Below are 57671 nucleotides of genomic sequence, written 5' to 3'. Positions count from 1 at the left end.
GCCCATCAATGAAATCTATGGCTGTATGTTACGTAAGGGAGACCCCGAATTTAAGCAGGTTGTGGATGATGCTATTAAAGCCACGTATAGCTCCGGTGAAATCAACAATATGTATAAAAAATGGTTCCAGTCGCCTATCCCACCGAAAAATATCAACTTGAACTATGCCATGTCCGATGCGTTAAAAAATTTGATCAGCAATCCGCATGACCGTGATCAATAAGCGCTGAATCTTATCCACCTTACTTAAGCCTAATAGGTTTAAGGATCTTTGTTGGAGTTGCGATGAATTATAGCTGGAATTGGGGTGTCTTATTGCAACCGACCGGGATTGGGGATACCACCTATCTGAACTGGATCATGACGGGTATCGGCTGGTTGGCTGTGATTGCGATTGTCGCCTGGTCAATTGCCATGCTGCTGGGTAGCCTCTTAGGCATCATGCGGACCTTACCCAGTCCTACAGCTCGGGCTATTGGAACGGCCTATGTGACCATTTTCCGTAATGTGCCTTTACTGATCCAGTTATTTATCTGGTTTTATGTGGTGCCCAACTTTCTGCCCAGCTATATTCATAACTGGTGGATCAATGATTTAGGCGCCAATACCACGGCACTAATTTCTGCCAGTATCGGCTTGGGGCTGTTTACCGCAGCGCGGGTTTGCGAACAGGTACGTACCGGGATTGAAGCCATTCCACCCGGGCAGATCAATGCCGGCTATGCCGTGGGGTTTAGCACCACACAATTATATCGCTATGTGATTTTACCGCAGTCTTTTCGCATGATCTTACCCCCCTTAAGTTCTGAGCTGACCAACTGTGTCAAGAACACCTCGGTGGCCTCACTGGTCGGGGTTGCGGAACTCATTTCCCAGATGAAAACCATCAGCGAATATACGCAAAATACCATTGAGATTTACACCTATGTCACCCTGATTTTTATCCTGATCAATGTCTGCCTGATTGGCTTGATGAACTTTCTGGAAAAGCGCCTTCAGGTGCCCGGTCTGATTACGGGGACTAAATAATGGAATGGTTCACTGCATTTTTTCAGGATTTACAATTATCCGCACCTGCCCTATGGCATGGTCTGAGTATTACGTTAAAAGTCTTATTTTTTGCCACCATTGGCGGGGTCTTTATTGGCACCTTACTGGCATTGATGCGGCTGTCTTCAATCAAGGTGTTGAACTGGATTGCCAAGGGTTATGTCAATCTGTTCCGTTCGATTCCCCTGCTGCTGGTACTGATGTGGTTCTACTTCGCTGTGCCTTTTATCTATACTGGGGTGACTGGAAAATATCTGACCATGGATACGGCACTGGTGTCCAGTATTGTGGCTTTTATGCTGTTTGAAGCCGCCTATTTTTCCGAAATTGTCCGTGCCGGAATCCAGTCTATTCCTAAGGGACAAACAGATGCGGCCTCTGCCCTCGGCATGAGCTATGGCCAGTCCATGCGCCTGATTGTACTGCCTCAGGCCTTTCGCAAAATGACACCGCTATTATTACAACAGACCATTATTTTGTTTCAGGATTCCACCATGGTGTATGCAATTGGCCTGTTGGACTTTTTCCGCAGCAATTATGTACGTGGTGACCTGATGGGCTTACTCACCCAATATATTCTTTTTGCCGGTTTGGTCTATTTCACCATCAGTATGATCGCCACCTATATTGTTAAAAAATTACAGCAGAGGTTAACTGTATGAACGAAGCCAAAGTCATGATTGACCTCCAGCATGTCAGTAAATGGTATAAAGATTTTCAGGTACTGACCGACTGCACCACCCAGATTCGGCAAGGTGAAGTGGTGGTGGTTTGTGGTCCTTCTGGTTCAGGAAAATCCACCCTGATTAAAACTGTCAATGGTCTGGAACCTGTTCAGCAAGGCAGTATTCTGGTCGATGGAATTAAAATTAATGATCCGAAAACCAATTTAAATAAACTAAGAAGTCGCGTGGGCATGGTATTTCAGCATTTTGAATTGTTCCCGCATCTCAGTATTACCGAGAACCTGAGCATTGCCCAGATCAAGGTATTGGGTCGTTCTGAAGCCGAAGCCAAACAGAAAGGACTTGCCTATCTGGATCGTGTCGGCTTAAGTGCACAGGCCAATAAATTCCCGGCACAACTTTCTGGCGGACAACAGCAACGTGTCGCGATTGCCCGTGCGCTGAGCATGGATCCGATTGCCATGTTGTTTGATGAACCAACTTCTGCGCTTGACCCTGAAATGATTAATGAGGTGCTCGATGTCATGGTCGGTCTGGCCAAAGAAGGCATGACCATGATGTGTGTCACCCACGAAATGGGCTTTGCCCGACAGGTTGCCAACCGGGTCATCTTTATGGATCAGGGAAAAATTGTGGAAGATTGCAGTAAAGATGATTTCTTTAATACAGCGCGTGGTGAGCGTGCCCAGCAATTCCTGAACAAGATTCTGCACTAAGCTGTCATTATTCACCTTGCAGATAAAAAAGCTCATCCAAGGATGAGCTTTTTTATCTGCAATTCAGACTTACCAATAATTCTCGACTGCAATATTGCCTTCGCCACGCCGGTTCATGATCAGGCCACGGGCTTTTAAGGCTTCTTTGGTATCATCGACCATTTCCGGGTTACCGCAAAGCATGACATGGGTGGTTTGCGGATTGAGCTGCATACCTACGGCTTTTTCCAGTTCACCATTGGCAATCAGCACCGGTAAACGATCGTGCAAAGGTGCATCAGGCTCACGGGTAATAATCGGAATAAATTTAAATCCGCTATGTCCTTCGCCAAAGGTTTCGGCAATTTCCTGAATCCGTTCCACATAAGCGAGTTCAGCCCGGCTACGCACGCTATATACCAGATTGATTTTTTCGTATTTGCTCCAGGTTTCAAAGTCTTGCAACATGCACAGAAACGGTGCCAGACCAGTTCCAGTGCCCAATAACCACAAGTCTTTGGGTAAGGGCAACTGATAACGGGCCAGCGTCAGATAACCATAGGGAATTTTTTCCAGAAACAGCTCATCCCCTACTTTAAGGTGCTGTAAATTGGAGGTAAATTTACCTTCTGGAACCACAATCGAAAAAAACTCCAGAGTTTCATCAAAAGGAGATGACACCACCGAATAGGCACGAACCACCAGTTCATCTCCCACCTGCAGGCCAATACGCGCAAATTGCCCCGCAGTGAATTTGAAGTGTGCCGGGCGTGTCATGGTGAAACTGAATAATGTATTGGTCCAGCGGTGTACAGATAAAACTTTTTCTAGGCTAAATTTTTCAATTGACATGATTTCAACGTGGCATGAAAGACTGTGCTCATGGTAGCATGGCAATATAATTTATTAATATTTTTTAAATGTTAAGGCTCTACTCATGCGCATGACTTTACGCCAATTGGCTGTTTTTGTAGCAGTGGCACAAGAGGGTACCGTAACGAAGGCTAGCGATGCCGTCAAACTTACTCAAAGTGCGGCTAGTATGGCTTTAGCAGATCTGGAAGATGGTCTGGGTGCTCCATTATTTGACCGTCTAGGCAAACGTTTACAGCTCAATGACCTGGGGCGCTTTCTTCTCCCTCAAGCGCTGGAAATTTTAGGTCGATGCGAATCTTTTGAACAGATTGCGAAAGGTGAGCTTCAAAGTATCGATTTACGTTTAGGTGCAACCCTGACCATTTCAGATTACCTGATTCCTGACCTGATGGCCGATTTTCTAAAAATTCAGCCTCAAGCGCATTTACAGCTGCAAGTTGGTAATACCCGTCAAATGATTGAAGCGGTGAATCAGTTCCAGCTGGATCTGGCCTTGATCGAAGGCTCCTGTCATCTGCCACAACTGCAATGTATCCATTGGCGCGATGATGAGCTGGCGGTGTGCTGTGCACCGGATCATCCCCTAGCGCAATTGAACCGTGAGCTGACCGCGGAAGATTTCAAATCTGTAGAGTGGATTCTGCGCGAAGAAGGTTCAGGTACTCGCGAAGTCTTTGATAATGCCATTTTGAAAGATGTGCCGGATGCCAATATCCGTCTGACACTTGGCCATAATGAAGCAATTTTGAAAATCGTAGCCGGCGGAATCGGCATGTCCTGTATTTCCAAACTTGCGATTGAGCCTTTACGCGAGAAAGGTCAACTGGTGATTCTCAATACTCCGTTCTGGTCTTTAACGCGTCCATTGTTTATGCTGGTACATCGCCAGAAATATCAGGGGCCAGGCCTGAGAGCCTTTATGAATTTCTGTGAAGCCTAAATTTGTTTTCAATCAAAAAGCACCTTAAGGTGCTTTTTATTCTATCTTAAAATTGGCTTTCACACGGGATGCCATCGCCGTCACCATCCATTTTAGTATTTGGACAGTTCCGGATAAAAAATAAAGCCTCTTCGTAAGAACCCATCTGACTACAGTGTTCTCGACCATCGCATTTAAATTGAGATATAGATGGCGAAGCCGTTTCTGGAGTTTTCAGATTAACCGGGTTACTTTGGCTTGGTACCTCAGTACCGCGATTTTCGAGGTTCTTTCTGCCCTGTTCAGATAATCCTTGCATAGCTAGATCACCTTGCGCTGCTCGCTGCTCAGCGACAATTCGTTGCTGCTCTACCATCAGTCCTTCAAGCTTTTGCTGTTTTTGAACTTGGTAGCTTTGGTATTTGTTATAAACAAGCCCAACAAGAATCGCAATAATAATTAATCCCGATATTGTGATTAGTTTGGATCGAGTTGATAATTTTGTCTTTTCATAACGTGGAGAAACATGTGCTTCAGGATCTTCATATAAATCATTATTCTGCTTAATAGCCAATTTTGATTTAATATCCAGCCGGATAATATGGTCTGCCTTAAACTTTCCATTATCTTCAACCATTAAAAACTTTAATTTTTCCCCAATTTTTAATGGAATATTTTGATTGGGAAAGTCTTTAATATGAAAAAATAAATCTTTAGATTCCCCTTCGATTTGAATAAAACCAAAACCACGCGCTTCGTGATAGGTTTTGATTTTCCCCTCTTGAAACATAATTCACTCTTGTCTTTGATATTTTTAATAATTGTAATAAAAAATACATCGAAAAGCTTTTATGAAATTCTTTAATAGAAAAACCAAAAAAGCACTTATAGGCGCTTTTTTAAATTGAAGAATAGAGAAATACCGAGTTAAAAATAGAAAATTAAAAATTTCTGGTTTAAATTTATACTTCGCCCAAAATTATAAAACCAACTGCGGATACCAGTGCCAACCATAGCGTTGGGCTAAAAAGAATTGAACGCTTTAACGGAACAGATATTGTGGGTGCCAAAGATGGTAATGCCACAACTTCCGCTACAAACTCGTCCTGTACTTTGACATCTAGGCGTACCATATTGTCCAATATTATGGTTTCCTGATGAGGAATCATTCTAAATTTAAGCAGTTCTCCAATTTGAGGATCAATTTCAGGTGAAGGTAAATCCTGTAGCCTAAAACTTAGTTCTTGAGCGTCATCTGCTAACTCAATGCTGCCTGTACCACGTTCGGAATCATAAGTTTTAATTTTTCCATTCCTAAACATGACATTTATCCCTATAAATCAACAGATAGTATTTTAAGTGAGAAGGAATAGAGATGATTGTAGCGCTTTGGTAGACGTTTTATTGTTTGCGTAACGAAGTACAAGCTTTAAGTTACAAAAACTGATGTAAGACTATAGTTCATGAATTTTTAGATAAAAAAGAGGCGAAAATGCCTCTTCATTTAGTCAAATTCACGGTTAATTAACGCTTGAGATTTGATAGTAATGCGGAAGTAATTGACTGGTTATGTGCAGCGACCTTAGATTTTTTAGCTTTCTTTGAAGTATCCTCAACACGTTCAATCTTAATGGCTTTATACTTATCGCCATTTTCTACCACATTAAATTTCACGCGTTCATTGCGTTTTGGCTCGCCTTCTGCCGCAGGAAAGTCTGAAATATGGAAGAACACATCTCCCTCAGCTGAACCAATAAAACCAAAACCTTTTGCAGGGTCGTACTGTTTGATTTTGCCCTGATATAATTCATCTTTCATGCTGTTGTCCTATGCTGAAAATGCCCGATCTACATTATATAAAAAAGAGGCTGTAGTAGCCCCTTTTTTCGTCCTGTTCAAAAATTAGTCTTTCTGAACTGAACCAAAGATTTTATCGCCAGCATCACCAAGACCCGGAACGATATAACCATTTTCATTTAAACCGCTGTCGATTGATGCAGTGAACATGATCACATCAGGATGTGCAGCCTCTACACGCTTAATACCTTCCGGTGCGGCAACCAGAACCATAACACGAATGTCTTTACAGCCACTGGCTTTGAGTACATCAATTGCAGCTACAAGAGAAGAACCTGTCGCCAACATCGGATCAATGATCATCGCGATACGGTTTTGTACGTCTGGAACCAGTTTTTTATAATAAGTACGGGCTTCCAGGGTTTCTTCATCACGCTCTAAACCGAGTACAGATACTTTTGCACTTGGAATCAGATTTAAGAAACCATCCAGCATGCCAATACCGGCACGTAGAATCGGCACAACCGTGATTTTTTTACCGGCAATACGGTCAACTGTGACAGCACCATTCCAGCCATCAATATCATGTTCAACCATTGGCAGGTCTTTAGTCGCTTCATAAGTCAGAAGCATGGTCACTTCTTGAGCTAACTCGCGGAAGTTTTTGGTACTGATATCTGCACGACGGAGTAAACCGAGCTTATGTCGGATGAGCGGATGACGGATTTCATGGATTGCCACAGGAGAACACCTAAAAGGTTAAAGATAAATTTCCGCTATTATAAAGGCTTTTATTGATTTGTATAAATAAAAAAGCCCCCAATCATGGAGGCTTTTTTGTAATAACGTCAATCTTCGCAGATATTAGTTAAAACCACTTTGAACCAAAGTGAAAATGAATTGCTGTAATTCAGGTGATATTGCGAAGAACGCATATTTAGAAATCGCAATCACTGGATCTGGATAAACACCAATCACAAGTACCGCAAGTGCAGCAAGTAATACCATGATACCGCCGACTTTTTGACCCCAATGATTCACCGCATCTAGACGTGGTGTTTCAGGTGGTGTCATGTACAGCACGACCATCACGCGCAGGTAGTAATACAAACCAATACCTGAACCCAGAATAACCATTGCAGTCAGGAACCAGGCTTCGCCTGCAACCGCAGTTTTAATCACCAGGAACTTACCGATAAAGCCGGCAGTTAAAGGAATACCTGCAAGAGACAGCATCATTACGGTTAATACAGCAGTCAGGACTGGACGGCGCCAGAACAGACCACGGTATTCAGCCAGACTACCCGCTTCATCCGTATTGTTATACGGACTCGACATCAGCGTCACAACACCGAAAGCACCAATCGTGGTTAATACATAAGTAATCACATACACGTTTACACTTTCAAAAGTCGCAAAACCTTGAACCTGTAAGAAATCGGTATTACGTGAACTGACGATGGCAACCAGCAAATAACCAAAGTGCGCAATTGAAGAGTATGCCAGAATACGTTTCAGGTTCACTTGGCGAACAGCCAGCAAGTTACCTGCAAGAATCGACAATACTGCAATAATCGAAATGATCGTTACGAAGCTGTCTGCCAGGATTAAACCTGAAGACAAAACATAACGAACAAACAGACCAATCATCGCCACTTTTGCCACAGTCGCAAGGAAAGTCGCGATTGGTGCTGGTGCACCTGCGTAGACGTCTGGTGTCCATTTGTGGAATGGTGCCAGCGATAATTTAAATGCCACAGCAAATACAATTAAGGCCAGACCAATTATCACAGCTGGCTGACTGAATACAGTAAACAGTTTGCCCGGTTCAGCAACGAAACTTAAAGTACCTGTGTAGGCATAAATATATGCCATACCCATCAGCAGCATTGCGGACGCAGTTGCTGAAAGCACCAGATATTTCACACCTGCTTCAAGCGATTGAGAACGTTGATGTGTATATGCCAACAGGCCGTATACAGGAATCGACATCAACTCAAGGCTAATAAAGAATGATGCATAGTGCGAGCTTGCCACCATTAACATTGCACCCGCGACGGATATCAACATCAAGATATACAGCTCTTCACGGTTATCTTTATAAGTTTCGATATACGCGTGTGACAAGGTACTACAGGCAAGTGCAGCAATCAGAATCACAAACTGGTACAACATCGTAAATGGATCTACGATGAACAGATTCATCACATTGGCAGGTGCAAATGTGCCTGCCAACAGAACGAAAATGATATAGAACGCTGCTAAGTTCAGACCAACAACAGTCGTCGTCGCAACAAGATTATGGTTACGCTTGATTGCCGTCAGCAACATCACGACGATCGCAGTTAACGACACGATCATCACAGGTGCGAGCGGCATAAGCTCAGAAAAAGACATTGTGAAGTTCATGGCTTATTGGATCTCCACATTTTCAAGTTGAGTCGTTACCTGATCAGCAACTTCAACCACTTCTTGAACTGGAATGTAGCTATTCGCTAACCACGCCATGCTTGAGTTAGACACATCAAGGAAGCTTTGTGGGTATAGACCAAGCCAAAGTAGACCAAACGCGCAGATCAACAATAACGCGATTTCACGTGCATTCAGATCTTTTAACGGATGTGTATAGTGCTGTTTTTGCGCTTCGTTTGGCACACCAAACAGGGCTTTGTGAATCAGGATCAGACCATACAGACCTGCAAAGACCAGACTGATTGCCGCAAGAATAGTGAATGCCGGGAATTGTGCATAAGCACCCATCAAGATCAGGAACTCACCAATGAAGTTACCCAGACCTGGAATACCGACAAGCGCCGCAACAAAGAACATCAGGAAGAATGCAAGATACGGGAACTGACCACGCATCCCCCCCATCAAACGCATGTCACGCGTATGCACACGCTCATATACCTGACCACACATAATGAACAGTGCAGCAGAGGAAATACCATGTGCCAACATCATGATCATCAGACCCTGGAAGGTCAGGATGTTACCTGCGTAAATCGCAAGTAAAACAAAGCCCATGTGGGAAATAGATGTATACGCCAGTAAGCGTTTCATGTCGGTTTGCTGGAAAGCACACCAAGCACCGTAGAAGATACCGATTAAACCCAGAATGATCGCGATATCTGCAAACTGAGCCGAAGCTGCCGGGAAGAATGGAATCACGAAACGCAATAAACCGTACGCCGCAGTTTTAATCAAGATACCTGCAAGGTCAACAGAACCCGCTGTTGGTGCTTGCGCATGCGCATCTGGTAACCAGCCGTGTAATGGGAAAACTGGAAGTTTTACCGCAAAACCGATGAATAAACAGATCATGAATGCATAAGCAAGCGCTGGAACCTGAGCGTCAAGCGTATTCGCCACACCTAATAAATAGTTGTAGTCGAAACGGATTTCGCCAGTCATGGTATAGCCTACAGTCACTAGACCCAGGATACCAATCAGCATCACCAAACCGGCAACCTGCGTGTAAATGAAGAACTTGTTTGCTGCATAAACACGTGACTTGCCTTCTGCCCCTTTATGACCCCAAAGGGCAATCAGGAAGTAGATCGGCACCAGCATCATCTCCCAGAAGAAGAAGAACAGGAACAGGTCAATCGCCAGGAATACACCGATCACACCACCCAAAGACCATAAAAGGTTCAAGTGGAAGAAACCAACGTTCTTTTGAATCTCACCCCATGAACAGCCGACTGCCAGCACACCCAGGAGTGCAGTCAAACCAACCATAAGAAGTGATAAACCATCCACGGCTAAGTGAATGTTAATGCCAAGGGTCTGAATCCAAGGCAGTTTGAATTCGGCAGCCCACGAAGGTGTCGCAGCGCCTAATTCATAGTTATAGGTACCAGTCTGCCAAAGGACGATGGTCAAAACCAAAGTCACCAGCATACCGATTAGCGCGATATAACGCGGCAAGTGTTGGTCGAGTTTATCGACCAACCAGCATATGAAACCTGCAATGAACGGAATGAGGATCAGAGCCGGCAAAATAATATTGTTTGGAGCTTCCATTTTATTTCCCCACGACCTGAATCACGATCAAGATCATCAGTAGGACAACGACACCGAGCCCCATACTAGATGCATATTCACGCAGTGAACCGGTTTGACGTGAACTTGTAAAGCTGTGACCACTTTTGACCAGTGCAGGAAGTACCAGCCATAAGCCATCAATTGGATCACGACCGAACAGTTTAGCGAACAGCAAATATGGCTTGACGAAAATCAGGTCATAAAGCTTGTCGAAACCTAATGCATTACGGCAGATATTAACCAGACCCGCACCTACAGAAGTGGCAGCAAAACGTTTGACTGCATTGTAAGCAAAAGCGAACAGCACCACACCGACCACAAGACCCGTCAATGCAACAGCAATGGCGATGTATTCAGCACCATGTGCACCTGCTTCAAGCGCTTCAGGAATAATGAAGGCTGGAATTTGGGCTGCATCTAGAATGCTCATCACGGGTGCTTTCAGTACGATTGCCAGACCTGTCGAAAGGACAGCAAGAATCGCCAGTGGCGCCCAGTAAGTTGCACCTTTGATTTCATGATAAGGCGTGTTTTCTTTGCCGAAGAATACCACCCAGATTAGACGGAATGTATAAATCGAGGTTAAGAAAGCACCTGCAACACCGACCCAGTACAGCGTGTTATACACTGGTAAACCAGCAATATGACTTTGCGTCCAGACTGCAGCAAGAATTGCGTCTTTTGAGAAGAAACCAATGGTCAGGAATGGAATTGCTGCCAAGGCACCGCCACCAATCGCGAAACATGCAAACAGGAATTTGTTCTTGTAGAACAAACCGCCCATCTTGAAGATGTTTTGTTCGTGATGGTAAGCCAAAATTACCGCACCAGACGACAAGAACAAGAGTGCCTTGAAGAATGCGTGAGTCAGCATGTGGAATAGACCCGCCTGATATGCTTCAGCACCTACTGCCATAAACATATAACCGAGCTGACTCATGGTTGAGTAAGCCAGAATACGTTTGATGTCGGTCTGAACCAATGCAGCAAAACCAGCCACAAGCAAGGTCACCGCACCTGTGATCGAAATAAACACCATCACTTCTGGCGCAAGTTCAAAGACTGCAAACAGACGGCAGCACAGGTAAACACCCGCCGTTACCATGGTCGCAGCATGGATCAATGCAGAAACAGGTGTTGGACCTGCCATTGCATCGGCTAACCATGTTTGTAATGGGATCTGTGCAGATTTACCTGCCGCACCCAAGAACAATAACAATGCTGTCCAGATGGTCAGCGAAGAACTTTGCGTCATTACAGTCGCTGCATTTTCAACGATGTACTGAATGTTCAAAGTACCGAATTGCTGGAAGATCAGGAACATGGCAATCAGCAGGAATACGTCACCGATACGGGTAACAGTAAACGCCTTGATTGCCGCCAGACCATTTGCAGGGTTCTGGTAGTAATAACCAATCAGCAGGTATGAACACAGACCTACACCTTCCCAACCTAAGAACAATAACGCCAAGTTATCGCCAAGAACGAGAAGCAACATGCTTGCAACGAACAGGTTGAAGTAAGAGAAGAAACGTGCAAAGTCTTCTTCACCACGCATGTACCATGAAGCAAAGATGTGAATTAAGAAACCCACACCTGTCACCATGCCCAGCATTAGTAAAGACAAACCGTCGAGTTGCAAGCTGATGCCCGGTGCAAAACCACCGACATTGAACCAGGTCCACAGGTGCTGAACATAGAGTTCTTTACCATTGTTAACAAAGTCCAGACCTGCAATCAGTGCAAACAGTGCCGATAAACCAACTGCACCGACACCAATTATCGCTGCAACATTTTCAGGAAGCTTGTTGCGCCCCGCCGCTAACAGGACAAAACCAATGAGCGGAAATAAAATTGTTAGATATAAATAACTCATCCGCGCATCTCACTAGCAGCATCCACATCCAGGTGATGGAAGCGATGATAGAACTGAAGGACGATCGCAAGACCAATACAAGCCTCTGCCGCAGCAAGCGTCAGGATCAGGATGAACATGATCTGACCATCTGGCTGTGCCCATGCACTGCCCGCCAGGACGAACGCCAAAGCAGCAGCGTTCATCATGATTTCAAGGCTCATTAAAATAAATAGTAGGTTGCGTCGCACCATTACACCGTAAAAACCCAGTGCAAAGAGAATAGATGCAACGATCAAACCATGCTCTAAAGGGATGTTGCCCATTATTCTTTTTCCTCTTCTGCATCTGGCTCACGTTTACCCAAATGGAATGCAGCTACTAATGCAGCAAGCAATAACATCGCGGCAACTTCAACCAACAACAAGTACTGCGTAAAGAGTGCTTGACCCACGGCTTTCGGGCCCACCATTTCCACACCCATTACCAGTGAAGGCTGTGCGTAATCAGAGTTTAATACCCATACCAGTACCAGACCGATCAGGAAGCTCATCAGCGCCGGATAAGCCCACGCCGATGAAGTTAACCATTTACGTTCTTGTTCAACGGTTTGTTCACCCAGATTCAGCATCATCACCACGAACACGAACAACACCATGATCGCGCCAGCATAGACAATAATTTCGAGGGCAGCCGCGAACGGCGCACCAACGATCATGAACATGCCTGCAACAGCAAGCAAGGATACGATCAGGCTTAATAAAGCATGTACCGGATTCGCGTTAGTCACCACGCGAACCGTAGAGACAATGGCCACAAGGGCCATTAAATAAAATGGCCACATCATGGTAATAGACTCCGTACATCAACAGGTGCACTTTCACGCTGTGCTTGACCTTTGTCCTTGCCTGCAACTGCCATACCGGTGACACGGTAGAAGTTATAGTCAGGATATTTACCAGGACCAGAAATCAGCAAGTGTTCTTTTTCATAGACCAGGTCTTGACGAACATATTCACCGAGTTCGAAATCCGGGGTCATTTGAATGGCTGTGGTTGGACAGGCTTCTTCACACATACCGCAGAAAATACAACGTGAGAAGTTGATACGGAAAAACTCCGGATACCAGCGACCATCTTCACGTTCTGCTTTTTGTAATGAGATACAGCCTACCGGACAGGCAACCGCACACAGGTTACATGCAACACAACGCTCTTCGCCATCAGGGTCACGCGTTAATACAATACGACCACGGAAACGTGGTGGCACGATTTCTTCGGCCGGCACTTCTGGATATAAAATCGTGTCACGTTTACGCGTTACATGGCTAAACACCATCCAAAGCGAACGAACAATCGATCCAAATCCAGCTAGAAATTTAAACATTTTGTTCTCCCTGCCCTTACCACAAGATCACGGCACCAGTCACCAACAGGTTGACTAGAGCTAATGGCAAGCAAATTTTCCAACCAAAGTTCATTACCTGATCATAACGTGGACGCATTAATGAACCACGTGCCAACACGAACATCATTACAAAGAATGCTGTTTTGATAATGAACCAGAATGCTGCTGGAAGGAACGGAATTTCAAGGTTGAATGGCGCGAGCCAGCCACCGAAGAATAACGTCACGATTAAAGCAGAGATCAGTACTACGTTGACGTATTCCGCAACGAAGAACATCCCCCACTTCATGCCGCCGTATTCGACATGGTAACCTTCAGCCAGTTCTTGTTCTGCTTCTGGTTGGTCAAATGGATGACGATGCGTCACCGCAACACCCGCAACCACGAAGATCAGGAAGCCAAGGAACTGAGGCACCACGAACCAGACATCACGTTGTGCTTCAACGATTTCACGCATGTTGAATGAGCCGGCAATTGCCACCACACCCATCAGCGAGATCCCCAGGAACACTTCATAAGAAATGGTCTGAGCCGCAGAACGTAAACCACCGAGTAAGGCGTATTTGTTGTTGGATGACCAGCCACCGAACAGTACTGCATAGACTGCAATACCTGCCATTGCCATAAAGAACAACAGGCCGATGCTCATGTCTGCCACACCTAGATAAGGTGAAACAGGAATAACCATGAACGACAGCACAGCAGTTGCCATCGCAACTGCTGGCGCCATACGGAAAGTCAGTTTGTCAGCAAATTTTGGTGTCCAGTCTTCCTTGAACATGATTTTCAGCATGTCGGCAACAATCTGGAACATACCGCCCGGACCGACACGGTTCGGACCGTAACGGTCTTGCCACAAGCCGAGTAAACGACGTTCAATAAAAGACATCAACGCAGCGATCAATACCACAACCAGTAAGATCACGATCGCTTGAATGACTGAATAGGCGATTGGCCAGTTTTCAGCCCACAGCGGCGTTTGACGGATTAATTCTTGTTCCATGAATTACACTCCAACCGCGACTGAAACAGGCTCTGCCAGAGATACCGTCGGTGCCAGACCGATTGGGTAGCCAATATAACCTGTCGGTAAGTATTCAATGACTTGTACAGGCAGAACGATTGACGTCTCGCCTGCTTTTACTGTCATTGTTTGACCATTTTGAACATTCAAGCGGGCTGCATCCTGTTCACCGACCGCAAATACCGCTTCAGGAATACGTGTTTCCATCGCCGGTGTTTTTACGGTGAATTCACCTGAACCAAAGATATGGTGCATTGGAACTAGGCGGAAGCTTTCAGCATTAACCAAAACAGGTGCCGGTGCAACAAAGGTACGTGCCGGAAGTTTTGCCAAACGGTCGAATAAACGAACGCCTGAATCACCACCTTTCAAATGACCGCCGACATTGTCCTGGAATTTGTTCCAGGCTTGCGGCGAGTTCCAGCCGGCAGACCATGCAAATGGTACCAGTGCTGAAGGTGTTTGAGTTCCGACATAACCTTCCATCGAGAAGGTTAATGCAGAGTCTTTGTCCACTGGCTGTTTTGGCTCATGGACAGACAATGGCGCGCGCATCGAAGTACGACCTGAGTAACGACGTGGTTCACGTGCCACTTTAAGACCATGGACACGGAAGCCCGCATCTGGTGCTACATCCAAAATACCGTCTAAAGCAGGTACGTTTTTCGCAACTGACTCGATCACATCATCCAGCAACGTCCAAGAAATCGCTTTGCCTTTCACGCCTGTTTCCAGAGCGTGTAACCAGCGCCAAGATTCTTTGATTGCCAATTCAGGATTATAGTAGCTCGGGTCATACACTTGGTAGAAACGTTGTGCACGGCCTTCTTGCGATACCACCGTACCATCACCTTCAGCAAAGCTTGCAGCAGAAAGCACGATGTCGGCTTTTTTCACTGTTTCAGTTTCAGAGTGATCTAAAACAATCACGTCTTTGCCTGAAAGTGCAGCATCCACTTGTGCAGCAGGTAGACGACGATACAGATCGTTTTCAACCACGATCACTGCATCATAATCTTGTGCAAAGGCTTGCTCTAAGCTTTGACCACCGAAGATTGCCATACCCATCGAGTTCACTTCAGGAACTGTCAAGGTCAAGCCTGCATTACCCAGATTTTGTGCAACTTGTGCAGCAGCTTCCATGATTGATGCATCTTGTAAGCTGGTACCCGAGATGATCAATGGTTTTTTCGCAGCTTTTAAGGTGTCGGCAATCGTTTGTGCAAATGCTTTCGCATCGTCATCTAAACCGAGAATTGCTTCGCCCTTCACGCCCGCAGCAACAGCAAAACCTAAACGTGCAATGTCGTTTGGAGAAGCAACCACTTCACCTTCGGCAACATCAGACAGACGGGTTTGTGTCGCAGCCAGGATGTAAATCGGAGATTTCGCATCTTGAGCAATACGTTGCACCGGCTCAGCCAACCATTCTTGGGTACGACGTTCCGCTGCCATCTCTTTGCCTTTATTTTTCGCAGCTTGGCGAACAGACAAAGCCATACGTGGCGCAGTTTGGGTTAAGTCTTCACCTAAGATCAGAACTGCATCATAGCTTTCAATTTCACGCATATTCGGGTTGTAAACACCCTCGGTTTGCATGATTGAAGCTGCAAGTTCAACCAGATTTTGCTCTTTTTGAGATAAACCTGTTGAGAAGTTCTCTTGACCCACCAATTCACGCAGCGCGAAGTTTGATTCAAGTGATGCACGCGGTGAACCAATCCCCAAAACTTTTTTGTCCTGGATATTTGCAATGACCGTATCAAGTGCTGCATCTACTGAAACAGTTTCTACAGTCGCACCTTTACGGAATTGTGGCTGACGCGGACGGTCTTCGCGGTTCACATAACCTGTACCGAAACGGCCTTTATCGCATAGGAAGTATTGGTTAACTTCACCATTGAAACGGTTTTCGACACGGCGAAGTTCACCATAACGCTCACCCGGAGAGATGTTACAACCTGAAGAACAGCCTTGGCATACGCTTGGCGCATATTGCATGTCCCATTTACGGTTATAACGTGCCGAATGAGTTTTATCGGTAAATACACCTGTTGGACAAACTTCAGTCAGGTTACCCGAGAATTCAGATTCTAAAGTGCCTGATTCCGGACGACCGAAATACACACGTGATGCGTTGGCATACACGCCGAAGTCCGTACCACCTGCATAGTCTTTGTAATAACGCACACAACGGTAACACGCGATACAACGGTTCATTTCGTGAGAAATGAATGAGCCTAGCTCTTGGTTGTAATGGGTACGTTTGGTGAAACGGTAGCGACGACGGTCATGCTGCGTCATTACGGTCATATCTTGTAAATGACAGTGACCACCCTCTTCACAGACTGGACAGTCGTGCGGGTGGTTGGTCATCAAGAATTCAACAATCGAAGCACGGAAATCTTTTGCTTCTTTGTCTTCAATCGAGATGTAGGTATTGTCAGATGCAGGCGTCATACATGACATGACCAAACGACCACGGGTATCTTCCGGATTCGCGTATTGAGTCACGGCACATTGACGGCAAGAACCGACAGAACCTAAGGACGGATGCCAACAAAAGTATGGGATATCAATGCCAAGACTCAAACATGCTTGTAGCAAGTTTTCCGAGCCGTTGACTTCATACGATTTGCCATCGACATGAATTGTAGCCATAGTCGAATTCCTTAAGCTTGTTCTACGGAGCTAACTTGAGCAGCGGCATTCACCACCTTCGCTTCAAATTCGCCACGGAAATGTTTGAGTGCGCCCATGAGCGGTTCCATTGCACCCGGTGCGTGGGCACAGAAAGTTTTACCGATCCAAAGCTTACGCGTTAACTCTTGTAAGTGATCGATATCTTCCTGTTTACCTGTGCCATTTTCCAGCGCTTTTAACGCTTTCACTGCCCAAGGCAAGCCATCACGGCAAGGGGTACAGAAACCACATGATTCGCGTGCAAAGAATTCTTCTAGGTTACGTGTTGCTGAAACCATACATTGGGTTTCATCAACCACCATGAGCAGACATGTTCCCAAACGAGAACCGGCTTTCATGATGCTTTCCGCATCCATCGGAAGATCGATATGCTCGGCCGCCAGGAAGTCCGTTGATGCACCACCCGGTAACCATGCTTTCAGCGTTAAGCCATCGCGCATACCACCCGCGTGATCTTCAATCACTTCACGCGCAGTCGTACCAAAAGGCAATTCCCATAGACCCGGGAATTTCACTTTACCTGATGCACCATAGATTTTGGTACCTGGATCTTTCGATTTGCCCGCAGACAAGCCGATATACCATTCAGGGCCACGCAGCATGATGGCGGGTAAGTTGTTGTAGGTCTCTACGTTGTTGACAATCGTAGGACGACCCCAAGCACCTGCAACTTGCGGGAATGGCGGTTTGGTACGCGGGTTGGCACGACGGCCTTCAAGCGAGTTAATCAATGCAGTTTCTTCACCACAGATATAACGACCTGCACCGGTATGCACGTGTAACTCGAAGTTCCAGCCGGTACCCAGGATGTTATCCCCTAAGTAACCTTTGGCTCGAACTTGCTCAAGCGCTTCATTTAAGTACTGAGCCGCTTCGATGTACTCGCCACGGATAAAGATATAACCATGGGTTGCTTCAAGCGTATAACCCGCGATCAGCATCCCTTCGATCAGTTGATGTGGAAGATCTTCCATCAACAAACGGTCTTTGAAGGTACCTGGCTCCATCTCATCGGCATTACAAATCAGGTAACGTGGACCTGAATTGTCATTTGGCGCCATTAGTGACCATTTGATGCCTGCCGGGAAGCCTGCACCACCACGACCTTTAACAGTCGCTGCCTTCACCACGTCCAATACATCTTTAGGCGACATCGACAGGGCTTTTTTAAAGCCTGCATAACCTTCTAGCGCTTCGTAATCATCTGCATTACGTACGTTCGCTTGTTTGCTTAAACGCCAGGTGAGTGGATGCGTTTCCGGGTTACCGTCGCCATAAATTGGTTTTGGTTCAGTATTCATACATACTTCTCCAACAGCTGTTTCACCGAAGTCACTTCAACCAGACCGTGCGTGTCTTCATCAATCATTAAGGTTGGGCCTTTGTCACAGTTGCCCAGGCAGCAAATTGGCAGCAAGGTAAAGCGACCATCTGCAGTCGTTTGACCAAACTGAATGCCTAATTCGCGCTGGAATGCTTCTGCCAAAGTTTCCGCACCCATCAAGAAGCACGCAATCGAATCACATAACAAAATTACGTGACGACCGACCGGCTGACGGTAAATACGGTTATAGAAGGTTGCCACACCTTCCAGATCTGCAACGCTCATGCTCAGCATTTGCGCGATGGCATTCATTTGCGCATCATCTACCCAGCCATTACGGCGTTGTACACACTTTAGCGCGTCCAGACACGCCGCACGTGGGTATGGATAGTGCCCCATGTGATGTTCGATATCGTGAATTTCGTCCGCAGTCAAAATTCCTTCAACGTTCACACGTGGCTTTTTATCAGTCAAAATCATCATAATGCGTTTACCCCTTAGCGATCCACGTCAGCCATTACGACGTCAATGGTCGCTAAATAAATGATTAAGTCAGACATGAGGCTGCCGTTAATCACAGAAGGCATTTGCTGTAAATGCGTGAAGGTTGGTGTACGAATACGGGTACGGTAACTCATGGTTGACTTGTCTGAAGTCAAGTAGTAGTTCGACGCACCTTTCACCACTTCCGCCATCACAGATGCTTCACCTGCCGGCATTACAGGACCCCAAGATACGCTTAAGAAGTGCGTAATCAAGGTTTCAATATCTTGTAATGTCTTGTCTTTTGGTGGTGGAACAGCCAGTGGATGGTCTGCTTTGTACGCACCAGACGGCATGTTGTCTAGACATTGCTTGACGATTTTCAGTGATTCTTCGATTTCACGGAAGTGAACCATGACACGTGCATAAGCATCGCCTTCGTACTCTAAAGGAACCTCGAAATCGTAATTTTCGTAGCCACTGTATGGACGATATTTACGAACGTCAAAATCAATGCCTGTAGCACGTAGACCTGTACCGGTTACTCCCCAAGCCAATGCAGATTTAGCGTCATATTGCGCTACACCTTGGGTACGACCCATGAATACAGAGTTGCGTAATGCAGCTGTGTAGTATTCATTCATACGCTTCGGCATCCAGTCGAGGATTTCGCGAATGAGGTGCTGCCAGTTGTTTGGAAGGTCGTGCGCAGTACCGCCAATACGGAACCAAGCTGGGTGCATACGGTAACCCGTGATCGCTTCAATCGCGTCATAAATCTTTTGACGGTCAGCGAACATATAGAATACTGGGGTCATACCGCCGGCATCCTGAATTGCAGTACCAATAAACAACAAGTGGTTATTGATACGGAACAATTCCGACATCATCACACGGATACATTGCGCACGGTCCGGTACAGTAATGCCCGCCATTTGCTCCACGCCCATCACATAAGGCATGTTTTGTGCACAACCACCCAAGTAGTCGACACGGTCTGTATACGGAATGAATGAATGCCAGGTTTGACGTTCAGCCATCTTTTCCACACCACGGTGGTGATAACCGATATCAGGCACACAGTCTTTCACTTCTTCGCCGTCCAGCTGCAAAATCACACGGAATGCACCGTGCGCAGATGGATGGTTAGGCCCCAAGTTCAGGAACATGAAGTCTTCATCGGCATTACCGCGCTTCATACCCCAATCTTCAGGCACGAAACGCAGATGTTCCTGTTCGTAGTCCTGCTTGGCCTTGTCTTGCAAATACGGGGTATATTCAGTCGCACGTGCAGAATATTCTTTACGTAGCGGATGACCTTCCCAATAGGTTGGCAACAAGATACGACGGAGCATTGGATGCCCTTCGAAATTGATCCCAAACATATCGTAAGCTTCACGTTCGTACCAGTTGGCATTTGGCCAGATGTTGGTTGCCGTCGGAAGATTCAGATCACTTTCAGCTAAGGCAACCTTAATACGAATGTCAGTATTACGCTCGAGCGACAACAAGTGGTAGAACACTGTGAAGTCAGACGCAGGTAAACCGTCGCGGTGCGTACGCAGACGCTCATCTACCGCAGACAAGTCGAACAACATCACGTAAGGACGTGATACTGTACGCAAGAACATTAAAACTTCTTGTACACGTGCGCGCTCAACCCAGACTGTCGGGAAATCCTCGAAAGTCGTTTGCACATAGAAGTTCTCACCAAATTTGGTTTTGAGTTCTTCAATGATGGTAAATGCTGGGCGTGAATCAACTGGTGTTGATTCTGGCATAGCAATGTCAATTTCAGCCATTGGCTTGGCTTCCTATTTAATACAAATTCAGTCAACCTAAACGACAATTACACCCATAGCGGGTGCAGCAAAAAAGACCAGTCGTTTAAATTATTTAATTTCATCCATAGAGCGCAAGTTCTTCACAGCAACACGCTGATCTTTCTTACGGTCACGTTCCGGCATCATCTTTGGCTTATACACTGGCTTAAGATCATCACCGATCACCGCAGAAAGCGGACGACGCTCGAGTTGAATCTGGTCTTGCAACAGCATTAATGCCTGAATCAAAGCTTCAGGACGTGGTGGGCAGCCAGGAACATAAACATCGACCGGGATGATTTTATCCACACCTTGTACCACTGAATAAATGTCGTACATCCCACCTGAGTTGGCACATGCACCCATTGAAATGACCCATTTCGGTTCAAGCATCTGTTCATACAAACGTTGAATGACAGGCGCCATTTTCACAAAGCAGGTACCCGCCACAATCATTAAATCCGCCTGACGCGGTGAAGCACGAATCACCTCGGCACCAAAACGTGACAAGTCATGCACACCGGTTAAGGTCGTCGCATACTCTACATAGCAGCATGATGTACCAAAGTTAAACGGCCAAACTGAGTTTTTACGACCCCAGTTGACTGCTGTATGTACCACATCCTCTAAACGAGTCATGAATACATTCTTATTCACTTCTTCTTCAAGTAACGGATCTTCTACAAGGATACGCTCTTGAAGTGGATATTGATCAGCATCCGGATTCGCACGGGTTAATGTATATTTCATCCCGTCTTACTCCTTATCAGATGATTTAGCCGGTGAGCTTTTCACACGACCAGAGGATTGAGCTGGGATTTGACCTGTAGGGTCGATTACCAATTCTTCAATTGAGTTAAAGCGCGTAATTTCTGCTAGATCCATATTTGGCGAACCAATCTTAGCTTTAATTCCTGCGGCTTTACGTTTGTCTGAAGGTGCCCAGTTGAGTGCGCCTGTGGATAATTCGTAAACCAAACCAACAAGTAAAACTAAAATAAAGATAGCTGCAGTTGCAAAACCAATCCAACCTACTTCACGAACAGAAACCGCCCATGCATATAGATAAAGTGCTTCTAAATCAAACACCACGAAGAAAATTGCAACTAAATAGAACTTTGCAGACAAGCGGATACGAGCCCCACCTGCACCAACAACACCTGACTCAAACTGCTCCTGCTTGGCACGGCCCCATGATTTACCCCCGAGGAGTAATGGGACGGTCAGCATAAAGACGCATAAAAATGTAACGCCGATCACGAAGGCAATAATTGCCCATTCGTATGGAGTAATAGCACTCATGCGGGGATAACTCCTGGCAGGCCTATTTGTTAACAAAGAATGTATGTATTGGCCTTCAAATACACCAAACACAAAATTAATCCCGCCAATTGTACCTGATTTTGGATTTCACTTGCTAGTTTATAAGCCTTAGTCTTTGGGATGATTTTTTAGGCATTTCAGCATTTAATTTGCGTTTGATCTCTCAACATCCGATTTAATCGTTTTATTGGATTAAGTTTTAATTTTCTATTAATTTTTCTATAAACAGCATTCCTGAAAAATAAATCCATTTCAGATCATTCTTGCTTGGCCTCTGGCTTAGATATAGCCCCTTTCACGGCCAAAGCAAAGAAAAATCAGACAAAAACTTATTCTATCCATAACTTTCAGCGGATAAAGTTTTTGATTTAATTTGATATTTAACATGATTTTCACATTTTAACTTGGATTAAAGCACTTTAAGCCCAGCCTCACTCAAGGCAAGCAATTGTATCTTTTTGCAACACACCCAACAGACTGATTCAGAATATGTTATTTGTATTTCTAAGCCACATAATGACATTAATAAAGTAACAATAAGGAGTCCTTGCATGTCTCTACGCTTCTCGCATAAGCCGAATTATTTTTTATTTGCCCAGTTACTGGTGCGACATATCCAAGATTATGTTCAGAAACACCCCAATATGAGTCAGGTCGCTTTTGACTTGCGCGATATTCATGCACTGTTTCAAGAGGATCATGCCTCTTCCAGCATTAATCTGGATGGCATCATGAATATTGCCGATGAATACAAAGTCGAAACTTTATCTGGTGATCAGAGGCTGATCCAGCGCTATAGCATTGATGGAAAAAATACCAAGCTAATGATCGACTTCAATCCTGAAGCCCTGCATGGCCTAAAAGAAGGCAAACCATTGATTGAGCCGGATGCCACCATTCAGGAATAAAATTCTTCCCCAATAAAAAAAACGATGCTCAGGCATCGTTTTTTTATAACTCAAAAGCATTTATATAACATCAAGCTGAATGATCACTGATTTCCTCAGTCTTTTCTGCCAACTTGCGCTTGCTCTTCTTTACATAACGCTGTGCAGGCCAGCTCATGATAAAGCGCGCACCACCCAAGCTCGGACTTTGATCCACATGAATCTTGCCACCAAACCAGTACGCAATCCGGCTGACAATGGATAAACCCAAACCATAGCCACCCGAAGCACGGGTGCGGCTGTCATCCAGCCGGGCAAAGGCTTCAAAGACCCGGGCACGATCCACTTCCGGAATTCCCGGGCCATCATCTTCAACAGAGACATAAGCCTGACCATCCTGATCCAGACCACCACTGATCAGCACCTTATTGTCGCAATAACGCACCGCATTGCCGACCAGATTCTGAATTACGCGATGCAGATAACGGCGCTCTGCCTCAACCACCACATCAGGCATTGAATGTAGCTCAATGATTTTCTGGGTTTTTAATGCTTCAGTTTCCAGAGCTACCTGATTCAGCACTTCAAACAAATTGACCTTTTCAAACTCGATCGAAGGCATGCCCTGTTCTAGCTTGGCATAGGTCATGATCTCGTCAATCAGGGTATTCAGTGCTTCAATATCTTTATCAATCTGTTCGACCTGTTGCAGACGATAATCGTAATCATCTTCATCTGCCATCATTTCCACACCAAAACGAATCCGCGCCACTGGTGTACGAAGTTCATGTGAAACCGCACGCATCAATTCACGCTGGGCTTCAATCAGGCGCTGAATATGATCAGACATATTGTTAAAGCTAGAGGCCAGCGTTGCCATTTCGTCACTTCCTTCGACAGGAAGACGCAATGACATATTACCGGTTTTCATTTTGTTTAAGGCATAGCTGACTTCACGCAACTTGCGCTGCATCGGCACCAGCAAACCATACACCCCCAGACTCAGCACAAACAGGCTCAATAAAGTAATACCGGTGGCCAACTGGAATGGCATCCAGTTAAACAATGGCACCGGCCCCATCACCAAGACTTGTGAGGTCGAACCTGGAATTGGCGAAATAATTGAAATGGTGGTGCCACGGATTGAGGCACTATCCCGATACAGGATAATACTGTGATCAAGACGCAAGCGCCCGATCTGCTCGGAATCTAAAGGTAAGCTCTGTACGTTTTCAATCGATACCGGATAAGAAAAATGATCCTGAATAGCGGACAGATATTCTTTTTCCTGACCCGGATAATAGACCAGATAATCCAGAATAAAGACCGGCAGCGCCTTCATCTGGCGCTCGGTAATACTGTCGGCCTTTATATACAGGTAATGATTCGGGTCATCGCGCAGCCCCACCACAATATAGGCAATGCCGGTTTTGGCATCCCAGCGCACCACGGCTTTACGATCTGCAATACGGCGACCTTCAGCACGGGTGATATCCACCTTGCTGGCTTCTACATAGTGAATTGGCAATTCCAGCAAATCAGAAGCATCGGAAACCCAATCCATCTTTTGCTGAAGATTTGGCTGGCGCGCGACACCCTCACTGATGATATAGGCCATACCATCAGTCAGAGACTCACGATATTCTTGCGCACGCTGATAGTTGATAATCTGTACCAACAGATAGCCGAACACAGCCACCAACACGACAAGGATGACGAGTCCTGCGTATATACGCAAAAATATACTGTGTTTAAACACCTATAGTTTATCCTGCTCGTTCAAGCAACAACGTACATTTGCTTAAATACCATTAGTTTCTTTAACGAATAGATAACCTTTACTACGCACGGTTTTAATACGCTTCGGATTCTCTGGATCGTCACCAATTTTTGGACGGATACGCGAAATACGCACATCGATTGAACGATCCTGACCATCATATTCGATGCCACGTAAACGCTCGAAAATATCTTCGCGGGAAAGAATACGGCCAGCATTTGATGCAAGCAACCACAACAGGTCATATTCCGCACTGGTAAAATCAACCAGATCACCATTTAAAGTAACTGAACGACCACCATTGTCGATGACCAGATCATCAAATTCGATACGCTGTGCCACTTCATCTTCAGGCACCTTGTCCGTACGACGCAGTAATGCACGAATACGTGCCAGCAATACACGTGGTTGTACCGGTTTAGCGACATAGTCATCGGCACCCATTTCCAGACCCAAGACCTGATCCATGTCCTCAGTACGCGCAGTCAACATCAAGATCGGTTGATGATAATGCGGGCGCACTTCACGACAAATGGTCAAACCATCCGCTCCTGGTAACATCACATCCAGCACCACCATATCTGGCTGCTCAGCGATAATCCGGCGAATGGCACGGTTACCATCCGGCTCCACCCCAACCTCAAGTCCATTACGAATGAGGTATTCTTGCGTTAAACGAGCAAGACGCTCATCATCTTCAACAATTAAAATCTTGGGTAACTTTTCTTCTTGGCTCATGTATTGCCCCTTATTTGGTGGATCTACGCTATAGGCGTATCCTTTTGAAATCCAATAGATACGTTTTTAATATGCTTGCAATATACACACGTTTACATTGTAAACAAGATAGCGTTCACCAAACTGATACATCAACATAGCATTTTGTAATATTTTATCGTGCATTTTTTGGGCAACTATGCTTGAAACAGTGATTTAGATCTGATTTGTGATTTACACAACTATTACATGGACAAAATATGACTGCTTGATTCAGCACTTTTTAGTTATCCACAATGTTATCTATAAGCACTTTCCCGGGACTTTGTTATGCTATGCCTTGCCTGATAAGGCTTATACAAAAATCAATAAAAATAGCGATATTTTTACAAGGATTAAAGCAAAACTTAAGAAAAATATTTAGCTAAATGTCAATATTGATCTACCCTAAATTTTCCCGTATCTTGTGTTCAATTAATTTTAAAACCACTAGGTCTTGTGTTTATTCCTCAAACACTGTGCATGAAACTTGCCCAGTTCAAACGGTCCATAAACATAAAAATAGATGACAATGGAGCTATGCTAACATGAGCGTAATCACTTCAACTCCTGGTCAACTTCAGGTGATTAAACGCACCGGTGATGTTGCCGCTTTTGATGCAGAAAAAATTTCTGTCGCAATTGGTAAAGCGTTTTTGGCGGTTGAAGGCCAGCAAAGCGCTGACTCGAGCCGGATCCATGATCGTATCGAGCAACTGACGGAAATGGTACTGAATACCTTTAAACGTCGTTTACCTTCTGGCGGAACGATTCATATCGAAGAAATTCAAGACCAAGTTGAACTTGCGCTAATGCGTACGGGCGAACAGAAAGTTGCACGCTCTTATGTCATTTACCGTGAACAACGTTCTGAAGCACGTAAACAGTTAGGTGCACACCATCACCCGACCCTGCAAATTACCGATGCTGAAGGCCAACTTAAGCCACTTGATTTAAGTGCTTTAACTGCGCATGTTACTAAAGCAGCAGAAGGCCTTGAAGGAATTGATGTACAAGCCATTGTCGATGAGACCGTGAAAAACCTGTACAACGGTGTAAAAGAGTCTGACATCTCCACCACCATGATGATGGCCACCCGTACCCGGATCGAGCAAGAGCCGAACTACACCTATGTGACCGCACGTTTGTTGCGTGATGATCTGGTGGCGACTGGTTTGAAATTCCTGGGTCTGCCTACGGATACGCATGAAGGTGAAGCACTTGAAACTTTCCTGAAAAAAGGGATTGAGCTTGAGCTTATTTCACCAGAACTGCTTAACTTTGATCTGGCGAAACTGGCAGCGGCGATTCAACCAGAACGCTCAAACCAGTTTACCTACCTAGGTCTACAGACTTTATTTGACCGCTACTTCATCCATTCCGATGGCGTACGTTTCGAATTGCCGCAATTGTTCTTTATGCGTGTATCTATGGGCTTGTCGCTCAATGAAGAAAACCGTGAAGAACGTGCCATCGAGTTCTATAACTTGTTGTCTAGCTTCGACTATATGGCATCGACGCCTACCCTGTTTAACTCAGGTACGCTTCGTCCACAATTGTCGAGCTGCTACTTAACCACCATTGATGATGACCTGTATGATATTTATGGCGCAATGCGTGATAACGCCATGCTGTCTAAATGGGCAGGCGGTTTGGGTAACGACTGGACACCAGTGCGTGCTTTAAACTCTTACATCAAAGGCACCAATGGTAAGTCGCAAGGTGTAGTTCCATTCCTTAAAGTCGCGAACGATACGGCTGTTGCGGTCAACCAAGGTGGCAAGCGTAAAGGTGCAGTTTGTGCATATCTTGAAACCTGGCACCTGGACATTGAAGAATTCCTGGAACTTCGTAAAAACACTGGTGATGACCGTCGTCGTACCCACGACATGAACACAGCGAACTGGGTTCCTGACCTGTTCATGCAACGTGTATTCGAAGATGCGGAATGGACATTGTTCACACCTTCTGAAACCCCAGATCTACATGATTTGACCGGTGCAGAATTCGCTGAGCGTTATGCTTACTACGAAGGTATTGCCAAAGAAACAAACATGCTGCACAAGAAAATCCGTGCAAAAGATTTGTGGCGCAAAATGCTGTCGATGTTGTTTGAAACGGGTCACCCGTGGATCACATTCAAAGACGTATGTAACTTACGTTCACCACAGCAACACGTAGGTGTAGTGCACTCTTCTAACCTGTGTACCGAAATTACATTGAACACCAGCAAAGAAGAAATCGCGGTATGTAACTTAGGTTCGATCAACCTGGTTCAACACGTGCAAGGCGGTGTACTGGATCGCGAAAAACTGGCACGTACAGTAAAAACTGCTGTGCGTATGCTCGACAACGTGATTGACATCAACTACTACGCTGTTCCACAAGCACGTAATTCAAACCTGAAACATCGTCCAGTCGGTATGGGTATCATGGGCTTCCAGGATGCTTTATACGAAATGAACCTGGCGTATGGTTCTGATGCTGCGGTTGAGTTTGCTGATGAATCAATGGAAGTGATTTCGTACTACGCGATTTCAACATCGAGTGATTTGGCTGTTGAGCGTGGTACATACGAAACATTCAAGGGTTCATTGTGGGATCAGGGTATTTTACCAATCGACTCGCTTGATCTGGTTGCGAAAACTCGTCCAGAACGCATGTTTGAAGTAGACCGTACTCAACGTCTGGACTGGGATACTTTACGTGCCAAAGTTCAAAAAGACGGTATGCGTAACTCGAACGTGATGGCAATTGCACCGACTGCAACGATTTCAAACATCTGTGGCGTATCTCAATCTATCGAGCCTACATTCCAGAACCTGTATGTGAAATCTAACCTGTCTGGCGAATTCACAGTAATCAACCCGTACCTGGTACGTGCGTTGAAAGAACGTGGTCTTTGGGATGCAGTAATGGTCAACGACCTGAAACACTTCGAAGGTTCTGTTCAGAAGATTTCCCGTATTCCTGAAGAGCTTAAAGCCATCTTCGCGACTGCGTTTGAAGTTGAAACTCGCTGGATCGTGGATGCTGCATCACGTCGTCAAAAATGGATCGACCAAGCGCAGTCTCTTAACCTTTACATCGCTGGTGCAAATGGTAAGAAACTGGACATCACTTACAAGATGGCTTGGTTACGTGGTCTTAAGACGACTTATTACCTACGTGCATTGGGTGCGACTTCTGCTGAGAAATCTACAATTAATACTGGCGCATTGAACGCAGTTAAACCTGCAACTGTTGCGGCTCCTGTTGTAGCAGCAGCCCCTGTCGTTGAAGCGCAAAAACCTGAAGCTCCTGCAGAGGAAGAAGGTTTTGCTCAAGCGGCTCCAGTGCCAATGGCATGTTCAATTGATAACCCTGATTGTGAGGCTTGTCAGTAATCTGACAGGGTTTAAATCCTCCCCGACCCTCCTTTAATAAAGGAGGGAGATTCCTCCAAGCAAATGGCGGGATGCAAGTCCCCCTTTGTAAAAGGGGGATTTAGGGGGATTAAAATTTTGGCAATAAAAAAGCCCTCTACAGGCCGATCAAAACTCGTAGAAGGCTTTCAATCTCGAAGTGATACCAAGATGGTCACGACGAGGCTGGCATTAGCAAATGCGAGATGAATTGTAGCACTGAATTCTTTCTCGGGCCAGTACGAGTCATTTTCTTTATCAAAGGAGAATAGATAATGTCTAAGCGCGAAATTTATAAAAGTGCTATTGACGGTCGATTCGTGACTAAAGCTTATGCTTTAGCTCACCCGAAGACGACAATCAAACAAGTTCGAAAAGTTAAATAATGACTTAACAGCTTGTGGTGGATTCTAGAAAAAACTCTAGAGTCCACAGCTTAACTAAAGGAAACCTCAATGCCCCATATGACTCACAACTACATGTTAGGACTTGCGGCATTGCTGATTTCCTTTGCTATTACCTTTTACGCACCACTTGCTTATTTCTGGTTCAAACTACGCCAGCAGCGTAAATAAAATAAGTAGTGGGGATAGTGCTGCTGTATAAATTCACAGCATTCATCGACAAAACTTAATTTTGCTTACACAAATTAAGCGTATAGTAAGACATCTCAGCCAAGCTGAATGTCTCATAAAAGATATAAAGCAACGTAGAGAGAATTGATATGTCTATCCTAAGTTGGGACGATTTCGAAGATGATTCGCAAAAACCGGCTGCTCCTGAACAGCAGCCTGCGCCCGTCGAGCCGCAAAAAGCGACTAATTCACAGATGGTATCTGATGCAGGCAACGCATCGCCGGATGTGGCAACTGCACAACCCCTTAGAGCCACTCAAAACCGAGGATCAAATCCAACCGATTCGCTGGCAAGAGCATCTGCTTCCCTAGAACAACTTGATGTTGCTCCAGGTCTGGAAGAGCTTGAAATGGGTGCACAGCGTGTACAGGTTGACGACAAGGCGATGATCAACTGTCGTGCCGACTTGAACCAGCTTGTTCCGTTCAAATACGAATGGGCTTGGCAAAAATATCTAGACGGTTGTGCCAACCACTGGATGCCGCAAGAAGTCAACATGAACCATGACATCGCACTTTGGAAATCTGAAAACGGCCTGACTGAAGATGAACGTACCATTGTCATGCGTTCACTCGGTTTCTTCTCGACTGCCGATTCACTGGTTGCAAACAACCTGGTACTGGCGATTTACCGTCACATTACCAACCCTGAATGCCGTCAGTACATCTTGCGTCAGGCATTTGAAGAAGCGATTCATACACACGCTTACCAGTATTGTATCGAATCGCTCGGTATGGATGAAGGCGAAGTCTTCAACATGTACCGCGAAGTTCCGTCAGTGGCACGTAAAGCAGCGTGGGGTCTGAAATATACCCAGTCTTTAAGTGATCCTACTTTTAAAACCGGCACACCTGAAAATGACCAGATCCTGCTGCGCAACCTGATCGCGTTCTACTGTGTACTTGAAGGGATTTTCTTCTACTGCGGTTTCAGCCAGATCCTGTCGATGGGCCGTCGTAACAAGATGAATGGTGTTGCCGAGCAATTCCAGTACATTTTGCGTGATGAATCCATGCACCTGAACTTCGGTATCGATATGATCAACCAGATCAAGATCGAAAACCCGGGTCTATGGACAACCGAGTTCCAGGAAGAAATCATTCAGATGATTCTTGAAGGCACAATGCTGGAAATCGAATATGCACGTGACACGATGCCACGTGGTGTATTGGGTATGAATGCGGGCATGATGGAAGAATATCTGAAGTTTATTGCCAACCGTCGTCTGGCGCAGTTAGGCTTGCCTGAACAGTTCGCTGGTGTGAATAACCCGTTCCAGTGGATGTCGGAGATGATGGACTTGCGTAAAGAGAAGAATTTCTTTGAGACGCGTGTTACGGACTATCAGACTGGCGGTGCGTTAAGCTGGTAATTAGAAGATTAAAAAAATCCCGCTCCTGTAGCGGGATTTTTTTATATACAATTCAGTGTAATTCAATGCATAAAAAAATCTGACCAATCATAGTAATAATCATATAAAAACAGGCATGCAAATATGCTGTTATGCTATTATCCATATGAAATTAAAAATAATTTAAAAATTAAACACAAAGAAAGAGGACAAAAATGAAAGGGGTTATTTTAGATTATTCTATCCAGCATAATGCTGGTGTGATTAGTGGGGATGATCAAAATCGCTATAACTTTAAAGGTTCTGACTGGCGTGGTCAGCGTCCCCCTGCAAGCGGAGACAAAGTAGATTTTGCAATTAATACTGAAAGACAAGCGATTGATGTATATCTAGCAATTGGGAATGCAAACAGCACTATCCAAAATTTATCAATTCAATTAGACAAGATTTCCAATCAAAATCAGTCTGAAGAAAATTTCAATATAATTGATTGGTTTGTGAAAGGCTTAAAAAATTATGCAACCTTTACAGGGCGTGCACGACGTAAAGAATTTTGGTTCTTTGTACTTGCACAATTTTTAATTGTTTTCGCTGCATCCTTCATTGATACTATTTTATTTGATACACCATCAATATTATATTGTATAGCTGCTTTGGGTCTCTTTATTCCTTCTCTAGCTGTCGCCGTTCGACGATTACATGATATTGGTAAATCTGGTTGGTGGTACTTAATTGGCTTAGTACCCTTAATTGGATTTATTCTACTGATTATTTGGTTTGCCACTGAAACAAAACAGAATAATAATGAATGGGGACAACCTGCTAAATAAAGCAGACAAAAAAAAGGGCGATATCGCCCTTTTTTCAATCATCATTTAGCCATATTTGCGGGCAAAATCTTCTTCTGAAGTACATAAATAAATAATAAACTCAATAAATGCGACAATCGCTGGGATAAATGTCCAGCAGAAAATCAGATAGACAATTCCCCATCCTATACGACCTAAATAAAATTTATGAACACCAAATCCACCTAAGAAAAATGCAAGCAGTGCCGCAACAATTCGATTTTTTTGTCCAACTTGATTTGTAAAAGGATTAGGAGCTGACAACATATAAACGTCTTTCGCTTGTCCCTGTCCTAATGTCTCAAAATCTACACGCTGTCCACGTGCTGGCAGAGTCTGACCTCTCCACTCACTACCAATGAATTGATAGCGGTTCTGATCATCTCCACTAATAATACCGGTATTATGCTGCACTGAATAATCTAAAATAGACCCTTGCATTATTATCTCTTCTTACATGTTATCTACAGGTTAAATTATAAACACAACACTATAAAAAGACACTATATTTCAAGTTATTATTGACATAGAAAAAGACTTTCAATTTACTTACTTCATATTTATTTTAATCAAATATTAGATAGAAAATGGAGGAACTTTACAAGTTCACCCTCCTCACCCGCGGTCAGTCTGCTTATCTCACCGACCGATATTCTGAACGGGTCGAAAGTGCCGAGGAATTATCAAAGCGAGTGAATTAGCAGACAATCTAGTATTTTCCAGATTTCTTTAATTCATCTTTTAAAAACCTTAATATTAAAAAATCCCGCTCAGGAAACGGGATTTTGTTTTTTGAAAATTTAACAGCCCTAAATCATTTCAATTAAAATTCTTTTGTCACACTCAGACCAGCGCTCCAGTTCCGCCCTTCTGCCGGCTCAAAGAAACGGTTATTGCTTTCATTGACAATCACCGAACCAGAATAATCTTTATTAAACAGGTTATCGACACGCGCAAAAGTATTCACTGCCCAATCCTGCATTTTCCAGTGATAACCTACATTAGCACCAGCGACTGTATAACTTGGTGCAGCATCAGAATTCAAGTCATTCACATAAATCTTGTCCGAGTAACGCACATCTAGACCTGCATGTAAGCCTTTTTCAGGCTTCCAGCCCAAACTTAAAAATGCCTGATTTTTGGCAATCCCCGGAATATAGTTTCCTGATTCAACTCTCGACACTGCAATACTGCCATTCTGATTTAAAATTTCAGGAATATCTGCATCAAAAGTAGCATCAATATAGCTATAGCTGGCCTGTGCAGTGAGGTCACGCCATAGGTTTTTATTCCAGGAGAGTTCAATACCTTCTCTTAAAGTTTTATCCGCATTACGGAAAGTAGAGCGACCATTGTCATTACCTGCAGAAACAATGTCATTCTTTGTCTTGGTCTGAAAAACTGCAACAGTAAAATCACCTAAGATATTGGCAGACTTCAACCCAAGTTCATAGGTTTCACTTTCTGCTGCTTTTAAATTAAGGGCTTTATCAAAACTCCCACTTGCAGGATAAGCCATTTCAGTAAAAGTTGGTGTTTCAAAGCCTTGTGCATAACTGGCATAAGTCATCAGCTCAGGTAAAATTTTCCAGCTTAAACTTAGCGATGGCAGTAACTTGTCAAAAGTAGTTTTACCAGAATTATCACCATTCACATCAGTAATATAATGATCTTCTGATTTAAAATGCACGTTGCTATAACGTAGTCCAGCATCTAGAGTCCAATCTGGCACAAAGTTATAAGATATCTGTAAATAAGGATCCGCATTCCATAAGGTATTGTCTTCATCACGACGTAACTCACCTTTAACTCCAAAAGTATTCCCCACATAGTTTAGATAACCTTTTCGGTCTTCGGTCATGGCATCAACAGCAAGTCCAGCAATCAGTTTAGTATTTGGCAAAACATCTCTACCTGTCCAACGTAGGTCTGCACCATAAAACTGACGGTCAAAGTCAATTACACCACCTGGTTGTTTTTCTAATGACTGAAAAAACTTAGAAATTGATTGATACTGGATAACCTCACGCTGCCCCCAATAGGCCATGCCATACAGTTCATGCTGATCATTGATTGACTTATTCCAAGTAAGACCTGTTTGAAATTGCTCAATTTCTTTTCTTGTATTAAATCCCTGAATTCTACTGTCTATTTGTTTTGGATTTGCTTTCCAATCCTTTCTCTCTAGACCACCCGGATCATCTGCAGCAATTTTAACGTAGTTATTCATCCAGTTGATTTTAGAACCATCTTCCAGATCCCAGGTCAGCTTGGCATTATTCAGAACTTTATGTGCACTGCTGTGATCACGGTAACCATTGGTATCAACATAAGATGAGCTAATGACATAGCTTGGCTCTGAAGCATTCTCTGAACCACCTTGTAAAACCAGCTTGGTCTGCCCTTTATTTTGACTCCCTGCAGAATGCCCCAGTTCAATCGAGTCAGCACCTTGCCCCTCTCGCGTGGTGGTTAAAATCGTTCCCCCGGAAGAGTTGCCATAGAGTGATGAAAATGCACCACCCAATACTTCAATATGATCCAGACTGTTTAAATCAATATTCGAGGTTTGCCCCTGCCCATCCGGCATTGTTGCAGGGATTCCATCTACATATAAACGCACACCGCGCACACCGAAACTGGAGCGTGCACCAAAGCCCCGCATTGAAATTTGCAGGTCTTGGGCATAGTTTTCACGATTATTTAACTGTAATCCTGGAACGCCTTTTAATGTTTCCGAAAGGTTCACATTCATGCTGTTATCTTGTTCTTGATTCAGATAATACACTGACGCTGGTGTGGTCAATCGCTCCCGATCAGTACGGGTTGCTTGAATGACAATCGTGTCTAACCTTTGGACGTCTTGTATGTCATTTTCTGCATAAATATTCTGACCTACGCAAGCAATCAGGCAGGACAAGGTCGATCTCACGAATGGAAATTTCGGGCTTTGATACATAAATTACAGGCCTTATTTGAAAGTGGTTTAATGCGGCAAATACCTTATCGAGATGGCGTACATCTCATGATTCAATTCATTTTGTTTTTAAGCATCGATATCAAATAAATGCGTTGATTCGATGACATATAGTTCGCTCAATGGATAGAAAAACTTTGAGCTTAAAATTCTGTGTTCGGTAAATTCAGACTTGATTAATCCTTTATCTGAATAGCACTGAAAATCAGCCATATACAAAGAATATTATTTTAATGTGATCTGAATAAAATTGAGCTTTCAGCAACAAATCAACATCATTTCTCTGTGTCCTTAAAACTCGATGTAGGCATTCAACAATAGCGTATAAAAAAGCCTGACGAATCAGGCTTCTTCATACTTAATTAAAGGTTCAACTATTTATTGTCTGGCAAGGCATAAGCCACCAGAGAGTCGCCCATTTTGGTGCCAAAGGAACCATGACCACCAGCCATAATGACCACGTATTGCTTACCATTGGCTTCATAGGTCATTGGAGTAGCCTGACCACCTGCAGGTAGACGACCTTTCCATAGTTCATCACCGTTGTTCACGTTGATGGCACGGATATAGTTATCTTGAGTTCCACCTACAAACATCACGTTGCCCGCAGTTGAAATAGGGCCACCTAGCATCGGCACACCCATTTTGAATGGTGGCAATGGAATGCCCGGCATACTGTCACGAATGGTACCGATACGGCGTTTCCAGGCCACTTCATGAGTATTTAAGTCCACACCTGCAACAAAGCCCCAAGACGGCTGTTTACACGGCAGCCCAAACGGAGACAGGAACGCACTGATTTCAACGCCATAAGGTACACCATACATCGGTTGAACACCGGCTTCTGTGCCTGCACCTTTAGCCGTCTTAGGACGGTTCGGATCTTGAGGAATCAGTTTCGATACAAATGGCAGGCCAATCGGATTGGTTAATGCAATTTGACGATCCGGATTCACCGACATACCACCCCATTCAAACACACCCAGGTTACCCGGGAAGACCAGCGTTCCATTTTCAGAAGGTGGGGTATAAATGCCATCGTAATTCAGTTTGTGAAACGCAACACGGCAGACCAACTGGTCAAACATGGTCGCACCCCACATCTGTTTATCGGTCAGTTTATCTTGTGGCGCCAGATTAAAGTCAGAGAACGGTTGAGTTTTAGAATAGAACTCGCCTTTGGTTTGAGGACCGCGTTTCACAGATTGTGGTACCGGTTTCTCGGTAATCGGCACAATCGCTTTACCATTACGACGATCCAGCACAAAAGCATTCCCAGTTTTGGTCAAGACATAAATGGCTGGAACCATATTGCCACTTTTGTCTTTAATCTCGGTCAATGTCGGCTGTGAAGGTACGTCCATATCCCACAAATCATGATGGGTAGTCTGGAAGTTCCATACCAGCTTACCAGTCGTCGCATTCAGGGCCAGCATCGAGTTGGCATAACGCTCGTCCAGTTCAGTCCGGTGACCACCGTAAATATCCGGGGTACCGACACCCGTTGGTACGTAGACGATGTCCAGCTCTGCATCATAGGCCAAAGGTGCCCAAGCATTTGGAGAGTTATGTACAAATTTCTGACCCGGCGCAGGAATCAAATTCGGATCTTCAGCGCCTGTGTCAAATACCCAAAGCAGTTCACCGGTATTCACGTCATAACCACGGATCACACCCGATGGTTCTTCAGTTGAATAGTTATCTGTGGTTGAACCCGCAATAATAATGGTGGTGCCGGTTACTACAGGCGGTGAGGTTGGAATATAACCGCCCGGATATGGGAATGGCATATCTTTTTGCAGATCGACTTCGCCATTTTTACCAAAATCAGAACAGACTTTACCGGTGGTCGCATTTACCGCCACTAAACGCCCATCATTGACCGGTAAAATGACTTTTTGTGGACATTCAGCAGAGCTGCTTTTTTTCGCAGCGAGACTGCTTTCAAAACCAGCCGTATTGTTGACATCATAATAAGACACGCCACGACAGGTTAAATGCTGATAGGTATGATCAGCTTTCAGCTTTGGATCATAGGTCCATTTCGCCTTACCGGTTGCCGGATCAAGCGCAGTCAATTTCTGGTGAGTGGTACAGATGTACATGTTGTCACCCACCTTGATTGGGGTAACCTGATTGGTGGTTTCACCCGAGTCATTTTCAGTCTTGAATTCGCCCGTGTGATATTCCCAAGCTACCTGCAAATCTTTGACGTTTTCAGTATTAATCTGCTTTAAGGGTGAATAACGCAAACCGGACTGGGTACGGCCATAAGCCGGCCAGTCTTCATCTGCCACACCGGGGATTGGCTGGTGGGCTGCAGGCTGCTGGGATTTTAATTCACCGCGAATTTCTTGCGGGTCATTAAATACAGCATAAATCATGACGGCAATAGTAATGGCCAATGAAGCACCCAAGGCAATTTTCGCACCTTTGCTTTGATCAAAGCCACGTGTTACTGCCGGAATCAGCAGGGCCAGACCAAACAGCCCTAAAATATCTAAACGCGGCGCAAGTGCAAAGAAATCTGAACCGACTTCCCACAGCCCCCACACCACTGTCGCCAAAACGAATATGGCATAAACAAGGAGTGCAGCACTTTTTCGTTTATACAAGAGAACTGCGGTCGCAATAAAGAGAATACCTGCAATGATGTAGTACCAAGACCCACCCAGCACTGCAAGATAAATCCCTCCAATCAGCAGTCCTATACCGAAAACAGCGGCAATGACCGCTAAAATCGTTTTCAGTACCGAACCTGATGATGAAGTATTCATATTGAACACCTATAAAAGTTTTTTTGAAAGTCCATGCACATGACAGGCATGAGCACCCTTATTGTTAAATTCTGAGTTATAAATACATCAATGTCTTAAGCAGGCATTGCCCATTACTGCAACAAAGTACCTAGAGATTCAATAGTGTATTTGCAACTAAAAACTATGTTTTAAAATGACGTATTAAACTTGATTCCGCCCACCCATACATTTTCACCGTCTTTGTCCGCACCGACGTGACGCACATATTGCACATTCGGGCGAATGGTGAGCCAATTAGTGGCATGTAAGCCATAATAAATTTCTGCATCGATTTCTTGATGACGGTCAGCACTGACATCGTCATTCATGTTGATGCGTGCAATACCAAATGCGATTTCATCTTGAGGGCGTGAATCCATTGCACCCTTATAAACCAGCCCGATATTTTGCATATCACTGACATTATTGGTTTTGGAGTCATGCACTGTCGCATTCACAAAGCCGGTCAAACCACGCGAAGTATCTCCGTGATGTGCAGTCAATTGTTGCTTGGCAACAATCCAGCCCCCATGGTGATGATCGGTTTGATCTGGATTGGAAATGACTTCAGCATCCGCTGTACTGTAGTAATAACCGGCACGATATTCACCCGGTAGTTTCTGTTCACCCAGTTTAGGCGTCCAAACCACTTCTGCAGGAAGCATTGCCCCTTTAGAACCATCCGTACTCAGATTAAACCCTTTACCACGTTCCAGATTCTCAGGGTTGTACTCATAAGCACCGACTTGGGCATAAAATTCAGGGTTAATGTTGTATTTGACTCGTGCAGCCCATTGGCTTACCGGCCAGTTGTACCACTGATCACCGACCCAGTTCCCGACTTGTGAACCGCATAGGGCCAGATTCTGAAAATCGCAGTCAAAACTGTTGAAGTCTTCACCTTCACCGAAACGTCCGACTTTCACATCCAGTTTTTGTTCCAGGAATTTTTTCTTGATCCATAAATCAGTCAGACGCCAGGTTTGACCGCGGCCCCAGACTTCTTGTACTGAACTTAAATGGCCATTTAAAGCAGCAGTGCTTTGAGACAGTGACTGACCATTACGCTGGGTCACTGTTATTTGCGCTTCGGTATCTTGCCAGCCTGCAATTTTTGCCAGATCCAGATGTGCCCCAAAAACAAACTGGTCCGCATATTCAGTTCTATGGCTTGAAGATCTTTGCGCATCGATCAAGCTTGCCATTTCACCGGTATAACCAAAACTGAAATCATAGCCCTGATTTTGGAGTGCTGTACGTTGCCCGTTCCAGTCACCGAGCATCCACGGGCTTTCCGAACTGAAAGCAGCTTCAGCATGCACGGTTGTCGTGGTTAAGATGAAAGAGGCCCAGCAAAGGTAAACGGCCTTCGATAATGGGGATAGATACATTGAATGTGATACCTTCATCACAATATGAAGCTTTTTATTATACGCCTGTTGATTTCAAAACATCGTTACTAATAGATAAAAAGTATGAATAAAATGTTATATTTATTAGTATTATTATATGCTTTTTGTAAATTTAAAATTTATAAGCATTTGTTTATCATCATATTAAATTTAACAACATCAAACCATAGCTCCAGAGAAAAATTTGATATTCATCAGATAGATTTAGCTTTAATTTCTTATAAAAGATTCAGAGATAAATCAGCTCCATTACTATTTAATTTTCTTCATTTCAAATCATGCAACGCTACATTTTTTGTTGATTGAATACTGAATCACTATTGCGATAAGGCTTTTAAAAACATGAAAAAATTATTGTCATTTCACCATAAACTTTTAAAAATTAGATTATGCTAAAGTTATTCTGATAAGAAATTGCGTCGCTTTAAAACAATAATCTAGCTTAATAGACGAGAACAAGCATGAAAGGTTCAATCCTTGATTTTTCTATTCAACACAATACCGGTTTTATCTCGGGGGATGATAATCAGCGCTATAGCTTTAATGGCGCAGACTGGCGTAGTGAGCGTCCACCTTCACGCGGTGATCGGGTCGATTTTATCGTCAATACCGCGGGTGAAGCCTCTGAGGTTTATCTGGCCTTAGGCAGTTCTATTTATCTGGGAGAAAAAATTTCCAGTCAGCTCGGCAAATATTCCAATCTGGATCAAGCCGAGGAAAACTACAGCAGCATTGACTGGTTTGTAAAATGTCTGACCAACTATGCAAACTTTTCCGGCCGCGCACGCCGTAAAGAATTTTGGTTCTTTATGCTGTTTTGTGTAATGTTAGGCATTATTGCTGAGGTAATTGATACAGTTTTAGGCACTAAACCGCTGGTGAATAGCCTGCTTAATCTGGCACTTCTAGTCCCAAGTCTGGCCGTTGGCGCGCGTCGCTTGCATGATGTAGGACGCTCTGGTTGGTGGCAATTACTGACGCTTACCGTGATTGGTATACTGGTACTGATCTGGTGGTGGGCAACTGAAACCAAGCAACAAAACAATGAATATGGTGCTCCTGCCAAATAACCGAACCTTACAAATCCCGTCTTGATGCGGGATTTGTTTATCGATTATTTAATGACTAAATATCAGCAAAATCAGACTTTCTCCATGCTGCAAGATCAATTAGTGAAATTTCCAGATGCTGTATGGGTGCAAATCTATAAAGATAAAATGCAGCTGATGAATATGGATGGCACGATTATACATACCCTGCTACCCGATGTGCCTTATGCCCATCCTCGGAGCATTATTGCGGACTTTGATGCCGCCTCAGGAACACTGAAGCAACTTTTACCCTCATCGGCCATGAAGATGCTATTTGGTTCTATTGCGCTGCTGCAAATTATGGATGTTCCTGAAGATGGTTTAACCGAACTTGAAAAGCGGGCATTACTGGAACTGGGTTATGAAAGTAAGGCACAAAATGTCATCCTGTTTGACCATGCCGGAAATGCCTTGACCAAAGACCGAGTCCCCCCCCAACATCAGATGACGATCATCAAAATTTTGCTGGTGATCATTATTATGGTGGTGTTGGCATCAACCTGGTTTTTGACGCTTTAATTCTTTTAGCCCAAATTAAAAAATCCCGCACTGTGCGGGATTTTTTAATCTCAGCAGCTCAGTATGACCTAGCTGCTTTCTGCCTCAGAACCATCACGACCGTTCATAAGACTGTTTCATCTTCACTTAAAATAATTGAGCAACTGGTCAAAGTGGTCTATTTGATATTTGGGTTGTGCCAGCGCTAACTCTTGCTGACTGCCATAGCCATAGCTCACTGCAATCGAGTCAATGCCATTATGACGTGCGCCAAAAATATCGTATTCACGGTCACCGACCATGATGCAGCCTTCGGCCTTTAAATGTTGCTGTTCTAAAATATACTGAATCAGCTCACCTTTATTGGTTCTGTCACCATTGAGTTCGCTGCCATAAATTTCAGTAAAATACTGAGCCAGATCAAAATGCTCTAAAATCTGTTTGGCATAAACCGTCGGTTTTGCCGTAGCGACAAACAAACGATAACCACGGCGTTTCAGTTCTGCCAACGTTTCTGCCACACCCTCGAAAACGTGATTTTCATATAGGCCTTTCACTGCAAAACGTTCGCGATAAGCCATCAACGCCTGCTCAGCCAGAATATGATCGGTCTCGATATTTAAAAGTTTGGCCAGCGAGGCTTTTAAGGGAGGACCGATAATCCAGTCGATATTGATCTCATCGCTAATCGGATGACCCACCTTTTCCAGACCGTAACGCGCAGACGTGGTGATCCCCACTTTAGGATCAGTTAATGTCCCATCCAGATCAATTAAAATATTCTTAATCACAGCCCATCCCCTCTCATCAGCACCGATATAAATTAATATCGAGAGTTCATTCAAATTTGCCTATACTAATGTAATTTTAGTGAATGAAGGACATCATTTTGCGCCCTACCGTACTTTGCTTTTCCGGTTTAGACCCTTCAGGTGGAGCCGGTCTTCAGGCAGATATTGAAGCCATTGGTCAAAGTGGTGCACATGCAGCAATTGCCTGCACAGCCCTCACCATTCAAAATTCACAGCAGGTTTTTGGTTTTGAAGCGACATCTAAAGAGCTGCTGCTGGCTCAGGCCAATGCCGTGGTGAATGACCTGCCAATTCGCTGTATTAAATCTGGCATGTTAGGCACCACAGAGAATATCGCAGCACTGGCGGAGTTTTTGACTGCACATTCGGACTATCTGTATGTACTCGATCCGGTTCTGGTGGCAAATAGTGGCGGTTCATTGGGCAATCAGGCGACACTGGTCAAAGCATTTACCCAACTAATTCCATTGGCTACCCTTCTAACTCCGAATACGGTTGAACTGCGTGCTTTAACAGGTGAAGAAGACCTACAGCTGGCCACTCAAAAACTATTTGATATGGGTGCACAAGCAGTTCTGGTTAAAGGCGGTCATGAAGATACGCCGGATTATATTCAGAACAGTCTATATATCGCGGGCGAGTTGATTAATGAGACCCGCTGTCCACGTCTGGAGGGTGAATATCATGGTTCGGGTTGTTCACTGGCCAGCTTCATCGCCGGGCGTCTGGCCATGGGTGATCAACTCAAAACGGCGGTACAGCATGCAGAGACCTGGTTGTTTGGAGTATTAAAAATTGCCGACATCCCTGTTCCGAATGGTCAGAGAATTCCAAAACGCTTTTAAGATGATATTTTTTTAAATTCAAAAGCCTGAATGATTCAGGCTTTTTTATAGCGTTTATTTTTATGCAGGATATGACTATTTAAGGGGAATGACTTTGCTCACATAGGTCGGCAAATTCCAGGCACCGCCAGCAAAGCCCTTGCATTGTACAGTTAGGCTACTGAAACTTTTGACAAATGTTTTACCATCCCATGCCCATTCATCCTGACTCAGACAATCACCCAAACCACGTACTTTATGCCCTGAAAATATCTGGCCTTGGCTAAAGGTTTCTCCGGAGGTGGTCACCAGTTGTCTCGGTTGCTTGTTTTGATCCATCAGCCAAAAACCGCTGCCCATATTATAGGCTCCACGCCAGCAAGGGATCTGAATCAGCTGATTTTGAGCATTGATGGGATAAATCGTCATGACATCATCCGGCATAAAATGTTGGCTAAACAGCAAATCGCATTGATCTTCGTTAGTGCTCGCTTGCAGTTTCCGAATCATCTGCTGACTCGCCGCCGTATTCAGTTTCACTTGAGTGATCTTGCCTGACTGATATTTGGGTATCACAATTTGCGGGATCGCTGCGGCTTTGAGTACCGCTTGACTGGATTTTTTCCCAGGCTTGATCAAGGCTGAGGGCGTAGAGAGGCGGCGCTGAAATTCATCCATCTTCAGCAAAACGGCACTGGCTCCGGCTGTCGACAAAGTCCAGCGTGATTGTGCATTCTTAAATATCAGTGGATCCGTGCCTTGAACTGCTTTTAATAAGGCTTGTGTTTGTGTACGACTCAGTTGACCTATCCCTTTCTGATCTAAACGAATAACACCATAGGGCTTGCCCGCGATTTGTAACTGAAGCTGAGCTGTCGATGCTGCAGCTTGCAGGGGTAAAATTTGGACTTTTGCTTGTACCGCACTGGCCGTTCCTGCTGCGCGTGTTAATAAAACCGAAACTGGTCGATCAATCTCCTGATCCGACTGGTAACCTGAAGCGCGGCAGGTGCCGGTATTGTCGCAGGCCATTTCCCAATCTTTATGTGAAAAATGCAGCCCCTGAATGGCAGCAAGACTTAATGAGCTGATACTGGCCAGACCAAATGCGACACTCATTGTTTTGATGCTGTCTATCCATTGTTGTTTCATTATTTAGTCCTTAAATTGTATTCGGCCAGCCTAGTGCGGCTTCCTCACTGGAAGGTTCCAGCCGACCACTTTGACATTCTGCACATTTGGATTCCTCGCTTCCTGCTTCGGGGTATCGATCGAATTTTCTAGCCTGTCAAAGGTCTGAATTGCACCGTCCCACATCCCGGCTCCCTGACGATAGTCTTTGAGTATATTCAGTTTTTGCTGAATGGTGTCCTGATAAAGCATGCCTGTAATCATTTACCAAGATATTGCACTTAATTTTTTAAGCTTATGACTTAACTGACGCTTTTGATCCTGCGCATCTTACGGGTTTCTAGCTGTACCGGTACTGAGGTATGTTGATGCAACAATTGCCATCGTCCCTGCTGCTTGCTGAGACACATACTGACCCGGCACCAACCCAACTGAAAAATTGGCTCAATTACCGCATAATTCACCCGAACATAGCCATCGACCAAGGCTAAATCAGTGCTCACATGAATATTGACCTCTTGACGCTCTATCCGGATTCCTTCAGGTATAAAAGGCCGATATTGCAGCCAGAGCGCCTGATAGGCATCTATGCCTTTTATTTCAGTACTGACATCGATCAGACGGATATCTGGCCGGCATAATTGAATAATATCCTGGATCTCCAGACTGCATATGGCATGGTCCCATTGCTGAAGAAATGCCATGACTTCCTGACTCAGTTGTTCATCCCCAAAAACCTGCATAAAGTCCCCCTCAATCAGGTATTCAGACCTGAAATCGGAATTAAAATTGTCCCAAATTTCTGGTCTTTTGCTTTTCTTATTTTGATTATGCTCAAGCACTATAATTGCCTGGCAATCCCCTTTGTGTTATTCACTGCAATTCATCTGAATATTATTTAAAATATTATTTTGATTTCAATCTTTAAGTTAGGTCCAAAACTTCATGCAATCTGCATAGACATGCCACATTACAGCCCTATCAATCTTTATTTTTATTTAAATCAGGAATAGAGAGTTATCTGAACCCACTTTAAGACTTCTGCGGTATTATTGTAAATGACCAAAAATGTCATTTATAAAAAAATATGTTTATATTTTAATAAGATGAAATGAATTTAGGAATAGTATTCATGTTCGGTCGTCTGATTTATTTTAGACTGAGCACTGGTAGATGCTTTTAATACAATGCTTAAGCTGTCGCGATGCCACACAGCTAAAAGCCAGGATTTAAATCGTGGCTTTGCTATAGGTCTGCTTTGGCATTTCAATAATTTCGACACAGAGCTGAATTTTTAATTCGGGCTGTGGAGCAATAGATTGCTGCATCACCTCAAGCACCAATGCAGAAATCGCCTGACGCACTTCGACACTACGTCCACTCAATAGTGAGACTTTGGCATGTGCATAGGCCTGATCTGTCCGTGGACTCAGTCCAATGACATAATCCTGCTGCATAATCGCACGACTTTTTAAATCATCGGGATCGGTGACATAGCCTGCATTGAACAATGCCTGATGCATGGCCAGCAAGAGCGGCTGAGTCTGGAGCAGATGTTGAAGATTGTCAGAATATTCCAGATGCAGATGTGGCATACGAGTGATCTCGGATCAAAAACGTGAGGATTGGGACTACATAAAAAATAAACGCTGAATTTTAGCAATGAGACGATTTATCCACCGTCTCATGTCCAGTTAAAATTCTAGTCTGATGCCAGATTTAAGCTTTCTTTACATATTCAGATTTTAGCTTCATCGGGCCCATTCCCTCGATTTTACAATCGATATCATGACCATCGGCAGCATCCGGCAATAGGCGGATACTTTTGACTTTGGTACCCACTTTCACCACTGAAGATGAACCTTTGATTTTCAGGTCTTTAATCACTGTCACGCTATCGCCGTCCGCCAGCACATTGCCATGAGCATCCTTAATGATCACTTGTTCTTCAGTAATTTCGCCTTCTTTCCACTCATGTGCACATTCAGGGCAGATCAGTAGATCGCCATCTGCATAGGTATATTCAGATTGGCATTTTGGACAGTTTGGCAGACCCATAAGAACCTCGAAAAAGAGAAAAATTAAATAAATGAAACAAATAAGATCACAGTATAGCATCTTTGCAGAGATGCGCTTTTGAACAGGAGTTTCGTTGAAGGCCAGCTCATAATCATCAAGCATTAATTATCCGGGATATGCGGATTCACCAGCAAGGAAAGTAGCTGGAATGATTCCTGCCAACTTAAGTGACATACCGCAGGCGGCACTAAATCGGGATAGCCGACCTGAATAATATGCAGGCCTGTACCGACTGAAACCTTTTCAAAGATCACAGTGACTTCTATTTCACCTTGCAGATCTGGTGTCGAAAACTGATCGGTATAACGCAGTAACTGATTGGGAATCACCTCATGATAAATCCCATGAAAATGGTGCTGGGTACCAGTGGAAAAATTGGTAAAGGTGGTTTTATAGCTGCCGCCGGGTTTGACTTCCGCATGTTCTACCTTGGCAATAAAACCATGTGGTGCCAACCATTTTGCCAGGGCATCCGGGTGAACAAAAGCACGATACACCCGCTCCGGAGGTGCACTAAACACTCGATGCATTTTTAGAGTGTAACTCATTTTGCCTAGTCCCTTATTGTTATTATGTATTTTTATTGAGGGATATTGCCCTTCTCTTGTATAGACTGACCAGACCAAGCTGAGCATCCATAGAACTGATTTTACGCAATCCTCAATCTGGTATATATAATGACTATGTATCTGTATTAAAGTCCTGACATTCCGATATAACTAAATATAAAGGATAAAAAAACCCGGCAGCACCGGGGTTTTTTTATTTAAATACAGGCACAATCAGCTATTACGTAGACTGCTTTCTTCTTCATCCAGCTCATCATCATAGACATAGGCCATGCAGCCCCAACCATCATATTCACCCTGAAATTCTGCAGCGATTTTGCTGAACCACTGTTCCAGATCCACAATATCCTCGTAGGTTGGTTCCATATAGACATAAATCGTGATAATCCATTCCAGGGTCGCGCTTTCTTCATCCTGAAACAGGCTGATTTTTTGTTCTTCCTTTAAGAGATACAAGGCACAACGATCTGCCTGCTCTTCATCACTAAACACCAGCGAAAATTCGATTTCATGTGCTTCTTGCAGGTCGTCGCCATCCTGATGCATTTGCCACAGTACATTGCCATTTTCATCGTCAGGGAATTGATTGTAATCACGTGACATAGAAGTATCCTTATTATGATGCTGTTTTATTCTGCATCTAAGATTAGCTGATTTTTAGACAATTATCGAGATCCGGACAAAAAATATTATCTTTTAACCATAAATAAACATATGATTTTTATAAATATAAAAATTATCTGTCAAATGGGTATTTCTTAAATATTTATAGCCTATCACGTCCGGGAATATCGGTCTTTCGCTAAAACCCTATTCGTTATCAGCTACCATCAAGACTGAGTACTTTTGATGCATATCAAAACTATACGGTCTCTGGATGCCGGCCTTCTTGTTTCATGTGCACAACCAGCGCAGCAAACTTTAATTCCTCTAAACGTAAATCCAGATAGGATGACTGAATCGTGGCCTGACTCAGTTGCTGTCCGGTATAATTCAGCAGGACATAATCATCCCTTAAGGCTTGCAACATCTGTCCCAAATTTTCTCTGTTTAATTGAGCAAGATATAAATCTGCCTTGCTATTAAAGGCCAAACTAAAGATTTCAATGATACTTCTACGGCGGCCGTCATCGATATAATTACAACTGGCGATCTGCTGTGTTGCTATGGCCTGCTGAATTTTTTCACGCACATCGAGCAGATGCCGAGCCGCATCCGTTTCACTATATCCTGCGATCAGCTGTTGTAAAAGTTGCGGTACTGGCAGACATAAACCGTAATGCTTGGCCTGGATTTTATGTTCCAGGGCATTCACTACGTCCTCTAAGTACTGCTGTTGCTTGGCCTGTTGATAATAACCCGCTAAACTTTTTCTGGCCTGCTGTTCAACTTCGACTAAGGCTTTCGCTTGAAACTGGGCGAGATAGTCTTTCACGCTTTCAATATAAGCCTTGAGATCATCAATCATGATCGAAGCATCCAGTTTGGTCACTTCAACAAAATTTTCGGCCTGCAAAGTCCGGTTGATAATATATTGTTCGATATCACAGATATCCTGATATTTTTTATATTTATTCAGCGTAGTCGTTAAACTGCCATGCTGTACCCGCAGTTGGGTCACGTCATAATTCAGTTCATCGACTTGAGCGTCATAATCTGCCAGTCTGCTGCGTGAATGATCCAGATTTTCCTGTAAAAACCGGATATTGCTGCGTAATGAAGCCTGGATCTTCAAGCTCCAGAGCAAGGCACATAATAAAATACTCGCGAGAACGAAAAAAGCCATACTGAGCATTGTTCTGTCCTTTAACCCCGGGCATTGCCCTAAAACATCAAATTAAAAATTTATTATAAAGTACTGGTTAATTTTGCATCACTTTGACCAGATAATCAAAGCCATTAATCGCCACTAAGTCTTTCATTCATTTTATTTTTCTATAATTTTTTATGTGCAAGTCATACATCATGAATTGATTTGCAGCTTAAATCAAAACGATCCTGAAACAGCTAACAATATTTTTTATATCAAAGGATATAATTTAAAAGTTTAAAATTAATGACAGTAAAATTAAAAAACCAATAGAAATAAAGATATCAAGCTTATAACAGCAGATAAAGACAATAAAAATTCCTAAACTCATCATCAAGATATGCAGCCAGCATTCACCTGTATGTTTTCTGCCAACAGCAGATTGAGCAATGCATAAGTATTAGATTTCAAATAAAAAACATGAAAAACCATTAATTTTCAGAGCATTGACTGAAATAAATTCTCACAATTTTTAATTTAAGCGGTTCAGTTTAAGGGCAAATACCATTTTTAATGATTACAAAAAATAGAACTAATTTGACTGGATACCATTGTTTTTATGATCCAAATCAAAACGGGACTACGACTTCAATTTCAACTGGAACACCACTCAGCGGCTGGCTAAAAGCCAGATAATTGGCATGCAAAGCCATACGATTTAAAGGACTGCGCTGTGGTTCTGGATGATAGATTTTATCGCCAGTAATGGGATGACCCAGATGTAGCATATGCACGCGTAGCTGATGGGAACGACCAGTAATGGGAGTCAGCAACACTCGGCTAATGTCTTGCCGGGGTAGATATTCTAATGCCTGATACAAGGTTTTGGCGGCCTTGCCCAGTTCAAAATGCACCATCTGACGCGGACGGTTTTCCCAGTCAGTAATCAAAGGCACTTCGACGCTGCCCTCACCTTCGAGTTTACCTTGTACCAGCGCGACATAATTTTTATGCACCATCCGTGCCTGAAACATTTTACTCACCGCCACTTCTGCATCGCGGTGTTTGGCGAACATCAAAATACCTGAAGTGGCCATATCCAGACGATGGGTAATTTTGGCCTGCGGATATTTATCCAACACACGTAAATAGGCACTGTCATGATGCTCAGGTAAACGCCCGGGAACCGACAATAATCCGGCCGGCTTTTCAATCACCACCAGATCATCATCTTCATAAACAATATGTAACGGCTCTTGCGGTGGGCAATAGACAAAGTCGGGGTTGATGGGCATTTTAGGAATACAGCATCTGGAACAATGCGCGCAAAATAACAAGCTGTATTTAGCCTGTCAATCACCGCGCATAGCCAGATAAATTAATCTGCCAGATAATAATCCACCGTCGAGACCACACGGACTTTTTTCAAATAGGGGGTATTGCTGTCGCGATCTTCGATACTAAACATGCCCTGATTGGCGGACTTGATTTTCCCCAGACTGCTTTTTGAATCTGCGGCAAATTTTTCTGCCACACTGCGGGCATTTTCGGTGGCTTGTTCAATCATCGCCGGCTTAATGTCATTCAACTTAGTAAATAAATATTCGGTTCTTTGTCCGGAATCATCTCCAGCAAAAGCAATTCCTTTTCTACCCAAAGCCATCAGACGGCTTTGTGCCGCTCGTACTGCATCTATTTTGGGGGTATAGACCGTAATGGTCTGGCTGGCAGTATAACGCAGCGCGACATTGGCATCACCGCCGTATTGCTGCGCGTATTTATCGGTAATACTCGGTGAAGCACTGGTAATTTCTTCCACGCTAAAACCTTCATTTTTTAAAAAGGTCTGAATTTCCTGGGTATTGTTTTGCATGGTATCGTACAACTCGGCCAGATCCTGACTGCCGGCATTAAAGCGAATGGGCCATACCGCCACGTCCGCTTTGACTTCACGTTCTGACAAACCTTTGACCGAAACTATGCGTTCATACTGTTTGATTTTCAGCGCACTATTGCCCAGAATCCATCCTGCAATAATCATCCCCAAGCCAATTAGCGCACCTAAAATCAGTGCTGGTTTGAATTGATTCATCCGTTTCAACTCCTTTGAAATGTTTCTGTTTCTTGTTAATCCTGCCACGCGAACTAGCAACGATAAATCATATGGATCAAACCGTATTCTGATCAGTCAACGATTCAATCACAACTCAATACTTAGCTTGGTTTCATCAGATAAATTGCAATCAACGGCGACAGGTTAAATAAAAAAATTCCAATTTTATACAGTGCCATACCCGAATAATGAATCACATCAAAACTACTGTCTGAAAGATGAAACCATTTTCCATGCACCTGTTTCATCCAGTCTCGGGCAAAGACAAACACCATAAACCAGATCATCAGAATGACATAATTGATAAGTGTGCAAAACAGTAAAAAACGCCAGCAGAGATCAAGGTTCATGCTGCTTCCCCTAAGGGCTATGAATGATTTTAAAATAGCAGATCAAAGGGAAAATTGAAGGATTGATTTGTATCTAGGCAGGTTTAAAGTTGATATTAAGATTTTGATTTATCGTTATTTTAATTTTTATTCTTTAGTCTTGTAGAGAATTTTTTAGGGTGTTGGGAAAACATCTAATGGTTTACTTCAACTATCATGCTTGGTAAGACATAATCTTATAGCCTATAAACTTTTGGTCTATAGCGTCCTAAGCCGAATCGAGACCTTTTGGGTTCGTACTGCACTCGCGTTTTGCGCCGCTCGCAGCATGCTACTCTTTCCGATCCCATCACACCCTTGAGATATATAGTAGCGAAGACCCTGTGGGATTAATTTCCTATGTTTTTTTAATTTTCGATAATTTTGAAAATTTATTTCGCCATTAACCCCAACAAAGAAAAATAAATTCCATTTCTTATTATTTACGCTTTTTTATTCGATAAAAATGAGCTTTATTGCAATTTATATTCAGGTCATATTTACACTCTTATTGAAAAAAAGTGCCTTGAATCCATTGAGCACTAAACCACCATGCACTGATTGCTGACATTCCACAAAGCAAATTCGCCAGCACCTTGTTGAGTCGAGTCAGTTCAGAATGATAAATCTTCAGATTAAGCAGATAAGCGATCACCGCGTAAACCAAGCCAATCGCGCCCCCAAAAAGAATCAGAATCAGTGGCCATCCGGAATAAAAATGGGCTTTTTTATTTAATTTGCCTGATTCTGGTGCATTTTCAACGATATTCATCGGATTCCCCTCTCCTTATGATCAACTATTGCATCATTTCAGAATATCTTGATAACCAATTTGATGCGGTTGGATATATATCATTGAATTTGCAAATTTTAAGCCAAGTCCAAATTATTATTAAAGATTTACAAGTTGTTAAAGACAAAAGCTTTTCGGAAGGGTTTAGATTGATGGCAGTCAAAAATCCTGATGTTGAAATCCTACAGCTCCATTCAGGAATGAAGCTGTAGTCCGTAAGATGAGAAGTATTGATGAAATCATTGCTTATGCCTGACAGCAGTTTGGACATGCTGTCACTTTCTCACGAGGCCAGTTCATTCGCGCACGTTTGTAGGCCAAGTCATAATTGGCAAAGTAGCCAATCAGGATTTGTGCATTGACTTCAGGTAAATTTGTACAGCCTAGTGATGCATTGTGGATATGATGCCCACCATCTTGTTGCTGATTTTCATCGATGATAAATTTCAACATTTCCATTTTCATCTCCCCAAATTGTTTATTTTTATAAGTTGGTATTTAAAGGCATAATTATTTTATGTCTTTAATTCCATATTAAAATTATGCCTTTATTGGGTGAAAATCAACCATTTTTAAAACTTTTATTTTAAAAAAATTTCTAATTTTTCGAATAGATTCAACACCAGACTTTGCTTAGATGCATTACAACGGCGTTTCAGTTGTAGCTGTTTTTCGTTTTTCACGTGCCCAACGTACCATCCAGATAATGACCAATATCACTAAAAATACAACAAGGAATGGCAACATAAATGACAAGATTGAAAGCACCACTGCACCAATCCATTCACCTGTACTCACCACCGGGTTTGCCACCCCACCTGTTGTGAGTGTCGAAGCACCACGTAATGCGACTGTACTCAATTGGACTGCACTAGCTGTACCACCACCGACGATAATCGCGGATGCCCAAGTGGCAAATTGGGACATTTCACCTGAACTGACAGCCAGAGTGGACAGTGTGCCTGCAATCATTGCCGCAGGCGTGGCTATACTATCTAATGCGTTATCTACCCACGGAATGTAGTACGCGCCAATTTCACAGATTGTGGCAAAGCCAAGTGCGACACATACAGCGGGTATAGAAAGCCATTCAAAGCCTTTCATCGGCTCAAACCAACCGAAAATGGCGGCAACACTCATCACTAACAGCGGCACGAAGACGCGAAAACCGCAGGCTGCGCTAAGTCCAATGCCAATACATAAGCCAAGTATGGTTTCCATGTGAAGCTCCAGAAGCTGAATGTTTTACTTTTTATAAGCTAACAAAAAAGCCCTATCGAGTAATAGGGCTTTCATTCAAAACAGAGGATATCTGTTTGAGTTGGTTTGCTTAGGCATTCTTATTGTTAAATTGATTGCCTTGGCATTTGGTACACGGTGGTAAACGATCAGTACCAATTTCTAAGTAGGTGCGGTGGCCGCATTGAACACAAAAATAGAAGCCTGTTCCGGGTTTTTCGCCAGCAGTAACCATCTTTGTTCTCCATGGTTTTAGAAATGGTCTATCTAGTATAACCCTCTAGTGATGAATGTCTATTGTCCATTTTTGTAAATGATGATGGCATTTGGGCGAAGTGATTCTTTTAATATTAAAAAAATTTAACCTCAGCTTCTTAACCACTGAACCAAATCATTAATTCCCTCATGATCTCTACAAGCAGCAGGAAAACCATTATTGTTAGCATCTTGCTTAAATCTAGCCCATTCACTTTCAGTTTTATTTACTGTTCCTAAATGTGCTTCAATCGCACCTTTTTTCCAAATCCAAATACCTTGAGCTTTCATCTTATTATGCAGAGATTCAATGAAAGGAACTGCATCTGTTTCTAGAGCTAATATTTCAAAAGCTTTCGCAGCAGAAATATTCTGATTCTTTTGTGGTAGTCCTGTACTAGGATTTAATGAAATCCCATTTATGGGTGCAATCCTTTGTAAAATTGCTTTGATGTTTAAAACATCACTATCAGTTGGCAAGAGAAAATTATGGCTAATGGCTCCGTTAAAACAATAGTCAAGATCACATATGGCTTTCGTAGGTAAATCCATCTCAGCTAAAATAGCCAAAGATTTTTGCGTATCATTAACACCACTTTGCGCAACTAATGCATGCTTCTCTTGCCCCATCGTTAGACCAGCAATACCTCTAAATAAAAATGGTAATAAACGAAGTTCGGTCTTACCCTCTGTCAAAACAACGTTTTCAGCAAAAAGTAATTGAGTAGAATGAGTTAAGTTAAATAGCTGTTCCATCTGATGTGTTGAGTTTGGAACAACAGCTTGAATTGCATCTACTAAACGTTTTCTAGAATACGTTCCTATATTCTGATCTTTCCGGATCAATAAAGTAGTTTCTGCTCCTTCTGCGGTTATCATTTGAGCTGAATGTGTTGAAATTACTACTTGATAACCATTTTGAGATAATGCAACCAAGGCTTCTCTCACTTGTTCTATTGCGAAGGGATGTAAATATAATTCAGGCTCATCGATTAATAATAGAGTTGTAGAAATTTGATGATTATTCTGCCGTTTTATTTCAGCTAAATATTGAACTAATGCCATTTGAATTGAACGTTGTGCACCATGACCATATGATGAAAAATCCCGATCGCATCCTTGCCCTTCAACAACTTTTAATGTTCCTGCCTTTATTAAATCATCAATTGAAGGTGTTTCAAAATGGACCTTTACACTCATTCCAGGAAAAAGATTATTAACTTTTCCATTCACACCCTGATCTATACTAGCTAACTCTCCAAATCGTTGAGTACCATTACAAGAAATTCTAGATGTTATTTCTGACAAATGTTGATTTAACTCTACTTCATGGGCTATTTTTACAGGTTCTAAAAATTCTGCTAATAATTTTCCGATAGTAGTAGTCGTTTTGGCTTTAGATGCATCCTCAGCTGCATTTTCCATAGCACCTATTCTAATTGGTTCAGGTAGTAAAACATTAATCGCATTATCAAGCCCCGTCGGGTTTGGAAACCAATCACTAGCTGCAGTATCCCAAACCGAAAGTTTAACCTCCGCTACCTTAGCATTCGGTCGCTCTTGTAGACGTCGAATTTTAAGCTGTTCATTTATGACATAGCGTTCAATTGAAGTTCTTTGGTTTTGAGGCAATTGATCAAGCAATTCCTGAGAAATCCCCTCTATCATTGCTATAACTTCTATTGGCTGAGATACATCATAGAAATCTTTTTCTGAGAGACTAACTTTTCTTATAAGCCATTGAATTGCAGATAAACAGTTTGACTTTCCGGCATTATTGTATCCAACCAAAGGAGTGAAATCTGACAACATCAACTTGGTATCAATACATGATTTAAAATTTTTAATTGTTACCTCTGTTATTTTATGCATTTTTATTTCCCCATAAAAAATTAAAACCCCACTTCACAGTAGGGTCTTTTTTAAACAATATCAAATACTTTTAGAACAAAATTTAAACCACATTCCCTTCCAAGAAGTCCTGTGCAAAGCGCTGTAATACTCCACCCGCTTCATAAACAGACACTTCTTCTTCCGTATCCAGACGACAGGTCACAGGCACTTCAACAATCTGATTCTTACCATCATCTGTTGAACGCTCAATCACTAAGGTCAAGGTCGAACGTGGTGCAATGTTACCAATCACGCTATATAGCTCAGTACCATCCAGACCTAAAGTCTTACGGTCTGTACCCGGCTTAAACTCAAGTGGCAACACACCCATACCCACCAGGTTGGTACGGTGAATACGCTCAAAACCTTCTGCCACAATCGCTTCTACACCTGCCAGACGCACACCTTTCGCCGCCCAGTCACGACTCGAACCCTGACCATAGTCTTTACCTGCAATAATAATTAGCGGTTGCTTACGGTTCATGTAGGTTTCAATCGCTTCCCACATCCGCATCACTTCGCCTTCAGGCTCCACACGTGCTTTCGAACCCTGCTTGATGCTGCCGTCTGAACGCACCACCATTTCATTAAACAGTTTCGGGTTGGCAAATGTTGCACGTTGTGTGGTCAGGTGATCACCACGATGCGTTGCATAAGAGTTAAAGTCTTCCTCAGGCACGCCCATTTTTTTCAGGTATTCGCCTGAAGCACTGTCGAGCACAATCGCATTGGATGGTGACAAATGATCGGTGGTGATGTTATCACCCAAGATCGCCAGTGGACGCATATTGGCTAAGGTACGTGGTGCAGCGAGGGCACCTTCCCAATACGGCGGACGGCGGATATAGGTACTTTGCGGACGCCAGTCATATAGCGGGCTTGCTGCCTTTTCATTCACACCCAAATCAAACATCGGAATATAGATTTGACGGAACTGTTCCGGCTTCACTGCTTCTTTGACCAGTGCATCAATTTCTTCATCCGATGGCCAGATGTCTTTTAGATAAATCGGGTTGCCATCTTTGTCATTACCAAGTGAATCCGTTTCGATATCAAAACGAATCGTACCGGCAATCGCATACGCCACCACCAGTGGTGGCGATGCCAGAAAAGCCTGCTTCGCATAAGGATGGATACGGCCATCGAAATTACGGTTGCCCGACAATACCGCTGTGGCATACAGGTCACGGTCAATAATTTCTTGCTGAATTTTTGGATCTAGTGCGCCCGACATGCCGTTACAAGTGGTGCAGGCATAAGCCACGATCCCAAAACCCAGTTTTTCTAAATCTTTGAGTACGCCAGCTTCTTCAAGATATAACGCTGCTGCTTTAGAACCCGGTGCAAAAGAAGATTTCACCCAAGGCTTACGGACTAAACCGAGTTCATTGGCCTTACGCGCCAGCAAACCTGCCGCCACGGTATTTCGCGGGTTTGAGGTATTGGTACAAGACGTAATCGCCGCGATAATCACCGCGCCATCTGGCATTAAACCTTCAGCTTCTTGCGCACGTGCAGCCTCTAGATTACCTGCAATGCCTTTTTCTTTTAAGTCAGATGTCGAGACACGAGCATGCGGATTGGATGGGCCAGCAATGTTACGGGTTACTGTTGAAAGATCAAAACGCAATACACGTGGATATTGTGCCTGAGTCATATCCGATGCCCACAGACCAATCTCTTTGGCATAAGTTTCAACCAGTTTGACTTGCTCTGCTTCACGACCAGTTAAAGTCAGATAATCAATGGTGTTCTGATCGATATAGAACATCGCAGCGGTTGCACCGTATTCCGGGGTCATGTTGGAAATCGTGGCACGATCACCCACTGACATGCTGTCTGCACCTTCACCGAAGAATTCTAAGTATGCCCCGACCACACGTTCTTTACGCAGGAATTCTGTCAGTGCGAGCACAATATCGGTTGCGGTAATGCCCGGCTGACGCTGACCAACAAACTCCACCCCAATAATATCTGGCAGACGCATCCAAGACGCACGCCCCAGCATCACGTTTTCGGCTTCGAGTCCACCAACACCAATCGAGATCACGCCAAGCGCATCAGTATGTGGGGTATGTGAATCTGTACCGACACAGGTATCTGGGAATGCCAGGCCATCACGGTTTTGAATCACCGGAGACATTTTCTCCAGGTTGATCTGGTGCATGATGCCATTACCGGCAGGAATCACATCGACATTTTCAAAGGCAGTTTTGGTCCATTCAATAAAATGGAAACGATCTTCATTACGACGGTCTTCAATGGCACGGTTTTTCTCAAAAGCATCCGGATCAAAACCACCAAACTCAACCGCCAGTGAATGATCGACAATCAGCTGGGTCGGTACCACTGGATTGACTTTAGCCGGGTCACCGCCCTGTTCTGCAATTGCATCACGTAAGCCGGCAAGATCGACCAAAGCTGTTTGTCCCAAGATATCGTGACAGACCACACGTGCCGGATACCATGGAAAATCATGTTCCTGTTTACGCTCAATCAGCTGGCGCAAAGACTGTTCTAAAATGGCAGGATCACAACGACGAACCAGCTGCTCAGCAAGCACTTTGGAGGTATAAGGAAGTTTGGCATATGCGCCTGGCTGAATATCTTCTACGGCCTGACGCACGTCATAATATTCCAGCTGGGTGGATTGCAGCGGTTTACGGTAGTTGTTGTTCATAGCTTGCCTGCCCTCGTTTATTACTCTTTTTTGCACATCAAAATTTATTGATGACTTGTTTTTAATCAAGGCATTGTACGCTGCCGAAAGTCCATTTCCCAAATCTTATAATTTTCAATAGTTTAATTATAGAAATCGGTCTATTTTAATCAATTTGTTATCTGGCCTTTAGAATTTTGGCTCTAAACTTCTATTTTTTTGAAAAATCGTAGAAAATTCATCTCATTCTTTAGTATGAGACACTCACAACAGCATAAAAAATAATCAACATATAGGCGCAATAAACAGGCTTTATTTCATATTCATGCAACTTTTATGAGCTGTATTTTAAGCAGCGAATAGACCCTATAACCGATTAAAAGCCAACTATTAAAAGCCAAATAAGTCTCTTCTCTTACATTTAGGTCTTTATATGCAAGCGGCTTGTTGATAAAAACTGGATATTAAGCATATCTTCAAAACATCCTTATACAATAATTCCGAAAATCATCGTATTTCAGCGATAGAACCATTTAAAAGCTGTGTCCTGATTCAATTCCATAATTTTCGTAAGACTTTCTTACAAATTTTACAACTATTTTAATATGTTAGGACTTACGCATTGACGGATTCAAAAAAGTATTAAAATACTTTATAAAGTATCTGTGATCAGACGAATTAAACATGCTTCTACAGCAACTTGTACATTACCCATTTATATGGGCTTTCTCATGAC

General features: G+C 43.6%; 54 protein-coding genes and 1 pseudogene (1 of these 55 running past the window's edge). 13 read left to right on the top strand and 42 right to left on the bottom strand.

The window, feature by feature from the left end; translation table 11 throughout:
- The 4 genes from FTU87_RS07580 to FTU87_RS07565 all read left to right on the top strand — a co-directional run.
- On the top strand, positions 1–223 hold the 3' end of the coding sequence (locus FTU87_RS07580; RefSeq protein ID WP_180096927.1) for a transporter substrate-binding domain-containing protein. The gene continues 710 nt to the left of window position 1, outside the view; 223 of the gene's 933 nt are visible here — the last part of the coding sequence; its start codon lies off the left edge, out of view; the stop codon is at positions 221–223.
- Positions 224–285: 62 nt separating this feature from the next.
- A complete protein-coding gene (locus tag FTU87_RS07575) occupies positions 286–1029 on the top strand; it encodes an amino acid ABC transporter permease (protein ID WP_180096926.1) in 744 nt (247 codons plus the stop codon).
- Positions 1029–1712, top strand: a complete 684-nt coding sequence (locus tag FTU87_RS07570) for an ABC transporter permease subunit (protein ID WP_074383458.1) — start codon at positions 1029–1031, stop codon at positions 1710–1712. Before FTU87_RS07575 ends, FTU87_RS07570 begins: the two co-directional genes overlap by 1 nt.
- Before the next feature lie 14 nt (positions 1713–1726).
- Positions 1727–2452 carry an amino acid ABC transporter ATP-binding protein gene (locus tag FTU87_RS07565; protein WP_171063342.1) on the top strand — a complete coding sequence of 242 codons (726 nt, stop codon included), beginning with the start codon at positions 1727–1729 and terminating at the stop codon, positions 2450–2452.
- Positions 2453–2521: 69 nt separating this feature from the next.
- Here FTU87_RS07565 and FTU87_RS07560 read toward each other — a convergent pair whose 3' ends face one another.
- A complete protein-coding gene (locus tag FTU87_RS07560; protein WP_100355586.1) occupies positions 2522–3283 on the bottom strand; it encodes a ferredoxin--NADP reductase in 762 nt (253 codons plus the stop codon).
- A gap of 85 nt (positions 3284–3368) precedes the next feature.
- Between FTU87_RS07560 and gigC the strand changes: the two genes are divergently transcribed.
- Positions 3369–4247, top strand: coding sequence for a LysR family transcriptional regulator GigC (gene gigC / locus FTU87_RS07555; protein ID WP_100355587.1), 879 nt, complete (start codon positions 3369–3371; stop codon positions 4245–4247).
- A gap of 46 nt (positions 4248–4293) precedes the next feature.
- Here the strand turns inward: gigC and FTU87_RS07550 are convergent, their stop codons facing one another.
- The 17 genes from FTU87_RS07550 to ndhC form a co-directional block, all read right to left on the bottom strand.
- Entirely contained in the window at positions 4294–5016 is a 723-nt protein-coding gene (locus tag FTU87_RS07550) for a cold shock domain-containing protein (RefSeq protein WP_180049552.1), read from the bottom strand.
- A gap of 172 nt (positions 5017–5188) precedes the next feature.
- Positions 5189–5548 carry a hypothetical protein gene (locus FTU87_RS07545; protein WP_005097909.1) on the bottom strand — a complete coding sequence of 120 codons (360 nt, stop codon included), beginning with the start codon at positions 5546–5548 and terminating at the stop codon, positions 5189–5191.
- 202 nt (positions 5549–5750) lie between these two features.
- Positions 5751–6044 carry a cold shock domain-containing protein gene (locus tag FTU87_RS07540; RefSeq protein ID WP_005097911.1) on the bottom strand — a complete coding sequence of 98 codons (294 nt, stop codon included), beginning with the start codon at positions 6042–6044 and terminating at the stop codon, positions 5751–5753.
- Positions 6045–6128: 84 nt separating this feature from the next.
- The gene (gene upp / locus FTU87_RS07535; RefSeq protein ID WP_005097912.1) at positions 6129–6764 is read right to left on the bottom strand and encodes a uracil phosphoribosyltransferase; all 636 of its coding nucleotides are present in this window, start codon (positions 6762–6764) and stop codon (positions 6129–6131) included.
- A 123-nt stretch (positions 6765–6887) separates the two neighbouring features.
- Positions 6888–8432 carry an NADH-quinone oxidoreductase subunit NuoN gene (gene nuoN, locus FTU87_RS07530; RefSeq protein WP_074383461.1) on the bottom strand — a complete coding sequence of 515 codons (1545 nt, stop codon included), beginning with the start codon at positions 8430–8432 and terminating at the stop codon, positions 6888–6890.
- 3 nt (positions 8433–8435) lie between these two features.
- Positions 8436–10049 (bottom strand): NADH-quinone oxidoreductase subunit M, encoded by a 1614-nt coding sequence (nuoM, locus tag FTU87_RS07525; RefSeq protein ID WP_100329150.1) that lies wholly within the window; start codon positions 10047–10049, stop codon positions 8436–8438.
- Between the two features lies 1 nt (position 10050).
- Positions 10051–11946 carry an NADH-quinone oxidoreductase subunit L gene (gene nuoL / locus FTU87_RS07520; RefSeq protein WP_005097915.1) on the bottom strand — a complete coding sequence of 632 codons (1896 nt, stop codon included), beginning with the start codon at positions 11944–11946 and terminating at the stop codon, positions 10051–10053.
- Entirely contained in the window at positions 11943–12251 is a 309-nt protein-coding gene (gene nuoK / locus FTU87_RS07515; protein ID WP_004280769.1) for an NADH-quinone oxidoreductase subunit NuoK, read from the bottom strand. The genes nuoL and nuoK overlap by 4 nt, the downstream gene beginning before the upstream one ends.
- Entirely contained in the window at positions 12251–12769 is a 519-nt protein-coding gene (gene nuoJ, locus FTU87_RS07510) for an NADH-quinone oxidoreductase subunit J (protein ID WP_171063341.1), read from the bottom strand. Before nuoJ ends, nuoK begins: the two co-directional genes overlap by 1 nt.
- Positions 12769–13311, bottom strand: a complete 543-nt coding sequence (gene nuoI, locus FTU87_RS07505) for an NADH-quinone oxidoreductase subunit NuoI (RefSeq protein ID WP_005097919.1) — start codon at positions 13309–13311, stop codon at positions 12769–12771. The genes nuoJ and nuoI overlap by 1 nt, the downstream gene beginning before the upstream one ends.
- A 16-nt stretch (positions 13312–13327) precedes the next feature.
- Complete coding sequence (nuoH, locus tag FTU87_RS07500) at positions 13328–14335, bottom strand: NADH-quinone oxidoreductase subunit NuoH (protein WP_005097920.1); 1008 nt, start codon at positions 14333–14335, stop codon at positions 13328–13330.
- A 3-nt stretch (positions 14336–14338) separates the two neighbouring features.
- Positions 14339–17017, bottom strand: a complete 2679-nt coding sequence (gene nuoG / locus FTU87_RS07495) for an NADH-quinone oxidoreductase subunit NuoG (RefSeq protein WP_074383463.1) — start codon at positions 17015–17017, stop codon at positions 14339–14341.
- A gap of 11 nt (positions 17018–17028) precedes the next feature.
- The gene (gene nuoF, locus FTU87_RS07490) at positions 17029–18360 is read right to left on the bottom strand and encodes an NADH-quinone oxidoreductase subunit NuoF (RefSeq protein WP_005097923.1); all 1332 of its coding nucleotides are present in this window, start codon (positions 18358–18360) and stop codon (positions 17029–17031) included.
- Positions 18357–18866, bottom strand: a complete 510-nt coding sequence (nuoE, locus tag FTU87_RS07485) for an NADH-quinone oxidoreductase subunit NuoE (RefSeq protein ID WP_004280775.1) — start codon at positions 18864–18866, stop codon at positions 18357–18359. Before nuoE ends, nuoF begins: the two co-directional genes overlap by 4 nt.
- Positions 18867–18880: 14 nt before the next feature.
- Positions 18881–20668 carry an NADH-quinone oxidoreductase subunit C/D gene (gene nuoC / locus FTU87_RS07480; RefSeq protein ID WP_180096925.1) on the bottom strand — a complete coding sequence of 596 codons (1788 nt, stop codon included), beginning with the start codon at positions 20666–20668 and terminating at the stop codon, positions 18881–18883.
- A gap of 90 nt (positions 20669–20758) precedes the next feature.
- Positions 20759–21439, bottom strand: a complete 681-nt coding sequence (locus FTU87_RS07475) for an NADH-quinone oxidoreductase subunit B family protein (protein ID WP_005097925.1) — start codon at positions 21437–21439, stop codon at positions 20759–20761.
- Between the two features lie 6 nt (positions 21440–21445).
- Positions 21446–21991 carry an NADH-quinone oxidoreductase subunit A gene (gene ndhC / locus FTU87_RS07470; protein ID WP_005097926.1) on the bottom strand — a complete coding sequence of 182 codons (546 nt, stop codon included), beginning with the start codon at positions 21989–21991 and terminating at the stop codon, positions 21446–21448.
- 572 nt (positions 21992–22563) lie between these two features.
- Between ndhC and FTU87_RS07465 the strand changes: the two genes are divergently transcribed.
- Positions 22564–22920: a hypothetical protein gene (locus FTU87_RS07465; RefSeq protein ID WP_005097927.1), complete on the top strand. Its 357-nt coding sequence runs from the start codon at positions 22564–22566 to the stop codon at positions 22918–22920.
- A 70-nt stretch (positions 22921–22990) separates the two neighbouring features.
- On the opposite strand, the gene bfmS is transcribed toward FTU87_RS07465, so the two are convergent.
- A complete protein-coding gene (bfmS, locus tag FTU87_RS07460; RefSeq protein WP_005097929.1) occupies positions 22991–24658 on the bottom strand; it encodes a sensor histidine kinase BfmS in 1668 nt (555 codons plus the stop codon).
- A gap of 42 nt (positions 24659–24700) precedes the next feature.
- Complete coding sequence (bfmR, locus tag FTU87_RS07455) at positions 24701–25417, bottom strand: response regulator transcription factor BfmR (protein ID WP_005097931.1); 717 nt, start codon at positions 25415–25417, stop codon at positions 24701–24703.
- 566 nt (positions 25418–25983) lie between these two features.
- On the opposite strand from bfmR, the gene FTU87_RS07450 reads away from it, so the two are divergent.
- The 3 genes from FTU87_RS07450 (at position 25984) to FTU87_RS07440 (ending at position 31656) form a co-directional block, all read left to right on the top strand.
- Positions 25984–28821, top strand: a complete 2838-nt coding sequence (locus tag FTU87_RS07450; RefSeq protein WP_180096924.1) for a ribonucleoside-diphosphate reductase subunit alpha — start codon at positions 25984–25986, stop codon at positions 28819–28821.
- Positions 28822–29563: 742 nt separating this feature from the next.
- Complete coding sequence (locus tag FTU87_RS07445; RefSeq protein WP_005169603.1) at positions 29564–30847, top strand: ribonucleotide-diphosphate reductase subunit beta; 1284 nt, start codon at positions 29564–29566, stop codon at positions 30845–30847.
- 194 nt (positions 30848–31041) lie between these two features.
- Positions 31042–31656, top strand: a complete 615-nt coding sequence (locus FTU87_RS07440; protein WP_180096923.1) for a DUF805 domain-containing protein — start codon at positions 31042–31044, stop codon at positions 31654–31656.
- A gap of 45 nt (positions 31657–31701) precedes the next feature.
- Here FTU87_RS07440 and FTU87_RS07435 read toward each other — a convergent pair whose 3' ends face one another.
- Positions 31702–32115: a TM2 domain-containing protein gene (locus FTU87_RS07435; RefSeq protein WP_180096922.1), complete on the bottom strand. Its 414-nt coding sequence runs from the start codon at positions 32113–32115 to the stop codon at positions 31702–31704.
- 146 nt (positions 32116–32261) lie between these two features.
- Between FTU87_RS07435 and FTU87_RS07430 the strand changes: the two are divergent.
- A pseudogene (locus FTU87_RS07430) lies at positions 32262–32375 on the top strand (arsenical resistance protein ArsH); the annotation flags it as partial.
- A 122-nt stretch (positions 32376–32497) separates the two neighbouring features.
- Here the strand turns inward: FTU87_RS07430 and FTU87_RS07425 are convergent.
- The 3 genes from FTU87_RS07425 to FTU87_RS07415 form a co-directional block, all read right to left on the bottom strand.
- Positions 32498–34633 carry a TonB-dependent receptor gene (locus FTU87_RS07425; protein ID WP_180096921.1) on the bottom strand — a complete coding sequence of 712 codons (2136 nt, stop codon included), beginning with the start codon at positions 34631–34633 and terminating at the stop codon, positions 32498–32500.
- Between the two features lie 392 nt (positions 34634–35025).
- A complete protein-coding gene (locus FTU87_RS07420; protein WP_180096920.1) occupies positions 35026–37428 on the bottom strand; it encodes a glucose/quinate/shikimate family membrane-bound PQQ-dependent dehydrogenase in 2403 nt (800 codons plus the stop codon).
- A gap of 170 nt (positions 37429–37598) precedes the next feature.
- Positions 37599–38840 carry a carbohydrate porin gene (locus tag FTU87_RS07415; protein WP_180096919.1) on the bottom strand — a complete coding sequence of 414 codons (1242 nt, stop codon included), beginning with the start codon at positions 38838–38840 and terminating at the stop codon, positions 37599–37601.
- Positions 38841–39322: 482 nt separating this feature from the next.
- On the opposite strand from FTU87_RS07415, the gene FTU87_RS07410 reads away from it, so the two are divergent.
- Entirely contained in the window at positions 39323–39931 is a 609-nt protein-coding gene (locus FTU87_RS07410) for a DUF805 domain-containing protein (RefSeq protein ID WP_180096918.1), read from the top strand.
- Positions 39932–39955: 24 nt separating this feature from the next.
- Complete coding sequence (locus tag FTU87_RS07405) at positions 39956–40471, top strand: hypothetical protein (RefSeq protein ID WP_180096917.1); 516 nt, start codon at positions 39956–39958, stop codon at positions 40469–40471.
- Positions 40472–40593: 122 nt separating this feature from the next.
- Here FTU87_RS07405 and FTU87_RS07400 read toward each other — a convergent pair whose 3' ends face one another.
- Positions 40594–41241 (bottom strand): HAD-IA family hydrolase, encoded by a 648-nt coding sequence (locus FTU87_RS07400; protein ID WP_100329157.1) that lies wholly within the window; start codon positions 41239–41241, stop codon positions 40594–40596.
- Between the two features lie 98 nt (positions 41242–41339).
- On the opposite strand from FTU87_RS07400, the gene FTU87_RS07395 reads away from it, so the two are divergent.
- Entirely contained in the window at positions 41340–42107 is a 768-nt protein-coding gene (locus FTU87_RS07395; protein ID WP_180096916.1) for a hydroxymethylpyrimidine/phosphomethylpyrimidine kinase, read from the top strand.
- A 75-nt stretch (positions 42108–42182) separates the two neighbouring features.
- Here the strand turns inward: FTU87_RS07395 and FTU87_RS07390 are convergent, their stop codons facing one another.
- From FTU87_RS07390 to acnD, 17 genes are all read right to left on the bottom strand, one after another.
- Positions 42183–43238 carry a DUF1176 domain-containing protein gene (locus FTU87_RS07390; RefSeq protein WP_180096915.1) on the bottom strand — a complete coding sequence of 352 codons (1056 nt, stop codon included), beginning with the start codon at positions 43236–43238 and terminating at the stop codon, positions 42183–42185.
- A 30-nt stretch (positions 43239–43268) separates the two neighbouring features.
- Entirely contained in the window at positions 43269–43469 is a 201-nt protein-coding gene (locus FTU87_RS07385) for a hypothetical protein (protein WP_244881220.1), read from the bottom strand.
- 50 nt (positions 43470–43519) lie between these two features.
- Complete coding sequence (locus FTU87_RS07380) at positions 43520–43960, bottom strand: nuclear transport factor 2 family protein (protein WP_180096914.1); 441 nt, start codon at positions 43958–43960, stop codon at positions 43520–43522.
- Between the two features lie 486 nt (positions 43961–44446).
- Positions 44447–44812: a 5-carboxymethyl-2-hydroxymuconate Delta-isomerase gene (locus tag FTU87_RS07375; protein ID WP_005169568.1), complete on the bottom strand. Its 366-nt coding sequence runs from the start codon at positions 44810–44812 to the stop codon at positions 44447–44449.
- Positions 44813–44936: 124 nt separating this feature from the next.
- Entirely contained in the window at positions 44937–45275 is a 339-nt protein-coding gene (locus FTU87_RS07370) for a zinc ribbon domain-containing protein YjdM (RefSeq protein WP_005097964.1), read from the bottom strand.
- Positions 45276–45397: 122 nt separating this feature from the next.
- Entirely contained in the window at positions 45398–45844 is a 447-nt protein-coding gene (locus tag FTU87_RS07365) for an SRPBCC domain-containing protein (protein ID WP_005169565.1), read from the bottom strand.
- Positions 45845–46078: 234 nt separating this feature from the next.
- Positions 46079–46468, bottom strand: coding sequence for a ribonuclease E inhibitor RraB (locus FTU87_RS07360; protein WP_005097967.1), 390 nt, complete (start codon positions 46466–46468; stop codon positions 46079–46081).
- 259 nt (positions 46469–46727) lie between these two features.
- Positions 46728–47660, bottom strand: coding sequence for a DUF4041 domain-containing protein (locus FTU87_RS07355; RefSeq protein WP_180096913.1), 933 nt, complete (start codon positions 47658–47660; stop codon positions 46728–46730).
- Between the two features lie 584 nt (positions 47661–48244).
- The gene (locus FTU87_RS07350; protein ID WP_180096912.1) at positions 48245–48910 is read right to left on the bottom strand and encodes a pseudouridine synthase; all 666 of its coding nucleotides are present in this window, start codon (positions 48908–48910) and stop codon (positions 48245–48247) included.
- An 83-nt stretch (positions 48911–48993) separates the two neighbouring features.
- On the bottom strand, positions 48994–49707 hold the full coding sequence (locus tag FTU87_RS07345; protein ID WP_180096911.1) for an SIMPL domain-containing protein: 714 nt from the start codon (positions 49705–49707) through the stop codon (positions 48994–48996).
- A gap of 122 nt (positions 49708–49829) precedes the next feature.
- Complete coding sequence (locus FTU87_RS07340; protein WP_180096910.1) at positions 49830–50078, bottom strand: DUF6868 family protein; 249 nt, start codon at positions 50076–50078, stop codon at positions 49830–49832.
- Between the two features lie 526 nt (positions 50079–50604).
- On the bottom strand, positions 50605–50868 hold the full coding sequence (locus tag FTU87_RS07335) for a hypothetical protein (protein ID WP_180096909.1): 264 nt from the start codon (positions 50866–50868) through the stop codon (positions 50605–50607).
- Between the two features lie 267 nt (positions 50869–51135).
- Entirely contained in the window at positions 51136–51342 is a 207-nt protein-coding gene (locus FTU87_RS07330; RefSeq protein WP_180096944.1) for a hypothetical protein, read from the bottom strand.
- A 189-nt stretch (positions 51343–51531) separates the two neighbouring features.
- Positions 51532–52110: a DUF4126 domain-containing protein gene (locus tag FTU87_RS07325; protein ID WP_180096908.1), complete on the bottom strand. Its 579-nt coding sequence runs from the start codon at positions 52108–52110 to the stop codon at positions 51532–51534.
- A 109-nt stretch (positions 52111–52219) separates the two neighbouring features.
- Positions 52220–52363 carry a zinc ribbon-containing protein gene (locus FTU87_RS07320; RefSeq protein WP_004645925.1) on the bottom strand — a complete coding sequence of 48 codons (144 nt, stop codon included), beginning with the start codon at positions 52361–52363 and terminating at the stop codon, positions 52220–52222.
- A gap of 131 nt (positions 52364–52494) precedes the next feature.
- Entirely contained in the window at positions 52495–54255 is a 1761-nt protein-coding gene (locus tag FTU87_RS07315) for an ATP-dependent endonuclease (protein ID WP_180096907.1), read from the bottom strand.
- A gap of 82 nt (positions 54256–54337) precedes the next feature.
- Positions 54338–56956 carry a Fe/S-dependent 2-methylisocitrate dehydratase AcnD gene (gene acnD, locus FTU87_RS07310; RefSeq protein WP_180096906.1) on the bottom strand — a complete coding sequence of 873 codons (2619 nt, stop codon included), beginning with the start codon at positions 56954–56956 and terminating at the stop codon, positions 54338–54340.
- Positions 56957–57671 lie beyond the last annotated feature (715 nt).

Origin of the sequence: Acinetobacter sp. YH12156 (genome assembly GCF_013418235.1) — a bacterium.
In the GTDB taxonomy this organism is placed as follows: Bacteria; Pseudomonadota; Gammaproteobacteria; order Pseudomonadales; family Moraxellaceae; genus Acinetobacter; species Acinetobacter pseudolwoffii.
Note: the sequence above shows the minus strand (reverse complement) of the source record. Positions and strands in the feature narration are given on the sequence as shown.

What these genes read in the sequence shown, in the direction of transcription:
- FTU87_RS07560 (WP_100355586.1), bottom strand. Translation starts at nt 3,283, where the DNA reads ATGTCAATTGAAAAATTTAGCCTAGAAAAAGTTTTATCTGTACACCGC.
- FTU87_RS07415 (WP_180096919.1), bottom strand. Translation starts at nt 38,840, where the DNA reads ATGTATCTATCCCCATTATCGAAGGCCGTTTACCTTTGCTGGGCCTCT.
- FTU87_RS07550 (WP_180049552.1), bottom strand. Translation starts at nt 5,016, where the DNA reads ATGTTTCAAGAGGGGAAAATCAAAACCTATCACGAAGCGCGTGGTTTT.
- FTU87_RS07410 (WP_180096918.1), top strand. Translation starts at nt 39,323, where the DNA reads ATGAAAGGTTCAATCCTTGATTTTTCTATTCAACACAATACCGGTTTT.
- FTU87_RS07435 (WP_180096922.1), bottom strand. Translation starts at nt 32,115, where the DNA reads ATGCAAGGGTCTATTTTAGATTATTCAGTGCAGCATAATACCGGTATT.
- FTU87_RS07565 (WP_171063342.1), top strand. Translation starts at nt 1,727, where the DNA reads ATGATTGACCTCCAGCATGTCAGTAAATGGTATAAAGATTTTCAGGTA.
- FTU87_RS07385 (WP_244881220.1), bottom strand. Translation starts at nt 43,469, where the DNA reads ATGCTTTATCAGGACACCATTCAGCAAAAACTGAATATACTCAAAGAC.
- ndhC (WP_005097926.1), bottom strand. Translation starts at nt 21,991, where the DNA reads ATGAGTGCTATTACTCCATACGAATGGGCAATTATTGCCTTCGTGATC.
- nuoM (WP_100329150.1), bottom strand. Translation starts at nt 10,049, where the DNA reads ATGGAAGCTCCAAACAATATTATTTTGCCGGCTCTGATCCTCATTCCG.
- nuoC (WP_180096925.1), bottom strand. Translation starts at nt 20,668, where the DNA reads ATGGCTGAAATTGACATTGCTATGCCAGAATCAACACCAGTTGATTCA.
- nuoH (WP_005097920.1), bottom strand. Translation starts at nt 14,335, where the DNA reads ATGGAACAAGAATTAATCCGTCAAACGCCGCTGTGGGCTGAAAACTGG.
- FTU87_RS07380 (WP_180096914.1), bottom strand. Translation starts at nt 43,960, where the DNA reads ATGCAGGTTTTTGGGGATGAACAACTGAGTCAGGAAGTCATGGCATTT.
- nuoF (WP_005097923.1), bottom strand. Translation starts at nt 18,360, where the DNA reads ATGAATACTGAACCAAAACCAATTTATGGCGACGGTAACCCGGAAACG.
- FTU87_RS07365 (WP_005169565.1), bottom strand. Translation starts at nt 45,844, where the DNA reads ATGAGTTACACTCTAAAAATGCATCGAGTGTTTAGTGCACCTCCGGAG.
- FTU87_RS07545 (WP_005097909.1), bottom strand. Translation starts at nt 5,548, where the DNA reads ATGTTTAGGAATGGAAAAATTAAAACTTATGATTCCGAACGTGGTACA.
- nuoG (WP_074383463.1), bottom strand. Translation starts at nt 17,017, where the DNA reads ATGGCTACAATTCATGTCGATGGCAAATCGTATGAAGTCAACGGCTCG.
- FTU87_RS07315 (WP_180096907.1), bottom strand. Translation starts at nt 54,255, where the DNA reads ATGCATAAAATAACAGAGGTAACAATTAAAAATTTTAAATCATGTATT.
- FTU87_RS07375 (WP_005169568.1), bottom strand. Translation starts at nt 44,812, where the DNA reads ATGCCACATCTGCATCTGGAATATTCTGACAATCTTCAACATCTGCTC.
- gigC (WP_100355587.1), top strand. Translation starts at nt 3,369, where the DNA reads ATGCGCATGACTTTACGCCAATTGGCTGTTTTTGTAGCAGTGGCACAA.
- FTU87_RS07360 (WP_005097967.1), bottom strand. Translation starts at nt 46,468, where the DNA reads ATGTCACGTGATTACAATCAATTCCCTGACGATGAAAATGGCAATGTA.
- FTU87_RS07345 (WP_180096911.1), bottom strand. Translation starts at nt 49,707, where the DNA reads ATGAATCAATTCAAACCAGCACTGATTTTAGGTGCGCTAATTGGCTTG.
- FTU87_RS07390 (WP_180096915.1), bottom strand. Translation starts at nt 43,238, where the DNA reads ATGAAACAACAATGGATAGACAGCATCAAAACAATGAGTGTCGCATTT.
- FTU87_RS07355 (WP_180096913.1), bottom strand. Translation starts at nt 47,660, where the DNA reads ATGCTCAGTATGGCTTTTTTCGTTCTCGCGAGTATTTTATTATGTGCC.
- FTU87_RS07370 (WP_005097964.1), bottom strand. Translation starts at nt 45,275, where the DNA reads ATGGGTCTGCCAAACTGTCCAAAATGCCAATCTGAATATACCTATGCA.
- FTU87_RS07575 (WP_180096926.1), top strand. Translation starts at nt 286, where the DNA reads ATGAATTATAGCTGGAATTGGGGTGTCTTATTGCAACCGACCGGGATT.
- nuoN (WP_074383461.1), bottom strand. Translation starts at nt 8,432, where the DNA reads ATGAACTTCACAATGTCTTTTTCTGAGCTTATGCCGCTCGCACCTGTG.
- FTU87_RS07570 (WP_074383458.1), top strand. Translation starts at nt 1,029, where the DNA reads ATGGAATGGTTCACTGCATTTTTTCAGGATTTACAATTATCCGCACCT.
- FTU87_RS07350 (WP_180096912.1), bottom strand. Translation starts at nt 48,910, where the DNA reads ATGCCCATCAACCCCGACTTTGTCTATTGCCCACCGCAAGAGCCGTTA.
- FTU87_RS07325 (WP_180096908.1), bottom strand. Translation starts at nt 52,110, where the DNA reads ATGGAAACCATACTTGGCTTATGTATTGGCATTGGACTTAGCGCAGCC.
- FTU87_RS07425 (WP_180096921.1), bottom strand. Translation starts at nt 34,633, where the DNA reads ATGTATCAAAGCCCGAAATTTCCATTCGTGAGATCGACCTTGTCCTGC.
- FTU87_RS07475 (WP_005097925.1), bottom strand. Translation starts at nt 21,439, where the DNA reads ATGAAATATACATTAACCCGTGCGAATCCGGATGCTGATCAATATCCA.
- nuoL (WP_005097915.1), bottom strand. Translation starts at nt 11,946, where the DNA reads ATGAGTTATTTATATCTAACAATTTTATTTCCGCTCATTGGTTTTGTC.
- FTU87_RS07440 (WP_180096923.1), top strand. Translation starts at nt 31,042, where the DNA reads ATGAAAGGGGTTATTTTAGATTATTCTATCCAGCATAATGCTGGTGTG.
- nuoJ (WP_171063341.1), bottom strand. Translation starts at nt 12,769, where the DNA reads ATGTGGCCATTTTATTTAATGGCCCTTGTGGCCATTGTCTCTACGGTT.
- FTU87_RS07540 (WP_005097911.1), bottom strand. Translation starts at nt 6,044, where the DNA reads ATGAAAGATGAATTATATCAGGGCAAAATCAAACAGTACGACCCTGCA.
- FTU87_RS07450 (WP_180096924.1), top strand. Translation starts at nt 25,984, where the DNA reads ATGAGCGTAATCACTTCAACTCCTGGTCAACTTCAGGTGATTAAACGC.
- FTU87_RS07320 (WP_004645925.1), bottom strand. Translation starts at nt 52,363, where the DNA reads ATGGTTACTGCTGGCGAAAAACCCGGAACAGGCTTCTATTTTTGTGTT.
- FTU87_RS07420 (WP_180096920.1), bottom strand. Translation starts at nt 37,428, where the DNA reads ATGAATACTTCATCATCAGGTTCGGTACTGAAAACGATTTTAGCGGTC.
- nuoE (WP_004280775.1), bottom strand. Translation starts at nt 18,866, where the DNA reads ATGATGATTTTGACTGATAAAAAGCCACGTGTGAACGTTGAAGGAATT.
- FTU87_RS07330 (WP_180096944.1), bottom strand. Translation starts at nt 51,342, where the DNA reads ATGTTGAAATTTATCATCGATGAAAATCAGCAACAAGATGGTGGGCAT.
- bfmR (WP_005097931.1), bottom strand. Translation starts at nt 25,417, where the DNA reads ATGAGCCAAGAAGAAAAGTTACCCAAGATTTTAATTGTTGAAGATGAT.
- FTU87_RS07405 (WP_180096917.1), top strand. Translation starts at nt 39,956, where the DNA reads ATGCGGGATTTGTTTATCGATTATTTAATGACTAAATATCAGCAAAAT.
- nuoK (WP_004280769.1), bottom strand. Translation starts at nt 12,251, where the DNA reads ATGGGCAACATCCCTTTAGAGCATGGTTTGATCGTTGCATCTATTCTC.
- FTU87_RS07465 (WP_005097927.1), top strand. Translation starts at nt 22,564, where the DNA reads ATGTCTCTACGCTTCTCGCATAAGCCGAATTATTTTTTATTTGCCCAG.
- acnD (WP_180096906.1), bottom strand. Translation starts at nt 56,956, where the DNA reads ATGAACAACAACTACCGTAAACCGCTGCAATCCACCCAGCTGGAATAT.
- nuoI (WP_005097919.1), bottom strand. Translation starts at nt 13,311, where the DNA reads ATGTTTAAATTTCTAGCTGGATTTGGATCGATTGTTCGTTCGCTTTGG.
- FTU87_RS07340 (WP_180096910.1), bottom strand. Translation starts at nt 50,078, where the DNA reads ATGAACCTTGATCTCTGCTGGCGTTTTTTACTGTTTTGCACACTTATC.
- FTU87_RS07445 (WP_005169603.1), top strand. Translation starts at nt 29,564, where the DNA reads ATGTCTATCCTAAGTTGGGACGATTTCGAAGATGATTCGCAAAAACCG.
- FTU87_RS07335 (WP_180096909.1), bottom strand. Translation starts at nt 50,868, where the DNA reads ATGAATATCGTTGAAAATGCACCAGAATCAGGCAAATTAAATAAAAAA.